Below are 55457 nucleotides of genomic sequence, written 5' to 3' on the forward strand. Positions count from 1 at the left end.
CCATGGCCTGTGGGACGCCATCGGCCGCATCATCGATCTCTACTCGCCGCAGGAGTGCGCCAATTACTTCGCTAGCGCCGGGTACGATGCAGAATGATCGGAAAACGCTCTAGCCAGGCTTTCGCATCGCAAGTGGGCATTCGGATTCCGAGCCAGTTGCGGCCGGTCGCAACGTTTCAGAGAAGAAGCCGGATTTGGCGTGTTCAGCCAGACATAGACGCTGGCCAGTGTCCGACCAGCGAAGCGCGGGCCTGGGGAAGCTAGACTTTCATCCATTTTCGAAAGAGTCGTTCCTGAAACTGACTAAGTATTTTGCCGAGGGCGCAATCCCATAGCGCGAGCGTCAATAAACCTAAATCAAGTTGATGGGATACTGCGATCTCTCAATCTGCGACCTTGAACCACGGCGCAAATGTCGAGGATCTAGCGCTTTTCGTCGAGAGCGCCACCGACAGAGCTGTGATTCTTACTGACGTTGACGGCTGTGTCACCGCGTGGCTGCCGGGAGCGGAGAATTTGCTCGGCTGGACGGCGATGGAGATGATCGGGAAACCGATCGACTGCCTTTATTCGAAAAGCGAGGTAGCTGCGCACCAGCCGGCCGCGGACCGCAAGAATGCCGCAAGTGCGGGCCCGGCGCGATCCGAGGGCTGGCGCATACGCAGGGATGGTTCCGAACTCGCCGCAGAAGTGACGATTATCGCCCTACGTAACCCGGACGGGAGCGTGAGAGGTTTCGGGATCAGCATTGGCGACATCACCGCGCGCAAGGCCGCCGAGCAGGCGCTGGCGCATAGTGAGCTACACGTGCGATCAATCCTGGCGACCGTTCCCAGCGCCATGGTGGTGATCGACGAGCGGGGCAATATGCTGTCCTTCAGCGCCGCTGCGGAGAAGCTGTTCGGCTGGGCCGAGGCCGATGTGATCGGGCGCAATGTCAGGATGCTGATGCCGAATCCCGATCATGATCGGCACGACCAGTATCTGGCGCGCTACTGCTCGACCGGCGAGCGGCGGATCATCGGGATCGGGCGGATCATCGTCGCCGAGCGCCGCGACGGAACGCAGTTCCCGATGGAACTTTCGGTCGGCGAAGCGAGCAGCGGCGGACGCCGGATCTTCACCGGTTTCATCCGCGACATGACCGAAGAGCAACGCGCTGAGTTCAAGCTCAAGGAATTGCAGTCCGAGCTGATCCATGTCGCCAGGGTGAGCGCAATGGGGACGATGGCGTCGACGCTGGCGCACGAACTGAACCAGCCGCTGACTGCGATTGCCAACTATGCCCATGCTGCGCGCGATCTGCTGGACCGTGCAGGTGATCCACCACTCGACCTGCTCGGTGAAGCAGTGACCGAGGCGGCTAGGGAAGCGCTTCGCGCAGGGCATATCGTTCGGCGGCTGCGCGATTTCGTTGCACGTGGGGAAGTCGAGCAGCGCGTCGAGAACCTCCCTGCGCTGATCGATGAGGCCTCGCGGCTGGGGTTAATGGGCGCGCGCGAGCGCAGCGTCCGGGTTACCTTCGACATCGATCCGACGATCGAAAAGGTGGTAGTCGACCGTGTCCAGATCCAGCAGGTAATCCTCAATCTGTTGCGCAACGCCGTCGAGGCGATCGGAGAAGGCGAACGGCGCGAGATCACGGTGAGCACTGCGCGCGACTCCCATGGCATGGTCCGCATTGTCGTCTCGGATACCGGCAGCGGAATCGACCCTGCGCTGGCGCCGCAGCTGTTCGAGGCGTTCGCCAGCACCAAGGAACAAGGGATGGGACTGGGCCTCTCCATCTCCCGGACGATCGTCGAGGCGCACGGCGGACGGATCTGGGCAGAACCCAGGATCGGCGGCGGCACCGTGTTTCAATTCACGATCATGACCGCCGATGAGGGAGAGATCGATGAGTGACGACCAACTCATCCATATCGTCGATGACGAGGACTCGGTCCGCAAATCCGCGAGCTTTCTGTTGCGAACCTCGGGGTTCGAGACGCGCCTCTATTCGTCGGGAACGGCCTTTCTGCGCGAGGCCGAACACGCTCCGCAGGGATGCATCCTGCTCGATATCCGCATGCCCGAGATGGATGGACTGGAGGTGCAACGCGAACTCAACGCACGCGGCGTGACGATGCCGGTGATCGTGCTAACCGGCCATGGCGACATCGGAACCGCGGTACAGGCAATGAAGGCTGGCGCGGTGGACTTCCTCGAAAAGCCGTTCGAGAAAGAGCAACTGCTCGACGCGATCGCCACGGCTTTCGCCCGGATAGGGAGCGACGACCACAGCGGCGCGGCGCGGCGCGACGCGAAGGTGCGCATCGACGCGCTCAGCCCCCGCGAACAGGATGTGCTGCGCGGGCTGGTGCGCGGACATCCCAACAAGACGATCGCCTACGATTTGGGCATCTCGCCGCGCACGATCGAGGTACACCGCGCGAATTTGATGGGCAAGCTGAAGGCGCGCAGCCTTTCTGAGGCGCTCAAAGTCGCGTTCGCGGCGGGCCTCGCCGGCTGATGATCTAAGGGCAAACCCGTAGCGGCGCCCCAGTACCATCACGTAACGACCCGCGCGCCGGGCAGTGGCAAAATGAGGATGTCGATCCTCCAGCCAGAAGTCGCCTGAATGCCTCCCGAAATAGCGCCGCTCGGTCTCCGCGTCCTGCTAGTAGAAGACGACGAGGGAGTACGGCGCTCGTTACAACTATTGCTCGAGTGGAATGGCTTCGAGGTGCGTGCGCATGCGCTGGGGGCTTCGGTGATGGCGCTGAAGGGCGAGATGCTGGCCAGCATTCACCTGCTCGTGTCGGATTACTTCCTGGAGGACGGCGATGGGATCGTGCTGCTGCAAAGCTTGCGGGCAGCTGGCTGGCAGGGGCGGGCGGTGCTCATCACCGCCGAGCCCGGACCGATGCTCATCGACCGTGCGCGGGCAGCGGGATTCCACGCGGTACTGGAAAAGCCGCTCGCCAAGCACGCGTTGATCAAAGCATTGACCGAATAATGGTGTGAAGCTGCCGAGTTGAGCGGTCGTGAGTCCGGCAGAAACTCGCTCGCACGTGCCGCAGGCGCGCCCTGCCTGCGCGCGCGACCGCTTGCTGGATCGCATTGTGGTGCCCGAATGACCGGTCTTGGCCGGCAACCGGATTTGGTGCCGGTTGGCCAGGATGCCCGCTTTCACCAATCGCCGCCGTTCCAGGCTGCGCATTCGGTTCAGGAAGCGCGCACGCTCGCCCAGGCGGCACCGATCTCCTCCAGGCTCGCCGCGGCCTCGCGGAAGGGCGCGGGGTCGGTGCCGAGGCTGGCGTGGACGACCTGCTGGCGGATCCCGTGATAGAAGGTCGCCAGCGTGCGCGAGACTTCGCCGCCCTTGTCGAAATCCAGCCCCGCCTCGAGCGCGAACAGGATCGCGGTCGCCCGCGCCACGCGCTCGCTCTTGATCCCGAACTGCCGCGTCTCGGCCGCGCAGGCGGCGGCGCGCAGCGCGGCGACGCCCTCCTCGTAGAGCAGCCCCACCAGCCGGTGCGGATCCGCCCCCGTGGTGCGGCCGGCGAGATCGATCTGGCGATAGGTGGCGGCGGGATTGGCCAAAGCGGTTGCGTAGCGCGTCATCGCATCAATCGTCCGAATTCCACGCCTTGATCTGCTGATCGAGGAAGCTCTGCGTCGACTTGTACGCCGCGACCTTCGAATCCATCGCCGCGAATTGCTGGGTCATGCGCTCGCGCATCCGCTCGACCGCGACGAGCACATTCTCCTGTGCGATGTCGACCTTGTCCTGCGCCTTGCCGTAGTTGAGCAGGCTCGCGGTGAGCCCCGTGGCCTCGCCGATGCCCTTGGCCGAGGTCTTGCCGACCGCGCTCTCGGCGATGTCGGAGAGCGCCGCGCTCAGCCCCGCGCCGCCGGCGAACATCGCCTCGATCTGGTCCGGATACGTGGTCAGCACCTTGGCAAGCCGCGTCGAATCGATCCGCAGCGTCCCGTCGCGCTGGGTCGCGACGCCGACGTCCGCGAGCGCGACCGGCGTCTCCTCGGGCGTGGCGGGGAGCAAGGCGGCGAGCGTCATGCCCTTGAGCTGGCGCAGCAGGTCCTTCGCCGCCGGATCGCCGCGCAGAGGGCCGGCAATCGGATCCACCGCCTCCTTCACCAGTCTGTAGACCTGGTTGAAGGTGTCGACGAAGTTGGTGACCGCCTGGCTGATCGCCTCGCTCGGCCGCGTCGACCCGATCGCGACCTTGGTGCCGACCGACGCCGCGACGAGATCGAGCCGCACGCCGGGGATCAGGTTGGAGATGCTGTTGACGGGATAGGATATCTCGACGCCGTCGAGCGCGACCAGCGCGTTCTGGGCGGCGGCGTTGATCGTGGATCCGCTCGCGCCCCGGCCGATGTCGAGGCTCGCCAGCGCGCCGCTGCCCGAAAGCTCGAAGGCCTGCGAGGCGCCGCTGGCGCTCTTGACCATCAGCCGCGCGCCGCTGGCGTCGGTGATCACCGAAGCGGTGACGCCCGCCTTGGCCGCGTTGATCGCGTTCGCCACGCCCTGCAGCGTGTTGTTCGCCGCGCCGATCGCGATGGTGACCGGCGTGGCCGCTCCGGCGGTGAAATCGGTCATCGCGCCGTCGGCCACCGTCGCGGTGCCGAAGGTCAGGGTGAGCGTGCCGGTGCCGATCTCGGTCGAGGCGCCACCGGCGAATGCGCTGGTGCTGGCGACCTGGCCCTGGGCGAGCTGGCGCACTTCGACGCTCGCGCTCAGCCCGGCGAGCGTGGCGCCGGGGAGCCGCGCCACCGTGACGATCCCGTTGTTCGAACTCGTCGGCTGGGTGGCGAGCGTGCCGCCGGCGGTGAGCTGCGACAGGGCGCTCGCGAAATCGCTGATGCCGCTCTTGAGCTCGCTCGCCTTCGATATCTGCGCGGTGAGCTTCTCTTCCTTGGCGGTCAGCGCGGCGTTCTTGTTGGCGAAGGACGCGTCGACGAGCTGGCCGACCAGCGACGTGATGTCGATGCCCGATCCCATCCCCAAGGTCTTCGCGATCGATTCCACTGCCATTGCTTCCCCCTGTCTCATTAAGCGGCCGCAGGCGGGCGCGCTTTAGGCGGGACGCGCCATTTTCCGCCCGTTCTCGTCGAAAAGCGCGCCCGGCGGCACGGTGACCGGCGGCTGGGCGCCGCCCGCCCGCGCATTGACGCCGAAGACGAACGCCAGGACCGTCGCGATGGCGAGGTAGAGATCGTCGCGGACCTCCTGCCCCTCGCGGCTGGTATAATAGACGGCGCGGGCGAGCTGCGGATATTCGAGGACCGGCACCTCGAACTCGGCGGCGAGCTCGCGGATCGCCAGCGCGGTCTGGCCGCGGCCCTTGGCCACCACCACCGGCACCTGGTCCTTGCCCTGGTCGTAGCGCAGCGCCACCGAGAAATGCGTCGGATTGGTGAGCACGACATGCGCGGTTGCGACGGTCTTGCGATAGCCGCCCTTGAGGATTTCGCGCTGGCGCTGGCGCTGCGCGGCCTTCAGTTCGGGCGAGCCCTCGGTCTCCTTATGCTCCTCCCTGACCTCCTGCTTGGTCATGCGGAGTTGGCGAAGGTGCCGGATCAGCTGGATCGGCACGTCCACGCCCGCGATGACCAGCAGCCCGGCGGCCATGACGAACATCAAAGTGAGGAACTGGCCGCTCAGCGATCCGACCGCATTGTGCAGGTCCGCGGCGACCAGCCCGAGCGACTGGCGGGTGATCGCGCGCAGCATCCAGAAGCCCATCGCGCCGAGCAGCGCCACCTTGAGCAGCGACTTGCCGAGTTCGATCCAGCCGGTGGGGCCGAAGATGCGCTTGAGCCCCGATCCCGGATTGATCCGCGAGGCCTTGGGCGCGAACAGCTTGCTGTTCCAGCCGATCGCGCCGAGCCCGGCCTGGCTGAGGATCGCGGCGATCATGGTGAGCGCGAACAGCCCGGCGAGCGACGGGGCAAGCTTCCAGCCTGCGGATGCCAGCGGCCGCCACGGCTCGAAATGCTCGACATCGCCGCGCCCGAAGGAGAGGCATGCGGTCATCACTTCCTTGCACGCGCCGATCAGCGACGGGCCGAGCAGCGCCATCCACGCGCAGCCGATCAGGACCACGATTCCCGTGCCGAAATCCCGGGACTTGAGGAGCTGGCCTTCCTCTACCGCCTTGCGCTTGCGCCTGGCTGTCGGGGCTTCCGTCCGTTCGCCGAAACTCTCCGACATCAGCCGAGCACCAGCCGGGGCGCGGCGTCGAGCGCTTCGCGGATGATGACGAGGAGGTAATCGCCCATCGCCGGCAGCGCGAGCAGGATCGCGACCACGCCCATGGCGAGGCTGGCGGGCAGGCCGACCGCGAACAGGTTGAGCGCGGGCGCGGCGCGGCTGAGCATGCCGACGATCACGTTGAGGCAGAGCAGCAGGAAGCCGACCGGCAGCGCGAGCAGCAGCCCGGCGAGGAAGGCATAGCCGCCGAACAGGGCGATGCTCAGCAGCCGCTCGGGCGCGATCCATGCGCCGGGCGGCATTGCGACATAGCTGCGCACGACGAGGTCGACGAGGACGAGGTGCCCGTCGACCGCGAGGAAGAGCAGGGTCAGCAGCAGCGACAGGAACTGGCCGAGCGCAGGGGTCGAATGGCCGCTGGTGGGGTCGACCGCATTGGCGAAGCCGAGCCCCATCGACATGCCGATCACTTCGCTCGCGATCAGCGGCGCCGAGAAGGCGATCTGGAGGACGAAGCCGATCGCGAGCCCGATCAGCGCCTCGGCCGCGACGGCGAGCATCGTGGTGAGCGAGAAGATCTCGGCGGGCGGGGTGATGGTCGTGCTATTGAGCACCAGCACCCCGATCGCGCCGGTCAGCGCGATCCGCGCGGGCAGCGGAATCGCCACCGCGCTGAACACCGGCGCCGCGATGAACGCCGCGCCGATCCGCACCATCGCGAACAGCAAGGCCCAGAGCTGCGGCTCGATCGAGAGGCCGAAACCCATCATTATATCCCTCTCCCCTTGTGGGAGAGGGAGGGAGCCGCGAAGCGGCGGAAGGGTGAGGGGGAATGGGGAGTGAGACTCACATCCCCCTCACCCTTCCCACCGCCTCCGGCGGCGGGCCCCTTCCCTCTCCCACAAGGGGAGAGGGAGGATTGGGCCCTCGCCATCACCGCACCAGCTCCGGAATGCGCTCGAAGATGCTCGTCGTGAAATCCCCGATCAGCCCGAGGATCATCCCGCCGAAGATCACCAGGCTCACCGCCACGACGATCAGCTTGGGAACGAACGTCAGCGTCTGTTCCTGGATCGACGTCGCCGCCTGGACCATGCCGAGGATCAGGCCCGAAAGCAGCGCCGGGATCAGGATCGGCGCCGAGGCGAGCGCGAGGATCCACATCGCCTCGCGCGCGACGGTGAGGAAATAATCGGCGTCCATGGTCAGGTTCCGAAGCTCGCGGCGAGGCTGCCCATGGTCAGCGCCCAGCCGTCGACCAGCACGAACAGCAGCAGCTTGAAGGGCAGCGAGATGATCGTCGGCGACATCATCATCATGCCGAGGCTCATCAGCACCGTCGCGACGACGAGGTCGATCACGATGAAGGGCAGGAAGATGAGGAAGCCGATCTGGAACGCGGTCTTGAGCTCGCTCGTCACGAAGGCGGGGAGCAGCACCGAGAAGGGCACGTCGGCGGGCTTCGCATAGGGGCCGCTCTTCGCCATGTCGGCGAACATCTTCACGTCGCGGTTGCGCGTCTGCTTGAGCATGAAGCCGTGCAGCGCCTCGCCGGTGCCGGCGATCATCTGCGTCGCGCTGATCTCGCCGCGGGCATAAGGCTGGATCGCATTGGTGTTCGCCTGGTTGATCACCGGCGCCATCACGAAGAAGCTGAGGAACAGCGAGAGGCCGATCAGCACCTGGTTGGGCGGGGTCTGCTGGAGGCCGAGCGCCTGGCGCAGCACCGAGAGCACGATGATGATCCGGGTGAAGCTGGTCATCATCAGCAATATGCCCGGCAGCACCGTGAGCAGGCCCATGATGATGAGGACCTGGAGCGACAGGCTGAGCGGCGCGTCGCCGCCGCCGAGATCGCCCAATGCGCGGTCCACGGCATCGCCTACGCCGGGCGCCGGAACGGGTGCCGGCACGGCCTGGGCGAATGCCGGCGCGGCGAAGAGAATGAGACAAGCGAACAGGCCGACGAACACCGCCGCGCGGCCGCCGATCGAGCGGGGAGCCGAAAGCCGTGCGCGCATCAGCTTGCCGCCTTGTCCACGAGCGTCACGCCGCTGCGGCTCACCGAGACGAGCAGCTTCCGCCCTTCGAACTCGACCACCGCGAGGCGCAGCCCCGGCGCGAGCATCATCGTCTCCCGGACCTGGACCATGCGCGTGCCCTGATTCTTCGGCAGCCGCGCCTCGAGCTTGCGCCAGGCATAGAGGCAGCCGATCAGCAGTCCGCAGACGAGCGGCAGCAGGATCACCAGCTTGAGGATGTACGACCACATCATGCGCGCGCGGTCCGCTTCTCGGGGCTGACCAGCTCGGTCATCCGCACGCCGAACTTCTCGCCGACGGTGACGACTTCGCCACGGCCGATCAGCGTGCCGTTGACGAAGATGTCGAGCAGTTCGTTGGCGTCGCGGTCGAGCTCGATCACGCTCTCCTCGCCGAGCGCGAGCAATTCGCGCAGCGACAGCGAGGTCGAGCCGATCTCGACGGTCAGCTTGACGTCGACGTCCTGGAGCAACCGGAAATTGGTAGCCACCGAAGTGTCGACGGGGAAACCCCCGGCCATGTCGTTCATCGGAAATCCTCTTCGCTGAGCTCTTCGAGTTGGGTTAGCCGCACGGCCGCGCGGCCGTTGGCGGTGCCGACAAGGCCGGTGCCGAGGCGGCGCGACGCCACCATCACCGGAACCTCGGGGCCGAAATCGATCGGGATCACGTCGCCTTCCTTGAGATCGAGCAGGCGGCCGAGCGCGATGCGGGGCTCGGCGAGCACCGAGCGGACGGGCAGGCGGACGCCCATCACCGCGCGCGTCAGGCCGCTGCGCCATTCGGGCTCGGCCTCGGCGGGGACGCCGTGCACCTTGACCGTCAGCGCAGCGCCGTGCGGCTTGAGCGCGGCGACGGGGTAGAGGATGTCGACAAAGGCGGGCTTGCGCTCGCCGATCGCCAGGCCGAAGCGCGTGACGATGACGGGATCGTCGCCGGCGAGCTCGGGAAAGGCGGCGATGCTCGCGCCCTCGACCGCGCGGAAGGCGATGCGGGTCAGCGGCTCCCAGGCGGCTTCGAGCGGCTTTGCGAGCGTGTTCGCCAGGCGGCCGGCCAGCGCTTCGGCCGCGGGGGTGAATTCGGCGGGCAGCGGATCGGGCGCCTCGCCATCGCCGCCGAAAAAGGCGTCGAGCATCTCGAGCACCAGCTTCGCGTCGAGCACCAGTTGGACGCGCGCCTTGGCATTGCCCATCGCCAGCGGCTGCCATGCGGTGAGCGCATGGCCGCGCTCGGCGCGATAGTCCGCCCAGCGCTGCACCGCGAGCGGCTCGGCCCAGCAGCGCAGGTCGGCGCGCAGCACGCCGTCGAAGATCGGCTTGAGCGACTTGGCCAGCCGCGCGCAGAGATGCTGCAGCGTGACGAGATCGCCGAACGGATTGAGGTTCGCCGTGCCCAATGCGGGCGCATGTTCCGCGCCGGCCCGGGGGCGCTCGCGCCGTTCGGTCGTGCCGATCCTTGAAGAGATGTTAACCATGCTCGTTCACTGAACGATGAAATTGGTAAAGTAGACGTTACTTACGCCGCCGAAACCTTCCTTTTCCTTCAGGACGGCGTTGATCGCCTTGACGAGACGATCCTGGATCTGACGCTTGCCTTCGGCGGTGAAAACTTCTTCTTCACTGGTCTCGCCGAGCGCGAGCAGCACCTGCGAGCGGATCGCGATCTCGTGCGTCTTGATGTTGTCGAGGACGCGCGCGTCATAGGGCGTCGAGACGGCGATGCCGACCTGGACGAAATGGACGCTGTCCTGGAGGTTCGAAGTGAATTCCTTCTCGAGCGGATAGTAGCTCGAGGCATATTTGTCGCCGCCTTCGCCCTTGGGCGTCGGCTTGCCATGGCCGCCCGACGCTTCGCCGCCTTCCCCGTGCCCGCCCTCGCCGCCGGCCGCGCCGGCGCGCGTCTCCTCGCTCTTGGGGACGAGCCTGGGCGCGTCGTCCGCCACGTCGGCGGGCTTCACGCTGAACCAGCCGGCCTGCATGCCGTAGACGGCCGCGCCGCCGCCGGTGCCGAGCAGCACGATCGGCGCGCCGACGACGAGGAGCAGCTTGCCCCCCTTCTTCTTCCTGGGCGCGGGCGCCGGTGCGTCAGTGATATCGGCCATGATGGTCTCCATGGGTCTCAGGCGATGCGGTCATCGGTTTCGGGGGTCGCGTCCGGCGCTTCGGGTGCGCGCGGTGCGAAGGATTGCGGCGGCAGATCGGGCTGGCGGTCGCGCGGCGCGCCCTGGCCGGTGCCGCTGTCGACGCTGGTCTGGCCGAGCCTGACGCCGCGCGCCTCGGCCAGCTCCGCAAGGCGCGGCTGGGCGTCGGCGATCAGCTGGCGCGCGGCCTGCGTCTCGGTGGCGAAATGGACATGGATGCGGTCGCCGTCCTGGCGGATCGACACGTCGACCTTGCCGAGCGCCTCGGGCGACAGGCTCAGCCGCGTCTCGCGCGCCGGCCCGGCGTCGCGCAGCGCTTCGATCTGCTCGACCATCTGCCCCATCCATTCCTGGCGGCGCATGTCGAGCGCGCCCTGCTGGACCTCCGCCGCGGCGGCGACGGCATGGGGGCGGACGATATCGGCGAGAACGGCGGGGCCACTGGCGGGCAGCAGATCCTGCGCGAGCGTCCGGCGCGTCTCGGCCGGCGTTGCGGGCCCGACAGCGAAAAGCGTGGCGGCGAGCCGGGACGCCGAGGTCGTTGCCGGTGCCTCGCCGGGCGCGGGTGGCGCGGCGACGCGGAGCGCGATCGGTGCGGGCTGTTCCGCGACTTCGGGCTGCCGCTCGAGTGACGGAGCTGCGTCGAGTTCGGGTTCGGCAGCGGTGCCGGTGCCATCCCCGGCGATCGACAGCGACGGCGCGGGAAGAGCCTCACCCTCCTCTGCCGCAACCTCGCCGCCCGCGACCGGGCGTGGGGCCATGCCGAGCGGCGCGGCCGGAGTCGGCTGCGGCGCGACGGGGAGCGCGAACCAGGCGAAGGCGATGTCCTCGCCATCGGGCGCTTCCTCGGCTTCCGTCTCGACGGCATCGAATTCCGGCAGCGCCGTGCCGGGGGCGGCAAGGATTTGCCGGCCGGGCGACAGGATCTCGGCAGCCGCCTCCGCCCCCGGCAGCGCGAAGCCGCCCGCCGCGCCCGGTGCGGGCGCAGCCGCGCGCACGGGCCCGTGCGGGATCGCGGCGAGGAGCGACGAAAGCTGGATCAAGTGCAGAACCCCCGGTGAAAAGCTTCACCAGGCAGTTCAGCAAATATCGTGCCGTTTTCTGGAGCCGGCCGGAAGCGCCTCGAGCGCGCGGAGCGCCTCGAGCGCGGCCTTGGCCTCTTCGCGCGCGATCAATTTCTCGATCGCGCTCTGGTCGCGATGCGCCTCGCGGGTCGCGGCGCGCGCATTCTCTAGGCCCTGCTGGGCGACCGCGACGCGGCGCTCGGCGGCCTGCGCCGACTGGTGGAGCCGGTCGCGATAATGCGCCGCGGCGATCAGCGCGGTGGCAAAGGTCGGCGCCGCGGCGGGCGCGACATTGGCGGCGAGCGCGGCGATCCGTTCCTTGAGCGATTCCTCCTGATCGACCTTGGCGCGCGCCTGCATCTCGGCCGCGCGGACCTGATCGAGCTGGAGCGTGCGGACGCGAAGCAGCCGTTCGAGCTTCTTCGCGGTCCTAGCCATCGCCGAAGACGCCGGTCAGCTCGGCGACGGCGTCGGGCAGGGTCACGACTTCGTCCGCGCCCTGGCGGATATATTCCATCACCGCGGGGTGGCAGGCGATCGCGGCATCGATCCCGGGATCCGCGCCCGGACGATAGGCGCCCATCAGCACCAGATCGCGATTCTCCTCATAGGTGGCGAGGTGCCGGCGCAGCACGCGCGCGGCGTGGACATGGTCCTTGGCGACGATGTCGGTCATCACGCGGCTGACCGAGGGACCGAGGTCGATCGCCGGATAGACGCCGCGTTCGGCGAGCGCCCGGCTCAATACGATATGCCCGTCGAGGATCGAACGCGCGCTGTCGACGACCGGATCGTTGCCGTCGTCGCCGTCCGCAAGCACGGTGTAGATCGCCGTGATAGACCCGCCCGACGAGACGCAGGTACCCGCGCGCTCGATCAGGCTGGGCAGCATCGCGATGGCGGAAGGCGGATAGCCGCGCGCGCTGGCCGGCTCGCCCAGCGCCAGCCCGATCTCGCGGCCGGCATGGGCAACGCGGGTCAGCGAATCCATGATCAGCAGCACCTTCTTGCCCTCGGCGCGGAAGGCCTCGGCGATCGCCGTCGCCCGCAGCGCGCCGCGGATGCGCAGCACCGGCGAGTGATTGGCAGGAACCGCCACCACCACCGACCGCGCCCGGGCGGCGCCGGATATCTTGGTCTCTAGGAAATCGGCGACTTCGCGGCTGCGCTCGCCGATCAGCCCGACCACCACGACATCGGCTTGCGCCGCGCGGACGATCATGCCGAGCAGCACCGATTTGCCGACCCCCGAGCCCGCCATGATGCCGACGCGCTGGCCCTGGCCGATGGTGAGCAGCCCGTTGACCGCGCGGACGCCGACGTCGAGCGGCTCGAGCACCCTTCCACGATCCAGCGGCGACTGGAGCTTGCCCGCGAGCGGCCACTTCCCCGCGCCGCGGACCGGGCCGAGCCCGTCGATCGGCCTGCCGGCGCCGTCGACGACGCGGCCCAGCAGGGCGGCGCCGACCTCGGCCTCGCCGGGCGGGCCGATCGGGCGCACGGGCGCGTTGGGAAGCAAGGCGGCGGGGCCGCCCAGGTTCATCAGCAAGGTCCGGCCGGCCCGGAAGCCGATCACTTCGGCCTCGACTCGGCTGGCGCCGTCGCCGATCGCGCAGACCGTGCCCACGGGCAGCGAAAGCCCGACCGCCTCCATCAGCAGCCCGTCATAGGAGGAGAGCCGGCCCGACACCTTGGCGCGCGGCGCGAAATCGCGGCAGCCGAGGCCGTCGAGATAGTCGTCGGTGAACTTGTTCAGCATGCCGGCGGGATCGGAACGCGATCGATGGCCGAAGCGAGCTGCTCGAGCCAGATATCGGGGCCGTCCTCGACGATGGTCGAGGCGCTCTCGATCACGAAACTGCCGCGCGTGACGTGCGGATCGCCGACCGGGAAGATCGTCACGGGGAGCCTGCCCTGGACGAGCGGCACGTCGTCGGGATGCAGCCGGAGCAGGGCCGATTCGGCGCCGTCGGCGAGCAGGTCGACCGCGGCGGCGATCCGGCCGGCGAGGATGTCGGGCGCGACGCCGGCATCGCCGATCATGCGCTGGACGAGATGGAGCACGGTCTGGCGGAGGTGCCCGGCCATACGCTCGCGATCGAAATGCGCACCGGCGGCGAGCGCCTGCGACACCTGTTCGAGCAAGGCGGCCTCGCGGGCGCGCGCCTCCTCGACCTCGGCCAGCGCGGCGGCGCGGCCTGCGGCATAGCCGGCCTCGCGCGCGGCGGCGATCGGATCGACGAAGCCGGTCGGAGCGGCCGGCGCCTCGGCGGCGAACGGGTCCCAGCCCTCGGTCGGATTGGCGGCGGGATCGGCGGGCGAGAAGTGGCGCGGCGACACCGGCACCGGCTCCTCGAAGCCGCGGCGGCCGATGCTGCCCACATCTGCGGCGGCGAAGGCCGCGCCCTGGCCGAACGCACGGTGGAGGACGTGCGCGGCGGCCTCGATGCGGCCGGTGAAGCCGGGGGCGAACTCAGACATAATCGTCGTCGCCGCCCTTGCCGGGCATCTGCAGCGTGCCGTCCTTCACGAGGCCGCGCGCGATGGCGATCATCACCTTCTGGGCGTCGAGCACCTCGGCGAGCTTCATCGGGCCGCGCGCTTCCATCTCGTCGCGGATGCCGTCGGCCGCGCGGCTCGACATGCAGCCGAGGAAGCGGCTGCGGACGTCTTCCTCGACGCCCTTCAGCGCCTTGACCAGCACGTCCGCATCCACGCTGCGGATCAGCGTCGAGAGGTTCTTGTCGTCGAGCTCGAGCAAATTGTCGAAGACGAACATCGCCTCCTCGATCGCCTTGGCGACTTCGCGGTCGATCTTGGCGAGCTTGGGCATGACGCGCTGCTCGGTGACTTTCCGGGCGCCCGACAGGATCTTCGCCGCCTCGCGCGTGCCGCCGAGCTGGAGCCCGACCGGCCTGCGCGCGCCGCCGGCGCGATTGGCGAGCATCGTCTTCAAGGTCTCGATCGCCTCGGGGGGAATGGGCCCCAATTTGGCGATACGGCGCAGGATCTGCGGCTGCGCGTCCTGCGGCAGATGCTCGAAGACCTGCGCAGCGACTTCGGGATCGAGCTGGGCGAGGAGGACTGCGGCGATCTGCGGATGCTCCTCGGCGATCATCGCCGCGATCTCCTCGGGTTCGAACCATTGGAGCTGTTCGAGCCGGGCGGCGGATTCTGCGGGCACGATCCGGGCGAGCACGCCTTCGGCGCGATCGGCGCCGAGCGCGCGCGTCATCATCCCTTCGACCTGCGGCCGGGGATCGAAGACGATCGAGGAGCGGCCGCGTGCTTTGAACACGAAATCGTCGAGGACCTGCTCGACCTCGGCCTCGCTGACATCGGCGACAGTGAACATCGCCCGGCCGAGATCGCGGACCTCCTCGGGATCGAGCTTCTGGAGGATGGCCGCGGCCTCCTCCTCGCCGACGAGCATCATCAGCACCGCGGCGCGCTCGACGCCGTTGAAGCTGCGCAGCGCGTTCATCGCGCATCCGCCTTGATCATATCGCGCACCGCCAGCGCCGCGCGCGCCGGATTCTCGCGGGTGAAGCCGCGGACCAGCCCGACGCGGTCGTCATAGCTGTTGCCGCGATCGGCGAGCATGTCGATCGACACGCTCGGCACCGGCGCGGACGCGCCTTCGGGATGGTGGCCACCGATCGGCAAAGCGGGGCGATGCGCCGCATCGTCGCGCTTCTTGAGCAGCGCCCTGGCGAGCGGACGCACGCCGAGGAACAGGACGAGCAAAGCGATCACCAAGGCGGTGCCGTTGCGCGCCGCCATCGGCACCCATGCGGCCTCGTACCAGGCGGGACCCTCCTTGGCGGGATCGGCGGCGGCGCTGAACTTGCGGCTGACCACCGTCACCTGGTCCTGGCGCTGGGCGTTATAACCCACCGCGGCGCGGACCAGCTCGTTGATCTGGTTGATCTCGGCGATGCCGCGCGGCTTGCCGGGCTCCTCACGCAGCAGCACCGCGACCGAGAGACGGCGGACATTGCCCGGCATCGCGCGGGTGACCGAGATCTCCTTGCCGGTCTCATAGGTGCGGGTGAAGCTGTCGCTCTGCTTGGCCTGGGGCTGCGGTGCGGCGGCAGGCGCGGCCGGGGCCGGAGCGGCGGCACCGCCCGCATTGGGCGCAACGAGCGCGCTCGCCGGCGGCGGGGTGTTCGACAGCGTGCCGGGGATTCCGCCGGGCGTGGCGCCGTCCTTCGTGCCAGTCCACGCACCCTGCTCGGCGCGCATCACCTGGCCCTGCTTGTCATAGCTTTCGCGCGTCGCCTGGCTCTCGTCGAGATCGACATCGGCCTGGACCTCGGCGGTGAAGTTGCCCGCACCGACCATCGGCGTCAGCAATTGCGCGAGCTGCTCGCGATATTTGTCCTCGACGCGGCGCTGGAAATCGATGCGCGTGTCGCCCACGCTCGCGCCATCCTTGCCGCCCGACTTGGAGAGCAGGGCACCCATCTGGTCGACGATCGTCACCGCGTCGGGCTGCATGCCCGGCACCGACGAGGCGACGAGGTTGACGATCGCGCGGATCTGCGCCTCGCCGAGCGCGCGGCCCGGCTGGAGCTTGACGATGACGCTCGCCGAGGGGCTCGCGCGATCACGGACGAAGGCCGAGGCCTCGGGCGTGGCGAGATGGACGCGCGCCTCGGCGACCGCGTCGATCTCCTGGATCGAGCGGGCGAGCTCGGTCTCGCGCGCCTGGCGGAGACGCTCCCCTTCCACGGCGCGGCTGACGCCCATCGGCAGATTGTCGAGGATCGCATAGCCGCCGGGCGCCGCCTTGGGCAGGTCCTGGCTGGCGAGCAGCATCCGCGCCTTGTGGTAATCGTCCTCGGCGACGGTGATCGCGCCCGCGCCGTCGATGCCGTTGGCGATGCCCGCACCCTGGAGCGCGGACGAGATCGCCGCCTTGTCGGCATCGGTGACGTTGGCGAACAGGATGCGCTGCGGCGCGGTCGCCACCATCGACCAGGCGAGGAAGCCGGCGAGGACGAGCCCGGCGAGGAAGACGAACGGCAGGCTGCGCCTGACCGCGGGCTGGCCGAGCAGGCCGGTGAGCTGCTGGAGCGGGGCGCGGGCCGGGCTGCCGGCGGCTTCGGCGGGTGCGAGTGCGTTGCTCATCGGATCAGACCGGCATGCTCATGATGTCCTTGTATGCGGACAGGAGTTTGTTGCGGACCTGCAGCGTCGCCTCGAAGCCGACCGAGGCCTGCTGGCGGGCGAGCATCACCTTGGCGATGTCGATCGTCTCGCCGCGTTCATAGGCCTCGGAGAGCGCGCCGGCCTGGGCCTGAGCCTGGTTGACCGACTTGAACGCGTCCTGGAACGTGTCGACGAAGCTCGCCGGCTTGCTCTCCGCGGGTGCAGTCGGCACCGGCGCCTGCTGCGCGCGGGTGAGCGCGGCATTGCGCTCGAGGATCTGCGAGCGGAGCGCGAGGACGCGATCGACGCTCATCGGGCCGGCGACCTCGCTCATGCCGATGCCGCCTGGGCGATGTCCTCACCCTGTTCGCGCGCCTTGGCGAGGCGATAGCGGAGCGTGCGCTCGGAGATGCCGAGGCGCTTCGCGGTCTCGATCCGGCTGCCGTTGCACTCGGCGAGCGTCTCGCGGATCGCCTGGAACTCGTGCATCTGGACGATGTTGCTGAGCGTCTCGGGGCGTTCCTGGCGCGTCTCGGGCCGGCGATCGAAGATCAGATGGTCGGGTTCGATCGCGTCACCCGGTGCCAGCAGCAACGCGCGCTGGATGACGTTCTCGAGCTCGCGGACATTGCCCGGCCAGTCATGGTCGACGAGCACCTCGAGCGCCTCAGGCGTGATCCAGGGCAGCGCGGAGCGGGTGCCCGCGTGGCGGAGCACCATCGCGGCGGCGAGCGCGGCGATGTCGCCCGGGCGCTCGGCGAGCGCCTTGGTGGCGAGCGGGAAGACGGCGAGGCGGTAATAGAGATCGGCGCGGAAGCGGCCGGCGATGACTTCGCCCTGCAGGTCGCGATTGGCGCAGGCGATGACGCGGACATCGATCTTCTCGGGAACGGTGCCGCCGATCGGCACGACCTCGCGCTCCTGCAACGCGCGGAGCAACTTGGCCTGGAGCCCGAGCGGCATCTCGGCGATCTCGTCGAGCAGCAGGGTGCCGCCGTTTGCGGCGCGGAAGAAGCCCTGCCCGCCCGACGACGCGCCGGTGAACGAGCCCTTGTGGTGGCCGAACAGCATCGCCTCGAGCATCGTCTCGGGGGGCGCGGCGCAGTTGATCGCGACGAACGGGCCGTCGCGGCGGCTCGATCCCATATGGATCGCCTTGGCGAGGACTTCCTTGCCGGTGCCCGTGGGGCCGTTGATCAGCACGGTGATGTCCGAGGCGGCGACGCGCTCGGCGAGCGCTAGCAAGGCGAGGCTCTCCGGATCGGCGGCGACTGGCTCCCAGGGGCCGCGCGCCATCGCGCTGGCGAAACCGGTGCCGATCGCCGCGTCCTCGCCGTCAAAAGAGAGGCGGGCGGGATTGCCGTCGCGGAACGGGATCGCGGTGCGCGCGCCTTCGCCCAGGATCAGCGTGCGCGCCGGCGCAGGCGGCACCTCGCCCTCGGCGATCAGGAACAGATCCCGCGCGCCGGGCTTGCCGTCCTCGCACGATCCGATCGCGAAGCCCTGCGCCCGAAGCGCCGAGACCGTCGCATATTTCTGCCGGAGAACAGCCGCCGAAGGAACGATGGACCGCATGATAGACCCCCTGATTGGGTCCCATTTGGAGCAAAGTTGGTTAACGCGCCGTAAAACTACGTAAGCACGCACTTCTGCGGTCCCAGCGCGTCTACGCGCGCGCGTGATGGACGATTTTTTGCTTAAGCGGGGAAATGGCCTGCCGTTCCTTGGCTTGGCGGCTCCGGGCTCCCGTTCAGGGGGGACGCGGGAAGCCGGCAAGCATGGAGACTGATCATGACCGTTATCGGAACCAACACCGCGGCGATGCGCGCAGGCAATGCCTCGAACGCCGCCAACAAGCTGCTCGGCAGCGCGATGGAGCGCCTGTCGACCGGCAAGCGCATCAACAGCGCGAAGGACGACGCCGCAGGCCTCGCCATCGCATCGACCATGACCGCGTCGATCCGCGGCATGAACCAGGCGATCCGCAACGCGAACGACGGCATCTCGCTGGCGCAGACCGCGGAAGGCGCGCTCGATGAAGTCGCGAACATGCTGCAGCGCATCCGCGAGCTGGCCGTCCAGTCGGCTTCGGAAACCTATAGCGACACCGACCGCACCAACATGCAGACCGAAGTCGCCGAGCTCGGCGCGCAGATCGACAGCATCATCGCCGACACCAAGTTCAACGGCGTGACCCTGTTCGGCGCGGCGAACGTGACGCTCGACATCCAGACCGGAGCGTCCTCGGCCGACAAGGTCACGCTGACCATCACCGGCCTCAACGTCGCGGCAGCCAGCGGCTCGAACATCTCGACGGCGGGCGGCGCGGATACCGCGATGGGCAATGTCGACACCGCGCTGACGGCGGTCGCCACGACCCGCGCCTCGCTCGGCGCCGGCCAGAGCCGCCTGGAGTCGGTGGTCAACAACCTGACTGCGAACGTCACCAATCTGAGCGACGCCCGCAGCCGCATCCAGGACGCCGACTTCTCGGCCGAGACCGCGGCGCTCGCCAAGGCCCAGATCCTGAGCCAGGCATCGACCGCGATGCTCGCCCAGGCGAACCAGAGCCAGCAGACGGTCCTTTCGCTGCTCCGCTAACCGCGTGCCGGTCGGGGTGTCACCCCCCTGACAGGCACCGCGGCCGGTCACCTCTTCCTCCGGGAAGGGGGCGCAAGGGGGAACCCCGGTGGTCCATGTGACCACCGGGGTTTTCCTTTGTCCGAAACCCGTCTGGTAGCGCTACCAAAAATGCGCTAGCCTCGTCCGAAACAAGATATGAGAGGCTGCCCGGTGACCAGGAACTTGATCGCTGTTGCCCTGCTGGCATCGACCGCATGGGCTCCGCTCGCGGGCGCACAGACCGCCGCGCCGGGCCTGCTCGGCGATCCTTCGGCCACCCCCGAGCAGCGCGCCCGCGACGCGATCGCGCGGATGACGCTCGAGGAGAAGGCGCAGCAGCTCGGCCATACCGCGCCGGCGATCCCGCGGCTCGGCATCCCGCAATATAATTGGTGGAACGAGGGGCTGCACGGCGTCGCCCGCGCGGGCATCGCCACGGTCTTCCCCCAGGCGATCGGCATGGCGGCATCGTGGGACGCGCCGTTGCTCCGCCAAGTCGGCGACACCGTCGCGACCGAGTTCCGCGCCAAGTTCGTCGAGCGGCGCCTGCCCGATGGCGGCAGCGAATTCTATCGCGGGCTCACCGTCTGGTCGCCCAACATCAACATCTTCCGCGATCCGCGCTGGGGCCGGGGCCAGGAAACCTATGGCGAGGACCCCATGCTCACCGGCCGACTGGGCATCGCCTACATTGCGGGGCTGCAGGGCAACGACCCGAAGTTCCTGAAGACCGTCGCCACCTCGAAGCATTTCGCGGTGCATAGCGGCCCCGAGAGCAACCGGCACCGCGAGGACGTCCACCCGACGCTGCACGACCTCGAGGACACCTATCTCCCCGCCTTCCGCGCGACGGTGACCGAGGGGAAGGTCGAATCGATCATGTGCGTGTACAACGCGATCGACGGCATTCCGGGCTGCGCCAACAGCCGGCTGATGGAGGATTACCTCCGCAAGAGCTGGGGCTTCAAAGGCTATGTCGTCTCGGACTGCGGCGCCGCCGCCAACATCTACCGCCCCGATTCGCTCCACTATACGAAGACCGCAGTCGAGGGCGTAGCGCTCGGCTTCCGCGCGGGCATGGACCTGATCTGCGGCGACTATCGCAACAACATGACCACCGAGTCCGAGAATATCGTCGCTGCGGTCAAGGCCGGGCTGCTGCCCGAGACGGTGGTCGACCAGTCGCTCCAGCGGCTGATGGAGGCGCGCGTCCGGCTCGGCCTGTTCGACCCGAAACTGCCCTTCGCGAGCATCACCGCGAAGGACTACGATACGCCCGAGCATCACGCGCTGTCGCGGAAGATGGCCGAGGCATCGATGGTGTTGCTCAAGAACCAGAGCGACTTGCTGCCGATCAAGGGAGAGCCGCGGACGATCGCAGTGATCGGCCCCAATGCCGACAGCTTCGACGCGCTGGTCGGCAATTATTACGGCACGCCGTCCAAGCCGGTGACCGTGCTCGACGGCATCCGCGCCCGCTATCCGAAGTCGAAGATCCTCCACGTCCAGGGCACCGGGCTGATCGGCCCCGCCGAGCTGCCCGTGCCGGACGGCGCGCTGTGCGTCGACGCCGCCTGCAAGACGCCCGGGCTCAAGGCCGAGTTCTTCAAGGGCGCGAACCTGGAGGGCGCGCCGGTCGAGACCAAAATACAGCCCAATGCCCGACTCGAATGGCTCGGCGACCGCGAGACCTCGGCGCGCTGGACGGGCATGCTCGTCGCGCCCGAGAGCGGCACCTTCGGCTTCCGCTTCGCGAGCGAGAACGGCTATCGCGTGTGGGTCGGCGACAAGCTCGTGGTCGACGAATGGGGCGTCGGCGATGCGCCCTCGATCCTGTCGGGCACGATCGCGCTCGAGAAGGGCCGCAGATACCCCTTGCGCGTCGAAGGCTTCCAGCGCGGGCAGCGCAGCAGCCAGCAGCTCGTCTGGAGCACCCCAGGCGGGGACGGCGACAATGCCGTGGCGGCGGCGAAGCAGGCCGATCTCGTGCTGTTCGTCGGCGGGCTCTCGGCGCGGATCGAAGGCGAGGAGATGAAGGTGACGGCGCCTGGCTTCGCGGGCGGCGACCGCACCAGCCTAGACCTGCCCGCGCCCCAACAGGCCCTGCTCGAACGGCTCCACGCGACCGGCAAGCCGGTGGTGCTGGTGCTGATGAACGGCAGCGCGCTCAGCGTGAACTGGGCCGACGCGCACATCCCCGCGATCGTCGAGGCCTGGTATCCCGGCGGCCAAGGCGGGCACGCGGTGGCCGGGCTGATCGCGGGCGATTTCAGCCCCGCGGGGCGCCTGCCGGTGACCTTCTACAAGTCGGCGGACCAGCTTCCCGCCTTCCCCGACTATCGCATGGCGGGGCGGACCTATCGCTATTTCACCGGCGAGCCGCTCTACCCGTTCGGGCACGGCCTCAGCTACACGCATTTCCGCTATGCGGCGCCGAAGCTGGGCAGCCCGACCGTCAAGGCCGGCGGCACGGTCGAAGTGTCGGTCGACGTCACCAATGCCGGCGCGCGCGACGGCGACGAGGTCGTCCAGCTTTACGTCGCGCACCCGGGCGTGGCCGGCGCGCCGGTCCGCGCGCTCCAGCGCTTCGAGCGCGTGCATCTGAAGACGGGCGAGACGCGCCGCGTCGGCTTCACGCTCGATCCGCGGGCGCTGAGCGTGGTGGGCGAGGACGGCGTCCGCCGCGTCTCGCCGGGGCGCGTGCAGCTGTGGATCGGCGGCGGCCAGCCCGCAGCGCGCGCGGGGCTGCCGGCGGTCGCGGGCGTCTCGGCGGAGCTCGAGGTCCAGGGTAGCGCGCTGCTCGCCAAATAAGCCGCAACCTCGCGGAATCCCTGCCGAATTCGCGCCATCGCGGCTGTGTTGTATCAATATCACAGCCTGCGGGTTTTCGCCTAAGGGCGATTTACAAAATATGTCCCGCGAGCCAGTTGTAGAAATATTGGCACGCGGGGGAGCATGACCGTGTGTGCCTAGCTGACCCGCGAAGAGACGGGCGTTCAGGGAGATTATCTTCAATGCAGTTCCAAAATCGATCGACCGCGGCATCGCTGCGGCGGGGGGCGGCGCCGTTTGCGCTCGCGCTCGCGCTTCTCGCCACTCCCGCCTTCGCGCAGGATGCGCAGACCGGGGCGCAGGATGCGCAGGCCGCCGTCGCCGAGGAAGGGCAGGACGACACGGTCGTCGTCACCGGCTCGCTGTTTCGCCGCACCGACACCGAGACTCCGTCGCCCGTCACGGTGCTGACGTCCGAGAATCTCGAGCGCGCGGGCATCACCACCATCGCCGACGCGATCCGCTCGATCTCCGCGGATAGCGCAGGCTCGATCGGCACGGGCTTCCAGACCGGCTTCTCGGCCGGCGGCTCGGCAGTGTCGCTGCGCGGCCTCGGCGTCTCGTCGACGCTGGTGCTGGTCGACGGCCTGCGCTCGACCAACTTCCCGATCAACGACGACGGCCACAACGCCTATGTCGATCTGAACTCGATTCCGTTCAGCCTCGTCGACCGCGTCGAAGTCCTCAAGGACGGCGCCTCCTCGACCTATGGCGCCGATGCGATCGGCGGCGTGGTCAACCTGATCCTCAAGAAGCAGTTCAACGGCGTCGCCGGGACGGTCGAGGGCGGCATCGCCGAGCGCGGCGACGCGAGCCATCTCCGTGCCGACCTGACCGCCGGCTTCGGCGACTATGAGTCGCAGGGCTGGAACTTCTACATCAACGGCGAATATCAGCGCAGCGGCCGCGTCAGCAACCACAGCCGCGGCTTCCCGTACAACACGCAGGACCTGAGCTCGATCGGCGGCATCGACAACAACTCGGCCGACCAGTCGCTGACGGTCAACGTGCCGACCGCCTACGTCACCCGCGTCAGCCAGGGCGACCTCAACAACCCGCTGAGCGGTCAGACCGGCGCGCCTCCGGTCAACCAGTATCAGGCGCTCGGCCTGTCCAACTGCGCGAGCACCTTCACGATCGCCGCAGGCACCGGCTGCCGCTACGACCTCACCGACATGTACCGGCAGCTTCAGCCGTTGCAGGAGCGTTACTCGGTCAATGGCCGCCTGAGCGTCCGCGTCTCGGACAATATCGAAGCCTATGTCACCGGTAGCTTCAGCCGCAGCGACGTCAGCATCAAGGGCATCCCCTCGGCGATCCGCCAGACCCAGCCCTTCGGCGCAGCGCCGAGTGTCGCTTCGAGCAACCCCGGCATCGTCCTGCCGGTGTGGATCTGCCCGTCGGGCGTGAACTGCGCCGATCCCGCCACGCCGGGGCGCACGCTCAACCCGAACAACCCCTATGCCGCCGCTTATGCCGCTAACCCGGCCAACGGCGCGGCGCGCATCTACTATCTGTTCGGCGACATCCCCGCCGGCAGCGAGCGCACCAACGACGTCTACCGCTTCAGCGCCGGGCTGACCGGCAGCTTCGAGGGCGGCTGGGACTGGCGCGTCGAGGGTGTCTATGCCCGTGACGAGCTCGAGATCACCCAGCACGGCCTGATCAACATCGCGGCGCTGCGTCAGGCGATCAACACGGGTTCGTACAATTTCGTGAACCCGTCGCTGAACAGCCAGGCGGTCCGCGACGCGCTCTCACCCGACAAGGTCACGCCGTCCTTCTCGGAGATGTACGGCGTCGACGCCTCGGTCAGCAAGTCGCTGTTCGAGCTGCCGGGCGGCCCGCTCCAGCTCGCCATCGGCGGGCAGGTGCGCCACGAGAAGCTCGAGAACAACAACCAGAACGCCGCGCTCGACACCTATGGCCTCACCACGGCCTCGGCCTTCGGTCAGCACACGGTCTCGGCCGCCTATTTCGAGATCGACGCACCGATCCTGCCGATCCTCGATGTCACCGCATCGGGCCGGTACGATCACTATTCGGAAGGCTTCAGCCACTTCTCGCCGAAGGTCGGCTTCAAGTTCACGCCGATCAAGCAGCTGGCGGTTCGCGGCACCTATTCGCAGGGCTTCCGCGCGCCGACCTTCGCCGAATCGGGTCCGCGCAGCCAATATGCCGGCTTCGTCACCACGACGCCGCCGTGCAACTTCCAGCTCGCGCATGGCGGCACCGGCACCACCGCCAGCTGCACGAGCGGGGGCAATCCGTACAACCTCGCTTACTCGCTGGGCCGCGGCGTCGCGGGCAATCCGGATCTCGAGCCGGAGACCTCGCGCAGCTTCACCGCGGGCGTGATCTTCCAGCCGGTCAAGTGGCTGAGCCTCACCGCCGACTATTACAACGTCAAGAAGTCCAACCTGATCGTGGCCGGCCCGGATATCGGCCGCGCGACGAGCGCCTATTTCGGCGCGGCGAACCTCGCCGCGGCGCAAGCGGCGGTCGCGGCGGTGGGCCCGGGCTATTCGGTCCACACGGTCGACGGCGCCGATCCGCTGTTCCCGACGGCGCTGCCGCGCGTGCTGATCATCAACGTGCCCTATGTGAACGCCAATTACGCGATCACCTCGGGCATCGACGTGGCGGCAACGGCGACCATCCCCTTCTCCGACGATGTGAAGTTCACCAGCCGGGTCGAGGTCACGCACGTCTTCAACTATGACCTGCACGTCGCCAACGGCGTCCAGAAGTACGCCGGCACCTTCGGTCCGTACGACCTGTCGTCGGGCAACGGCACGCCGAACTGGCGCGGCAACTGGCAGAACACGCTGGAGTACGGGCCCTACTCGATCAGCCTGACGACCTATTATGTTGGCAAGATCAAGGCGGTCTCGACCGACCAGCAGGCCGGCCCGAACTATACGACCGCTTGCTCGGCGGCCCTCTATCGCTCGGCCGACCTGAACCAGTTCTGCTACGTCAACAGCTTCATCACCAGCGATCTCAACGCGACGATGAAGGTGAACGACGACTTCTCGTTCTGGATCAACGTCAAGAACCTGTTCGACGCACGCGCACCGATCGCTCCGGCAGCCTATGCCAGCGCGCCGAACTTCCTGACGACCTGGCACTTCCCGGGCCTGATCGGCCGGCAGTTCCGCGCCGGGGCTTCGTTCCGGTTCTAAGAGCTGAGCGCACCCTCGCGCCTCAGGACGGCGGTCTCCCTCGGGAGGCCGCCGTTTTGCTTTGCGGGAGAATCAGCCGAGCCGCCGCTGGAGCGCGCGCTTCAGCCGCGCATGCGCGGCGGCCTTGATCTGGCAGATCCGCGCGGCGCCGACGCCGAGCACCTGGCCGATCTCCTCGAGGTTCAATTCCTCGACATAATAAAGCTGGATCACCTGCGCCTCGCGCTCCGGCAATTCGCCGATCGCCGCGATCAGCGCCGTGCGCTGGTCGCCCTCGGCGAGCTGGTCGAACGCGCTCGGCTCCTCGGACATGAACCAGGGGCTCTCGTCCGAATAGAGATCGTCGATCGAATCGAAGCGCACCGCCTCGGCGCTGGCATATTCGGCGCGCAACTTCTCGGGAGTGACGCCGAGCCTTTCCGCGACCTGCGCATCGCCCGGGGCGTGGCCGAGCTCGGTCGCAAGCGCCGACACCGCCTCCTGATAGGCCTTCCGCCGCCGCATCGCCCCGCGCGTGAGCGTCGCCTGGCGGCGCAGTTCGTCGATCATCGCGCCGCGCACCCGCGTCGTCAGATATTGCTCGAAGGTCACCTGGCCGCGATCCTCGAAGCCGGCGACGGCCTCGATCAAGGCGACCATGCCGATCTGGATCAGATCCTCGACCTCGACGATCGAACTCATCGATCCGTGGATATGCCAGGCGATGCGGCGCACCAGCGGCAAGTGCTTGCGGACCATCGCCTCGGCATCGCGCTGCGGCGAGGGCGCGCGCTGATAGGTCAGCGGCGCGGGAGCCAAGGAAGCCATGTCCTTGAGATTTCCTGGAGAATAGGCGTTCATGCGGGCAGCGCCTCCGGTGCGCCGATCACCGCGACGACTTCGACGGCCTTGTCCTCGGGGACCTCGAAGAAGCTCATCACCGGCGTGTCGGGAAGGATGGTCTTGACCAGCTTGCGGATCGCGACGCGGATCGCCGGCTGGACGACGAGCGCGAAGGGCTTGGCCTCGGCGATCAGCGGCGCGGCGGCGCGCTGGAGCGCATCGGCGATGCGGCGGCCGAGATCGGGCTCGATCGTGTGGCGGCGCGACGGGTCCGAGCGGACCGCCTGCCCCAGCAGCGCCTCGAGTTGCCCCTCGAGCGTCATCACCCGGAGCGGCTCGCGCACCCCGCACAGCCGCTGGATGATCAGCGCGCCGAGCTCGGGGCGGATCAGCTCGAGGATCTCCTCGGCATCCAATGTCTTCTGCGCGGCGACCGCGATCGCGGCGGCGATCCGGCGGAATTCCTTGAGCGGCACATTTTCCATGAGCAGCCCGCGCAGCACGCTGGTGAGCGTGGTGAGCGGCACCGGCTGCGGGCAGAGCGACGCAACCAGCGAGGCTGCGCGCTCCTTCAAACCGTCGAGCAAAGCCTGGACCTCGTCGGGGCCAAGCAGGTCGGCGGCGTTCTGGAGGAGGACGTGGTTGAGGTGCGTCGCGACCACGGTGCCCGGATCGACGACGAGATAGCCCGCGCCGGTCGCCGCATCGGCGTCGCCGCTCGCGATCCAAACCGCGTCGAGCCCGAAGGTCGGGTCGCGCACCGGCTTGCCCGGAAGCGTGCCGACCGCCTGGCCGGTGTCGAGCGCGAGCATCTCGTCGGGCGAGACATTGTCCTCGCCCACCACCACGCCGCCGACGACGATGCGATAGGTGAAAGGCGCGAGGTTGATGTCGTCGCGCACGCGCACCTGCGGCACGACGAAGCCCAGTTCCTTCGAGAGCTGGCGGCGCACCCCGGTGATCCGCCCCATCAGCGGCCCGCCGCGGCGCTCGTCGACCAAAGGCACCAGGCCATAGCCGATGTCGAGCATCACCTGCATGTTGTCGGTGACTTCCTCCCAGCCGATCTTCGAGAGATCGGCGGGCTCGGCCATGGGCTCGGGCGGCGGCGGGCGATTGGCGTGCGCGCGCATCTTCCACGCGGCGAAACCCGCAGCGGCCGCGGCCGGCAGGATCACGAAATGCGGCATGCCGGGCATCACCCCGAGCAGCCCGAGGATCGCCGCGACCGGCGTCCAGGTCTTGTGGCTGCCGAACTGGCTGCCGATCTGCCCGGCAAGATCGTGCTTCGAATTGACCCGGGTGACGATCGCGGCGGCGGCGATCGAGAGCATCAGAGCGGGCAGCTGCGCGACCAAAGCGTCGCCGATCGCGAGCATGACATAGGCCTGGGCCGCGTCGCCCACCGCCATCTGGTGGCTGACCACGCCGAGGATCAGCCCGCCGACGATGTTGATGCCAAGGATCAGCAGCCCGGCGATCGCGTCGCCCTTCACGAACTTGGACGAACCGTCCATCGCGCCGTAGAAATCGGCCTCGGTCGCGACTTCGTGGCGGCGCGCGCGGGCCTCGTCGGGAGTGATCAGCCCGGCGTTGAGGTCGGCGTCGATCGCCATCTGCTTGCCGGGCAGCGCGTCGAGCGTGAAGCGTGCCGAGACTTCGGAGACGCGGCCGGCGCCCTTGGTCACGACGATCATGTTGATGATGATCAGGATCGCGAAGACGAACAGGCCGACGACATAGTCGCCGCCGATCAGGAAGGTGCCGAAGGCCTCGATGACATGGCCCGCCGCCGCGCCGCCCTCATGCCCGTTGACCAGCACCACGCGCGTCGAGGCGACGTTGAGGCCGAGCCGGAACAGGGTGGCGAACAGCAGCACGGTGGGGAAGGCCGAGAAGTCGAGCGGCTTCTGCGCATTGAGCGCCACCATCAGCACCGCGAGGCTGATCATGATGTTCATGATGAAGAAGGCATCGAGCAGGAAGGCCGGGATCGGCACCACCATCAGCGCGACGAGCAGCAATATGGCGCCGGGCAGCGAGAAGCTCTTCATCGCCGGCAGCGCGCCGGCAGGCAGGGTCAGGCCGTTCACGTCAGGCCCCCAGCCGCGCGAGCATCAGATAAGCGAGCTTCGCCGTCTCGGGCGTCGGCCGGAGCGGATTGACCGCCTCGCCACCATCGCCACGCGTCGTGTTGAGCTGGGCGAGCGTGGTCTCGACCCAGTGGCGGTCGCCGCCGACCGCGTCGTTGCCGAGCACGACCTCGGCACCGAACGCATCGAGATCGCTCGACAGCGCGTCGAGCCCGTCCGAGGCGCGTCCCGTCGCCCCGACCGCGGCAGCACCCTGATCGAGCTTGCCGGCGAAGCGCGCATAGATTTCGCCCAAAGTGCGCGGCTGGCCGTTCGACGCGTAGAAGACGCCACGATTGGCGCGCGCCGCGGCGGGGAACAGCGCCGCGCCGGTGCGGTTGGGATTGCCCTCCATCGCACCGAGGAACTTCGCCGCGCCGCCCTGGCCGAGGAAATGCGCCATGTAGAGATCGGTGCCGGTGGCGGGGCGGCCGAGCCGGTCCTCGAGCGCGGCCTTGTTGTCCGAGGCATGCTCGGCGGCCATCAGCGCCGCGGTGCCGGGATCGCTGCGCATGTCGAGGATCGCGCGGCGCGTGGCGGGATCGCTCACGACATAGCGGCCGCTCGCGGTCCGGCGGATCGAGTCCGCAGCCCAGCCGAGCCCGTGCTCGCCGCCATGATCCTTGATCACGCCGAGCCAGCTCTGCTCGATGAACTGGTAGAGCCCGGTCGCGCTCGACGTCGCGGCGCGCGCATTGGCGCGCATCCCGCTCTCGACCTGCGCCTGACCGAGCAGATAGTCGAAGTCGATCCCGGTCTTGCGGCTGGCCGCGGCGATCGCCGTCTGGATGCCTGCCCTGGAGTTGACCGATACGATGCTCATCGTGTCGCTGATCCGATTGCCCTTGATGGGGGCAGGATCAGCAAGGGCCGTGCCAGTTATGGCGAGGCTAGTTCCCCTCCCTGCAAGGGAGGGGCTAGGGGTGGGTGCGCGGCCCGAAGGGACGCGCTCCTTCGCGAGCAGAAGAACGAAGAGGCCTCGCTTCGCTCGGCACCCACCCCCTGCCCCTCCCTTGCAGGGAGGGGAGAAGAAGCATCAGGCGATCGCGAAGCCTCCCGGCCGATAAGCAGGCGCCGTCTCGCCGGAAAGAAGTTGCAGGCGGCGGCGGACATTTGCCGCCATGAGGTTCACGTAGATCCGGCAGGTCTCGTTGAGGCGGTGCGCCTCGGCGGCCAGTTCCTTCACCTCGGGCGAGGGCGCCTCGCCGTCGAACAATGCGACCGTGTCGATCCCCGCGAGCTTGGCGCGCGTCGCCGCCTCGAGCGCGGCGACGTCGTTGGTCTTCAGCGCCGCGATTTCGGCATGCAGCGCTTCGATGACGCCGACAAGCGCGTCACGCCGGGTCATTGGGGCTCCATTCGAGCTTGAGCGCGAGCAGCCGATCGGCGATCGTCGTAGGATAGATCGGGAAGCGGCCGTCCTCGATCGCCTTGCGGATCTTGGCGACGCGCTCCGAATCGACCGGAGGCCTGGCGGCCATCTCGCCCGACAGCACAGCGGCGCTCGACTGGACCGGCGCGACCTGGTTCGCTGCGGGCTTCACGGTCTCCACCGCCGCGACGGGAGCGACCGGCGCAATGCGGCGGTCCGCGACCGCGCCTGCCTTGTTGCCGATGGGATCCACCATTGCTGCTTCCTCGGGAAACTGTTCCTTCAGCATCAGGAACGGCAGCCTGGCGGCGGACTTTAGGAAAAAATCATTCGGCCGATCCGGGCAGCCGCGCGCGGCCCGACTCGATCGCCACGGCCTGGATCGGCGGCTTGCGTTCATCGACCCTGACCAGCAGCCGCGCACCCGCGGCCGCATCGCCCATCGCGACGCCGTCGCGCGTGATCGAGAATCCGGCCGAGCCCGCCTCGACGGTGATCGGATCGCCGCGACGGATCACCGGGGCGGCACGGACCGGCGCCGATGCTACGGCGACCGGCGCAGCCTTGGGCTGCGGCACGGCGTTGACCGGCACGAAGATGCGCCAGGCCGGCGCCATGCAGCGGACCACTACCGCGTCCTTCGCGGCATTGTGCCATTCGAGCTGCGGCGCGGCGCAGGCCTGGAGCTTGAGGCGCTTGTCGACCGGCGCGCGCGCGCCGCCCTGCTCGCCGAGCGGCTTGCCGGTGAACTGCGCAACGACGGTGTCGAGCACCTGCGTCGACTGGAAGTCCTGCGCGGCCGCGGGCGCGGCGGCGGCGAGAGCGAGCGACAGCAGCATCATGGTCTCCTTGCGCGCGGGGCGGCGGATCATGGCCGGCCTCCGTCGTAACCGAGCGAAAGCACCGCGCGGCGCCGGCCGCGGACAGTGGCGATGGCGATGCGCTCCGGCGCGACGGCGCCCGAGCGGACGAGGATCGCAGCAACCGCGCGGGCGCGGTCGGCGGCGAGGATCGGACCGCTGCCAGTGAGCGGGTCGACATCGGCAGGCGTACCGTCGACTTCGCCGATGATCCGCAGGCGCGTGCGCGGGTCGCTGGCGGCGCTGCGCGCCCAGGCGAGCGCGGCGCCCGCATCCGGGAGCTGCGCCGAGCCGGGCGCGAACCCGCTCACCGCGGCGAGATCGACCGGCATCGCCGGCGCCTGCTCCTTGACCCCGAAACCGGCGCGGAAGCCCTCGGCAAGCGTGTTCGGATCGACCTGGTTGGCCTGGAGCAGCACGAAGAAGCCGACCAGCAGCAGCGCCAGATCGGCCAGCGTGGTCAGCCAGATCGGCCGCGCGGGGAGGTCCTCGAGCGTCATGCCGCGAGCTCCTGCGCACCGTGGCGCGGCTGGACCAAGGCGAGCTCGGCGAGCGGCGCGGCGAGCCGGGCGCGCTCCTGCGCCTCGTGCCGCGCCTGGCGCTTGAGCCGCGACGCGATCGGCGTGGCGACCAGGCAGGCGACCACCGCCCCGTAGAGCGTGGTGAGCAATGCCACCGCCATCGCCGCGCCGATCGTCGCGGGATCGCGCATCGCCGTGAACATCTGGACGAGCCCGATCAGCGTGCCGATCATCCCCATGGCGGGCGCGATGTCGGCGGCGCCGCTCCACATCTCGGCGGCGGCGCGATGCCGCTCGAAGCGCGCGATGCGGCGCTGCTCGAGCAAAGCCGTGACCTGATCGGGCGACGCGCTATCGACGACCGCGGCAACCGCAGCGGCGACGTCGGGATCGGCGATCACCGAGCGATCGAGCGCGATCACCCCGTGGCGCTGGGCGATCCGGCCGAGCGCGGCGATCTGGCCGAGCAAAGGCTCGACCTCGAAGCGCCGGCGCCCGAGCGTACGCAGCGCGGCGAGCGCACGGCCGAGATCGCCGAGCGGAGTGCGCAGCAGCACCGCGACCGCCGTCCCGCCCAGCACGATGGCGAGCGCGAGGGGGTCGAGGAAAGGCCCGATGCCGGGAAGCGCGGTAAGGTTCATGCGCTCGTATCTGCAAAGGGTGGGCCAATTCGATGGAAGGCTCGCGACATCGAGAAGTCGGTGCCGACCTCCTTCGTCACCCCGGACTTGTTCCGGGGCCCACCGCGCCGCAAGCATTGCAGCAAGAACCTCCATCTTCTCGCCCAGATACTGGGTGGACCCTGGCACAAGGCCGGGGTGACGGGTGGGCGTACGGCAGTCGGTTGCCGCCGGGCCGGCAAGTCTTTGCCGGCCCGCCCGCGCGTAGAGGGAAATCAGCCGTCCGGCGTCTCGCGCCCAAAAATTGGCACGCCCATTGCAGCGACACGCCCGAACTTTTGTGCGGGAGACGTGCAATGCAGAGTGACAGCCTCTTCGGCGTACATGGCGCGGCGCTGACCGTGCGCTCGCAGCGCATGGGCGTGCTCGCATCGAACATCGCCAACGCCTCGACCCCGGGGTACAAGGCGAAGGACATCGACTTCCAGTCGGCGCTCGCCGCGATCGAGACGACAGGCGGATCGGGGGGCGGCTCGATCGACGCCGCGATGCTTTACCGCGTCCCGCTCCAGCCGAGCCAGGACGGCAACACCGTCGAGCTCGCCACCGAACAGACCGCCTTCGCCGAGAATGCCGTCGCCTATCAGACGACCCTGTCGTTCCTGAACGGCCGCATCTCCACGATCACGCGCGCGCTGAGAGGAGAATAAGCCATGGCCGACCAGCCGCTCTCGATCTTCCAGGTCTCCGGCCGCGCGATGAGCGCGCAGCTGCTGCGGATGAACACCACCGCGTCGAACCTGGCGAACGCCGGCACCGTCGCGTCGAGCGCCGAGGCCGCATACCGCACGATCAAGCCGGTGTTCCGCACCGCCTTCGACGAAGCCAGCGGCATGTCGACCGTCGAAGTCGAGCAGGTCGTCACCGCCGGATCCGAGCCGACCAAGCGCTACGATCCGGGCAATCCGCTCGCCGACAAGGACGGCAATGTCTGGGAGAGCGCGGTCGACGAGACCCGCGAGCTCGTCGACATGCTCGAATCGTCGCGCACCTATCAGAACAATGTCGAGGTCATGCAGACTGCCAAGCAGCTGATCGTCGACACCCTCAAGCTGGGTCGCTGATCATGGACTTCGACAGCACGCTGCAGACCCTGGGCATCAAGCGCTACGGCGCGACGGGCTCGGGAAGCACCACCGACACGAACCTCGGCAAGACCGAGATGGATCAGGGCGACTTCCTGACGCTGATGACCGCGCAGCTCAAGAACCAGGACCCGTTCGAGCCGGTCGACAACACCCAGATGGTCGCGCAGATGGCGCAATTCTCGTCGCTCTCGGGCATCACCGAGATGAACACGACGCTGAAGGCGATCGCCGACAAGCTTTCGGGCACCTCGCTCGGCGACGCGCTCGGCTATGTCGGCAAGACCGTGCTGACCGAGGGTTCGACCGCCTATCCGCGCACCAGCGGCGGCATCGCCGGCGCGGTGGCGCTGGCCGAAGACGCCACCGACGTCAGCGTCACCATCACCGATCCCGACGGCAAGACGCTCAAGACCCTCGTGCTCGGCGCGCAGGACAAGGGCGCGGTCGCGTTCGACTGGGACGGCACCACCGACAGCGGAGACCCCGCCGGCGAGGGCCCGTTCACGGTGAAGGTTACCGCGCGCAATGCCGATGGCGCGGTCAGCGTCGCGCCGCTCGTCTGGGCGCCCGTCAGCACCGTCTCGCTCGGCAGCGACGGCGAGCCCGTCCTCACCCTTCCCGGCATCGGCCAGGTGCCCCTCTCCGCCGTCTGGCAAGTCGGCTGATTCCAAGGAGCAAGCGCATGTCCTTCTTCACTTCCTTGAGCGGGCTCCAGGCCGCCCAGACCGAGATGTCGACGATCTCGCACAACCTCGCGAACGTCTCGACCAACGGCTTCAAGCGCTCGACGACTCAGTTCGCCGACGTGATCGCCTCGACCGCCAATTCGAACCCGACCAACGTGATCGGATCGGGCACCGTGGTGAAGTCGGTGCGCCAGCAGTTCAGCCAGGGCGGCTTCACCCAGTCGAGCTCGGCGCTCGACGTCGCGGTCTCGGGCGAGGGCTTCTTCGTGGTGAAGAGCCCCGATGCGAGCGGCAACGGCGTCGCCTACACGCGCAACGGCAGCTTCCTGGTCAATTCGGACCGCTATGTCGTCGACGCGCAGGGCAACCGGCTGCAGGTCTATCCGGTCGACGGCTCGGGCGCGGTGATCGCGACCGGGCTCGGCGCGACCGTGCCGCTCCAGCTGCCGCAGACCAGCGGCGTGCCGGTGGCCACCGCGAACGTGAACCTCTCGCTCAACCTCAACGCCAATGCGAGCGTGCCGGCGGCGGCGTTCGACCGGTTCGATCCGTCGACCTACAACCATTCGACCCAGACCACGATCTTCGACGCGAGCGGCAACGCGATGACGCTGACGTCCTATTTCGTCCGCGATTCCGCGCCGAGCGCCAGCGATCCGACCAGCAGCTGGAGCGCCTATTCGTTCGTCGGCGACCAGCGATTGAGCGCGGATTCGGATCCCGCCGCGGGCACGCCGATCACCATGACCTTCGATGCGACCGGCGCGATGACCGCGCCGGCCGGCGGAACCGCCTTCGCGGGCTTCCTCCCGCCCGGCTCGACCACCAGCCAGACGCTCAGCGTCGACTTCGGCAATGCGACGACCCAGGTCTACAAGCCCTTCAACGTCGCCGCGGCCACGCAGGACGGCGCGCCGGTCGGCCAGCTCGAGGGCGTGACCATCGCCGAGGACGGCACCGTCCGCGCGAGCTTCTCGAACGGCGATACCCAGTCGCTCGGCAAGGTCGTGCTCGCCAGCTTCTCCAACCCCACCGGGCTGCGCCAGCTCGGCAGCAGCACCTGGACGGCCTCGGGCCTGTCGGGCGATCCGCGGCTCGGCGAGCCCGGCACCAACGGCTTCGGCGGGCTGATGACCGGCGCGATCGAGCGCTCGAACGTCGATATCACCGAGGAACTGGTCGGGCTGATCGCCGCGCAGCGCGCCTTCCAGGCCAATGCCAAGGCGCTCGATACCGCGAGCCAGATCTCGCAGACCATCTTCAACATCCGCAGCTGACGAAAGGCTGAGGGAGACACCGCATGGATCGGCTCGTCTACACGGCAATGTCGGGGCTGCGCAGCCAGATGGCGGCGCAGTCGACGATCGCGAACAACATCGCGAACGCCTCGACGATCGGTTTCCGCGCCGAGCGCGTCAGCTTCGACCGGCTGGTATTGCAAGGCTCGGGGCTCGAGACGCGCCAGCTCGCCGCGGAGGAGGTGCAGGACTTCGACCGCCGCGCCGGCACGATCGTCCAGACCGCGCGGCCGCTCGACGTGGCGGTGACGTCGGATTCGTGGATCGCGGTGCAGGCCGCGGACGGGAGCGAAGCCTATACGAGGCGCGGCGACTTGTCGGTCGCGGCCTCGGGCGTGCTGGAAACCGGCGACGGTTTCCCGGTGATGGGCTCGGGGGGGCCCATCACCGTGCCGCCCCATCAGTCGATCGCCATCGCCGACGACGGCACCGTCTCGATCGTTCCGCCCGGCGGGGACCCGACCCAGCCGCAGGTGGTCGACAAGATCAAGCTGGCCGGCGCGCAAGGCAGCCAGACCGCCAAGGGGCTCGACAATCTGCTCCATGTGAAGGGCGGCGGGGTGCTGCCCGAGGATCTCGACGCGCGGCTCCAGGCCGGCGCGCTCGAGCAGTCGAACGTCAACCTCACCCAGGCGCTGGTCGACATGATCGAGAACCAGCGCAGCTACGAAGTGCAGGCCAGCCTGCTCAAGGAAGCCAAGACCATGGACGAGAGCGCCGCATCGCTGATGCGTCTGCCCGCCTGACGAAAGGATTTAGACGATGGGTAACTCGGCAATGCACATCGCGCGCACCGGGCTCGACGCTCAGGACATGCGCATGCGGGTGATCTCGAACAACCTCGCCAACGTCAACACGACCGCGTTCAAGCGCGACCGCGCCTCGTTCCAGACGCTCGCCTATCAGGTGGTGACCGCGCCGGGCGCGGCGAGCACCGCGGAGACCAAATACGCCACGGGCCTCAACCTCGGCACCGGCGTGCGCATCCAGGGCACCGCGCGGGTGGAGACGCAAGGGTCCTTCCAGAATACCGGCGGCTCGCTCGATCTCGCGCTCGAGGGCGAAGGCTATTTCCAGGTGCAGATGCCGGGCGGGCAGCTCGGCTATACCCGCGCGGGCAATTTCTCGCGCTCGGCCGAAGGGCTGATGGTGACGAGCGACGGCTATCAGGTGATGCCGGGGATCACGATCCCCGAGGGCACCACCGGCATCACGATCGGCGCCGACGGCACCGTCTCGGCGACGGTGGCCGGGCAGACCGAAGCGAGCCAGATCGGCCAGCTCCAGGTCGCGACCTTCCCCAATCCGGGCGGGCTGCAGGCGACGGGCGACAATTTCCTGATCGAGACCACGGCCAGCGGCGCCGCGAACCTCGGCGCCCCCGGCGAGGCCGGCCGCGCCAGGATCCGCCAGGGCGCGCTCGAAGCCTCGAACGTCAATGTCGTCGAGGAGCTGGTCGACATGATCGAGACGCAGCGCGCCTATGAGGTCAATTCGAAGATGATCTCGGCGACCGACGAGATGCTCAAATATGTCAACCAGAACCTCTGAGGCGGCCGCGATGAAGTTCCTCACCGGCCTCGCCACCGGCGCGCTCGCCATGGCCGTGCTCTCGCTGGCCGCGGAGCCCGCGCATGCGCAGTTCCTCGGGCTGGGCAAGAAGAAGCCGAAGGAGGATTTCTCCGCGACGCTCGCCCAGCCGGTGCCCGAAAAGGTGCCCGCCAATGGCGGCATCTTCCAGGCGAGCGACGGCTATGCCGCGCTCTACGAGGGGCAGCGCGCGCGCCGGGTCGGCGATCCGCTCACGATCGTGCTGGTCGAGCGGACCAGTGCCTCCAAGTCGGCGAGCTCGAAGCTCGACAGCGGCGGCGGCTTCTCGCTGACGCCGCCGACTACGGGTGCGCTCAACCTGTTCGAGAAGAGCGATGCGACCGTCAGCGGCAGCCGCAACTTCAACGGCGCCGGCACTGCCGACCAGGCCAATGCGCTGTCGGGGGAGATCAGCGTGACGGTGGCGGAGGTCTATCCCAACGGCACGATGCTGGTGCAGGGCCAGAAGCGCGTGACGCTCAATCGCGGCGACGAGTTCGTCCAGATCAAGGGCATCGTGCGCACCGCCGATATCGACGCGAACAACCGCGTCGCCAGCACGCGCGTCGCCGATGCCCGCATCGCCTATACCGGCAAGGGCGACGTCGCCCGCGCCAGCCGCCAGGGCTGGCTGAGCCGGTTCTTCCAGATGATCAGCCCGTTTTGAGGGGGCCGCCGCTATGATCCGTTCCACCATTCAGCCAAGCCTACTCCCCTCCCTGAAAGGGAGGGGCTGGGGGTGGGTGCGCGCGTCTGCGCGCCTCAAAAAGACTCTTCGCCAGGCATCGGAGCGCCAGTCGGGGCATCGAGCCCCGTCTGCCGCTGGACCCACCCCTAACCCCTCCCTTGCAGGGAGGGGGATGGTGATGCTTGCGCTGCTCGCCTTCCTTACTGGCACCCCCGCCCACGCCCAGCGCGTGAAGGACCTGGGCGGCTTCCAGGGCATCCGCACCAACCAGCTGACCGGATATGGCGTGGTCGTCGGCCTTCCCGGCACCGGCGACGACAATCTCGAATATACCGTCCAGTCGATGCGCGGCGTCGCCTCGCGCTTCGGGCTGCAACTGCCGCCGGGCGTGAGCCCGAGCCTCAAGAACGCCGCGGTGGTGATGATCACCGCCGAGCTGCCGCCCTTCGCCAAGCCGGGACAGAAGCTCGACATCACCGTCTCGTCGATGGGCAAGGCCAAGAGCCTGCGCGGCGGCACGCTGATCCTCACTCCGCTCCAGGGCGCCGACGGCCAGATCTATGCGATGGCGCAGGGCAACCTCGCGGTCGGCGGATTGGGCGCGGACGGCGCCGACGGATCGAAGATCGTCGTCAACACGCCCTCGAGCGGCCGCATCCCCGAGGGCGCGACCGTCGAGCGGCTGGTCGATACCGGCTTCGATCGCACGCCCTTCCTCACCTTCAACCTCGCGCGCGCCGACTTCACCACCGCGCAAAGGGTGCAGGACGCGATCAACGGCCGCTTCGGCGCCGCGCGGGCCCGCGCGATCGACGGCGTGTCGATCGCGGTGCAGGCCCCCGTCGGCGCCGATGTCCGCGCCGAGCTGATGGCCGAGATCGAGAATCTCACCGTCGAAGCGGCCGAGGCGCCCGCCAAGGTGATCGTCAACGCGCGCACCGGCACGGTGGTGATCAATTCGGCCGTCCGGGTCAGCCCCGCCGCGGTCACGCACGGCAAGCTCACCGTTCGCATCGACGAGCAGCAGCGCGCCAGCCAGCCGCTCCCCTTCAGCAAGGGCGAGACGGTGATGGAGCAGCAGAGCAATGTCGAGGTCGAGGAGGAGAAGCGCCCGATGTTCCTGATGCAGCCCGGCCCCAAGCTCGCCGACGTCGTCAAGGCGGTCAACGCCATCGGCGCCTCGCCGGCCGACCTCGTCGCGATCCTCGAGGCGCTCAAGGAGGCCGGCGCGCTCAAGGCCGAGCTGATCATCCTGTGAGCACGACACCCGCCCCGATCGCCGGCAGCGGCGGCGGCGTGTCGATCGACACGTCGCGGCTCGCGTCGAAGGAAAATCTCGAAGCCGCGGGCAAGCGCTTCGAGGCGATCTTCGTCGGCATGATGCTCAAGTCGATGCGCACCGCCAGTCTCGGTGAAGGCTTGTTCGACAGCAAGGCGAGCCAGCAGTTCCGCGACATGCAGGACCAGCAGCTCGCGCAAAACATGGCCGCGCACGCGCCGATCGGGATCGGCAAGGCGATGACCGAGTTCCTCTCCAAGGCCGCGCCCGCGACCGACGGGAGCACGCCATGAGCGACATGCTGTCGATCGGCGCGTCGAGCCTCAGGGCCTATCAGGCCGCGCTGACCACCACTTCGGAGAACATCGCCAATGCCGGCCAGGCGGGCTATTCGCGCCGCACCGCGCCGGTGCGCGAAGTCGTGGCGCCCGGCGGGCTGACCACCGGCAACGCGCAGGGGATGGGCGTGGTGGTGAGCGGCATCGCCCGCGCCACCGACATCTACAGGACCGCCGAAGTCCGCACCGCCACCGCCGAGCTCGCGCGCACCGAGACCGGCGCGACCTGGCTCCAGCGGATCGAGACCTCACTGAGCGGCAACCAGCTCGGCGACCGGCTGACCGCCTTCTTCAACGCCGCGAAGAAGATCGCCGCCGATCCCGCCTCGCTCGCACCGCGCGCGACGATGCTCGAGGCCGCTTCCAGCGTCGCCGCGTCCTTCGCCGCCACCGGCGCTGCGCTCGACGGCGCGATGGCCGATCTCGACGCGAGCGCCGGCGCCGCGACGACCCAACTCAATGGGCTCGCCAGCGCGCTGGGCAAGGTCAATGCCGGGCTCGGCCGCTCGGCGCCGGGCACCAGCGGCCATGCCGCCCTGCTCGACCAGCGCGACAAGCTGCTCGAGGAAATGAGCGCGATTGCCGATGTCTCGGTGACCACCGACGCCTTCGGCAAGGCGAGCGTGCGTGTCGGCGGCGTCGCCGGGCCGGTGCTCGTCGAGGGCGAGAATTCGGGTGCGATCACTTATACGCGCAGCGATGCGGGGCTCGTCGCCTATGCCGTCCACTTCCAGGGGCAGAGCAGCCCGGTCTCGCCCGGCGGCGGCGCGCTGGCCGGCTTCGCCGAGGGCGCGCAGCGCATCGCCGACGCGCATGCCGAGATCGACCGGCTCGCCACCGATTTTGCCAATGGCGTCAACGCGGTGCAGGCCGCGGGCGACGATCTCGACGGCACTGCCGGCGCGCCGATGTTCGCGATCGGCGATCCGGCGTCGCAGCTCAGCCTCGTGCTCGACGATCCGCGCGGTATCGCCGCCGCGGCGACCGGTGCGGGCGTACGCGACAATGCCAATCTCGCCGGGTTCGAGACGCTGCGCACCAGCGCGCGGCTCGAGGATAGCGTCGCCAGCCTGACCACCGCCAACGCCGCCGCGCTCTCGGCGCGCAGCACCGTCGCCGAAGCGCAGAGCGCGATGCGCGACTCCGCCATCGCCGAGCGCAGCGCCGCTTTGGGGGTCAATATCGACGAGGAAGCGGTCGACCTGATCCGCTTCCAGCAGGCGTACCAGGCGTCGACCCGCGTGATCCAGGTCGCGCGCGAGACGCTGCAATCCATCCTCGACATACGCTGAGGCCGACCATGCGCATCGCCACCTCGCAGCTCTACAACCGCCCCGCTTCGCTGATGACCCAACTCACGGCGCAGGCGGACAAGGTCCAGACCCAGATCGCGACCGGCAAGCGGATCCAGACCGCCTCGGACGATCCCGGCGCTTATCTGCGCCTGCAAGGGATCAAGCAGGCCAAGGCCGACGACGGCGCCTGGGCGGCCAATATCGGCATGGCGCAGGACCTGCTCGCCCAGACCGACACCACGCTCGACAGCGTCGAATCGCAGCTCCAGCGCGCGCTCGAGCTCGCGACCCAGGCCGCCAACGGCACGATGTCCGACGCCAATCGCGACACGGTCGCCGAGGAACTCGCGTCGATCCGCGACGCGCTGTTCGGGCTCGCCAACACGCGCGACGTGCGCGGCCAGCCTTTGTTCGGTGGCGCGACCGGCGACGTCGCTTTCGTGAAGGCCGCCGACGGCACGATCAGCTTCGCCGGCACCGGCGAGCCCTCCGCGATCCCGATCGGCGAGGGCGTGAGCATCCAGGGCACGGTGACCGGTGCGCGCGCCTTCGCCAGCGGAGCGAGCGACATCTTCGCGGTGCTCGGCGCCTTCACCGCGGCGCTCGAGGCCGGCGGCGACGTCAAGGCGGCAGGCGAGGCTGCGCTCAACGGCATCAACGCCTCGATCGCGACGGTCGGCGTGGTCCGCGCCTCGGCCGGCGCCCGCGCCGCGCGGCTCGAGCTCGATACCGAACGCCTGGCCGATGCCGACGAGGCGCGCGAGACCGCGCGCTCGGCGCTCGAGGATACCGACGTCACCGCCGCGGTGACCGAGCTCCAGAAGACGCTGACCATCCTCCAGGCGACCCAGGCGAGCTTCACCAAGCTCACCGGCCTGTCGCTGTTCGATTATCTGCGCTGATCCGCGCGCGTCCGCTCTTTTCCACTGAAAGTCGCGGCGAAGCGGTCGTTTACCAATAAGAGTGCCGGCTCGCGGCCAAGGGGAAGTTAGTCGCATGTTCGTGTTGATCGGCTTCGTCGTCCTCATCGCCATGGTGTTCGGCGGCTTCGCCATCACCGGCGGCGCGCTCGGCCCGGTGATGCATGCGCTCCCGCACGAGATGCTGATCATCGGCGGCGCGGCCTTGGGGGCGCTCATCATCGGCAATTCGATGAAGGAGCTGAAGGCGCTCGGCACGGGCTTCATGAAGGTCGTGAAGGGCCCGAAGTACAGGAAGCAGGACTATCTCGACACGATCTTCCTCGTCTCCAAGCTGATGAAGATGCTGCGGACCGAAGGCCCGATCGCGCTCGAGCCGCATGTCGAGGACCCCAGGTCCTCGGCACTGTTCGCCGAATATCCGCGGCTGCTCGCCGATCACACGCTGATCAACCTGATCACCGACACGCTGCGCCTCGTCGTCGTCTCGTCGGGCACGCTCGACGTGCACGCGGTCGAGGAAGTGATGGACAACGCGATTCGGACCCACCACCACGAGGTGCAGGGCCCGCAGGCGACGCTCCAGAGCCTCGCCGACGCATTGCCGGCGCTCGGCATCGTCGCGGCGGTGCTCGGCGTGGTGAAGACGATGGGCTCGATCGACAAACCGCCGACGATCCTCGGCGGGATGATCGGCTCGGCGCTGGTCGGCACCTTTCTGGGCGTGCTGCTCGCCTACGGCATCGTCGGCCCGCTCGCGACCCGGCTCCAGCAGGTGATCGACGCCGACGCGGCGATCTATCACACGGTCAAGCAGATCATCATCGCCTCGCTGCACGGCCATCCGCAGCCGCTGGTGATCGAGGCCGCGCGCTCGGGCATCGCGCATGCCAACCAGCCGGGCTTCGGCGAAGTGTTCGACGGGCTGCGCGGGCGCTGACGTCATGGCAGCAGCGCGGGCGCCCCATGGATCGAACCAGCCGCCGAAGATCATCGTCAGGAAGATCTTCGTCGAGGGCCATGGCGGCCATCACGGCGGCGCGTGGAAGGTCGCCTATGCCGATTTCGTGACCGCGATGATGGCGTTCTTCCTGTTGCTCTGGCTGCTCGGCGCGACCACCGAGAAGCAGCGCAAGGCACTCGCCGATTATTTCGCACCCACCCTGATCGAGTTCAAGCAGAACAGCGCCGGCTCGAACGGGCTGTTCGGCGGCGACGCGATCAACGCGCCTGACAATTATCCCAACAAGGCCTCGCAGACCGGCACCAAGTCGATGACGATCCCCGTGGGCGGGGTCGGCGGCAAGCAGGTCGGCACGGGCGACAAGGGCACGCTCAAGGACCAGCGCGCGCTCACCCAGCAGGACCAGAAGAACTTCAACGAGACCGCGAAGAAGATCCAGGAGAAGATGCGTTCGCGGCCGCAACTGGCCAAGCTCGCCAAGCATATCCGCTTCGTGGCGACGCGCGACGGGATGCGGATCGACCTGCTCGACGACGCCAATTATTCGATGTTCGATCTCGGCACCACCGCGCTGGTGCCCGATGCGAGCGCGCTGATCGGCACGATCGCCGAGACGATCGCGGGGATGGAGAACCCGATCATGATCCGCGGCCATACCGACAGCCTCGGCTATGGCGACCCGCGCAACATGAACAACTGGATGCTCTCGAGCGGCCGCGCCGAGGCGACGCGGCGCCGGCTCGCCGCGGGAACGGTGCCCGAGACGCGCTTCGAGCGGATCGAGGGCGTCGCCGACCGCGAGCCGCTGATCGTCGAGGCGCCGACCGACCCGCGCAACCGCCGGGTGTCGATCACCCTGCTCTACCGGCGGATCATGGACCAGGACAAAGGCGGCGGCTTCGAGCGCAGGCTCCGCCAGCCGGTATTGGCGGCGCGCTGAGGATTTCCAGGTCTTCAATTCCCCTCCCTGAAAGGGAGGGGTTAGGGGTGGGTGTAGCGCCGGGCGAGGCTCGATGCCGCGGCCGGCGCTTTCCTTTGCGAGCGTTTCCCCTGCGAGAATAAGTCTTTTTGGGCGCGCAGACGCGCGCACCCACCCCCAGCCCCTCCCTGCAAGCAGGGAGGGGAGTCAAAGTTCTAGAAGAACTGCTTGCGGAAGGTCAGCCGGACGACCCGGCCCAGCGGATCGACCAGGTTGGGGGCATAGGCTGACGGGACCTCGCCATTCTCGTCGGTCACGCGCTGCCGCGCGTCGAACAGATTGTCGACGCGGAGCTGGACGCGCGATCCGCGCAGCCATGGGTTCTTGAGCAGGAAATCGATGTTCTGGCCCGGGTTGAACTCGGTCAGCAGGCCGACCCTGGCGAGGCTGCCGAAGTTGAGCCGGGTCTGGCTGCCGATCGGCCCGGTCATCTGCCGCGTTCCGCTCCGCCAGTTGCCGGTGACCTGGAAGAGCCAGGCGTCGCGCTTGAGTGCCGCCAGTGCGTCGATCTGGTGCGCGGCGACGCCCTGGCTGCTCGAACCGTCGAGCCGGTCGATGACCGGGAGCCCGCGACGGATCAGCACCTCGTCCTTGAAGACCCAGGCATGGTTGAGCGAGAAGCGAATGAGGTTCCCGCCGCCGCCGAAGCCGCCGCGGCCGCCGCCACCGCCACCGAAGCCACGCCCGCCGCCACCGGGTCCGCCCCTGAATCCGCCGCCGGCGCCAGGGCCCTGCCCCTCGCCGCGCTCGCGGCCCTGATCCTGCGGCGGCTGACCCTGGCCGGGTCCCTGGCCTTGCTGCTGGCCCGGTCCGTCTCCCTGGCGGCGCTGGTTGCCGCCGAACAGGCTCTGCTGCTGGCCGAGCCGGCGGAACTGCTCGAGCTGGGCGCTCATCTCGGGCGGCAGCGGCTGGCCGGTGCGGCGCGATTCGGCCATCGCCGCCTGGAAGGCGGTGCGCCGTTCCTGCATCCGCTTCGCCTGGGGCGAGGAGATCGGGATCGAGAAGTCGATGCCCCAGCGCAGCTGGGAAGTGTCCCGCCGCTCGAAATTGACCGGTCGATAGTCGATGCTGAGCAACCGGCCGTCGGCATCGCGGACGAAGCGATCGGGGAAGGCCGCCTCGATCTCCGCCGTCGCGCCTGGAAAGGTGCCCGCATAGTTGCGGTAGCGCTGGTTGCTGTAGCTCGCCCGGATATTCAGGTCGGTCTCGGCGAGCGGCCGGATCGTGACGCGTGCGTTGAATACGTGGCGGCTGTCCGCCCGCAGCAGCGGATTGCCCCCGGTGATCGCGGTGATGTCGACGCTCTCGTTGCGGACGAAATCGAAGACGCGCCGGTTCGGCGTCACCAATATCGGATTGCCCAGCTGTGCGGGGCTGGGCGCCCCTCGATCGTCGTTGATGCTGATATTGGCGCGAATCTCCCGGATCGGCGTCCAGTTCAGGCCATAGCCAGTGGAGACGAGCCGGCCGAAGTCCGAAAGCTGCTCGACTTCCAGATTGCCGTTGATCGACAGCTCCCCGATCGCCCCGAGCACGCCGCGCGACCGGCTGGTCAGGGGAAGCGTCAGGTTGCCGCGCACGCTGCCGGTGTCGCGCGAGATGTCCCCCGCCTGGAACCGGCCGGCGATCCAGGACCTGCTGTCCTGGTCCTGGCTCCGCCCGGCCACGCGCACCGTGGCGCGCACATCGCCGGCGGGAAGCTTGAACAGCGAGCCGAAGGTCGTGAAATCCACGCTGGCGTTGTTGGTCACCGACTTGGAGATCTGGTCGGGACGATTGACGGCCAGCCCCCGGGGAAGCGGGCCGAACGGATTGAAGCCCGGATCGCGCGCATCGAGCAGCGCCTGCGCCTGGGTCGCGTCGATCCCCGTGGTGGTGACCGAGTTATTCTCGCCATATTCGTAATTGGCCTGGAGCGACCAGCCCCAGCTCGCCAGCCAGGGCGAGGTCTGGCTGTTGAAGGTCAGGCCGCCGCTCAGCGTACGATTGTCGCTCGAGCGCGAGAGCGGATCGAGATTGTCGTAGTAGCGCAGCAGCCGCACGTCCTGCGAGAAGGGCGAGAAGGGATTGCCCGTCGGCAGCCGCAGCGTGGCGCTCGGCAGGCCGAGCAGCGTATCGCTGTGATTGAGCACCAGCCCGAAGGTGGCGTTGGCGCTCACCTTGTCCGAGATCGCCGGCGTATAGCTGCCGCTGATCTCCAGCCTCTTCTGCGGCGTGGCGGTGAAGCCCGGGCCTCCGTTCGGGCCCCCGCCTCCGCCCCCCGTCAGGGTGCGATAGGGCGTGAGATCGGCGACATTGGCCTGGTTCGCATTGGCGGCGAAGCCGGCGAGCGTCGGCGCCGCCCCCGCAGCGCCGCTGGGCACGCCCGCCACGGTCACCAGGGTTCCGGCCAGCGCGCTGAGCGCCGGATCGATCTCGTCGCCCGCAAGGCCGACAATGTTGCCGCGCGTGTCGAACAGCGAGGTGCCCGCGCGCGTCACGCCGCGCTCGCTTTCGAGGATGCCCGAATTCTGGCTGTACTTGACGTCGAGCTCGAGCCGCTCGTCGCGCCGGATCTTCTGGAGATTGACGTTGCCGTTCTGCCACGAATTGCCGCCCGCGGTGGGCATCGCGCCCTCGAGCAACGTGGTGAGCCCCATGAAGCGGCGGCGCAGGACGAAATTCACCACCTTCTGGTTGGCGCCATAGCCATATTGCAGCGCGGCTTCCTCGGGCAGGATGTCCATCCGCTCGATCGCTTCGGTCGGCAGGTTGCGGATCTCGGCCATGCTCGAGCGCCGGCCGCTGAGCAGGATCACCGGCTGCTCGTCGCCGCGGCCCGAGCCGCTGCCGAGCTGCGCCGAGAGCGCGTTCATCAGCTCGGTGACGTTCGATGCGCCATAGGCCCGTATGTCGGCCGGGCCGAGCTGGATCTCGGGCTTGACGTCGCCGGGAACCGCGCCGCGCAGCTGGCCGCGCACCACCACGTCCTCGACAGGCTCTTCCTCGGCCTCCGGAGGCGTCTGCTGCGGCGTGGCAGGCGCTGCCGGATCGGCGGGAGTCGCGGGCGGCGTCGGCTGCTCCTGCGCATGCGCCGCCATCGGCAGCGCGCCGACCATCAGCGCGGCGACCGCGCATCCCCATTTCACCATCGCGCCTTACTCCCCACACGCACGCACGCGCCGCCCGCTCGCTGACGGGCACGCTTCATCGGCTCGCTACAGGCGACTTGTCGCAAAATTGTGCCAAGGGTGGGAAAAACTGTGGCGCCGCCGTAGCGGCGCCCCTGGTTTCTGGTGCGGTCGAGAAGACTCGAACTTCCACGGCCTTTCGGCCACAACGACCTCAACGTTGCGCGTCTACCAGTTCCGCCACGACCGCACGTGAAACTCGCCGAGGGCTCCCGGCGTCTGGTAAGGCGCGGCCCCTAGCAAAGCGTTTGGGCCCACGCAAGCCATCGTCGCGCGCTTTCGCGAATCTACGGATGCGCCTACACGCGGCGGTCCGCGATGCTGCTCTCCCCCGCCCTCGCCGCCGAGATGCGCCGGATCCTGGCCCTTGCCTGGCCCGTGGTGCTGACCAGCCTCAACTGGACGATCCTGCACGTGACCGACGTCGCCGTGGTCGGGCTGGTGAGCACGAGCGAGGCGGCGGCGCTGGGCGCGAGCCGATCGCTGACCTTTCCGGGAATAGTCGTGGGGCTCGGCTGGCTGACCGGGATCCTGGTCTATGTCTCGCGCGCCGACGGCGCCGGCGACCTGCGCGAGACGGGCCGTGTGTTCCACCAGGGGCTGCTGCTCGCATTGCTGCTGGGCCTCACCAGCGGCCTGGCGCTGTTCCTGTGGCCCGAGCCGATGCTGCTGCGCCTCGGCGTCGCGCCCGCCACCGCGCCCGCCGCCGCGCGCGTGGTGCAGATGATGGCGCTGGCCTATCCCTTCCAGCTGGTGATCGTCGCCGCGAGCTTCTTCTTGGAAGGCGTCAGCCGGCCGCGGCGCGTGACGGTGGTGAACCTGGCGATCCTGCCGCTCAACGCCCTGCTGGCATGGGTGCTCGCCACGGGGCAGCTCGGCCTGCCGGTGATGGGCGCGGTCGGCGCGGCGCTGGCGACCGCGATCGCCTCGGCGCTCGGCGCCCTGGGGATGATCGGCGCCGCCTGGACGCTGCCGCGCGCCGCCCGGCGCGGCGTGCACGACCTGAACGCGCTGCTCGGCCGCGATTCCTGGGCGGGCGCGCTCCGGCTCGCGCATTTCGGATTGGTCCCCGCGATCGCCTCGGGGCTCGAGCTGATCGGCTTCTCGATCCTGATCGCGCTCTCGACCCAATTGGGCACGACCACCGCGCACGCCTTCCAGATCGTCTTCTCGATCCACAACGTCACCTTCGCGGTGGCGCTGGGACTGGGATCGGCGGCGGGAGTGCGCGTCGGCAATGCCGTGGGCGAGGGCGTGCCCCAGGACGCCGCGCGGCGCACGGGAATCGCGGCAATGCTCGCGGCGCTGGCGACGGGCACCTTGTCGGTGCTGCTGATCCTGCTGGCGATGCCCGTGGTGGGGCTCTTCCCGGCGACCGAGGGCGTGCACGGCCTCGCCGCGGCGATGCTGGTCCCCTGGGCGCCCTTCATCCTGTTCGACGGGGTGCAGGTGGTGTTCGTCTATGCGCTGCGCTCGCTCGGCGACCAGGTGGCGGCCGGGATCAACGGAATCATCGCCTTCTTCGTCATCACCGGCGGCCTGGGCGTGCTGCTGGTGCACGGCGGCTATGGGCCGAACGGGCTCGTGCTCGCGTCGGGGCTGGGGATGGTGGCGGCCGCCTTGCTGCACGGCCTCCGGCTCGGCTGGGTCAGCCGCCGATTTCGGTCGCGAAGCTGAGCTCGACCACCTTGGCGTTGGGCGGCACGTCGAGCTTGGCGCCGGTGAAGTCGAGCGCCGCCTTGGGCCCGAGCGCGCGGTTCTCCGGGGTGATCCGCCAGCTGTAGACGAGCTGGTCCGCACCGTCGCGCAGCTCGACCCGGATGTCGGGGATGCGCTGCTTGGCATCGGTCGGATTGACCACCTTGCCCGAGACGACGAACGCCTCGCTGCCATTGGGCATGGGCCGCAGCTCGACGCTCTTGTCGGTGAAGCGGAGCGGCGTCTCGGCCTCGCCGCCGATCCCGAGACCGAGCTGCGCGGCGATGCCCGGCGCGCCCGAATAGAGGATGGCGCCGGTGCCGAGCAGCATCGAGATGCCGGCGATCACCGCCGCGGCGGTCCAGCGCCGGGCAGGATTGCGGCGCGGCCGGAACGGCGGCTGCGGCGCGAAGGGATCGTACTCGGGAGGCGCCTCGGCGACCGCGATCGGGTCCTCGTACACGCGCGGCGCGGGCGGCGCCGGGCGCGGCTCGGGCGCGGCAGGCCGGGCAATGGCGGGCGCCGGCGTCTCCGGTTCTGCCTCTGCCGCCTGCGCGCGCTGAGGCGCTACGCGGACATTGGAGACCCGCGGCTCGGCAGCGGCGGCGACCGTTTCCCGGCTTTCGGCGGGCGCAGGCCGCGCGCTGCGATCGAGGATGGCGGGCGCCTGGAACCAGCTGTGCTTGCAGCTCGCGCACCGCACCGTCCGGCCTTCCGCTCCGATCGCACTGTCGGGAACGAGGTACCGCGTCCGGCACTGGCTGCATTCGAGGATCATCTAAGCGTCTCACCCGCCCGGCTGCCCATTGGCCGGGTGCCGCGATTCTAGCTGTAACGAATCGGCCCCACAAGAGTCTCGACATCGCCATCGCTTGAGCCGGCGCGCGGGCTGTGCGATGCCGTCCGCCCACCCAGGCAAGGAGCGGCCGGCGCCGGCGAATGGCCAATATCGTCCAGTTCGAGAATGTCGGCTTGCGCTATGGCACGGGATCCGAGACGCTCTCGGACGTCAGCTTCACGCTCAAGAGCGGGTCCTTCTATTTCCTGACCGGCCCGTCCGGCGCGGGCAAGACCTCTTTGCTCAAATTGCTCTATCTCGCCCAGCGGCCGTCGCGCGGGGTGATCCGGCTGTTCGGCGAGGATGCCGGCGCATTGCCGCGCCAGCGCCTGCCCGGCTTCCGCCGCCGCATCGGCGTGGTGTTCCAGGACTTCCGCCTCGTCCCGCACCTCTCGGCCTATGACAATATCGCGCTGCCGCTACGCGTGGCGGGGGTGCAGGAAGTCGATGTCGAGGCGCCGGTGCGCGAGATGCTCGCCTGGGTGGGGCTCACCGATCGTGGCCGGGCCAAGCCGCCGACGCTCTCGGGCGGCGAGCAGCAGCGCATCGCGATCGCGCGCGCGGTGATCGGCCGCCCCGAACTGCTCGTCGCCGACGAGCCGACCGGCAACGTCGATCCCGAAATGGCCGAGCGCCTGCTCTATCTGTTCGAATCGCTGAACCGGCTGGGCACCACCGTGGTCGTCGCGACGCACGATTTCCACCTGATCCACCGCATCCCCAATGCGCAGATGATGCGGATCGAGAATGGCCGCCTCAACGATCCGACCGGATCGCTGCGCAACCCGCCGGGGCAGGCATGATCCTGAGCCTCGACCCCAATTCGCCCGAGCGGCGGCTGCTCGACGAGGGACGGCGCACGCGCGCGATGACGTGGATCATGGCGATCATGCTGTTCCTGACCGTGCTCGCCGGCGCGCTCGGCCTCGGCATGTTCGCCGCCACCGCCCAGCTCGACCGCGAGCTCTCGGGCAGGCTGACGGTGCAGATCGTCGAGCCGATCGCCAGCCTGCGCGACAGCCAGGCCGCGGCGATGGTGGCGACGCTCGCCAAGGTGCCCGGCGTGGCGCGCGCGCGCGAGGTCGACCGCGCGCACCTGGCCGAATTGCTGCGGCCCTGGCTCGGCGATGCCGGGCTCGATCCCGATCTGCCGATGCCGGCGATGATCGACGTCGAGCTCCGCCCCGGCGGCGACGTCGCCGCGATCGAGCAGGCGGCGCGGCGGATCGCACCGGGCGCGCGGGTCGATCGGCACGCGCAATGGCTGTCGCCGGTGCGCAGCTTCATGACGACGATGAGCTGGCTCGCGGCGGGGCTGGTGCTGCTGATCGCGGGCGCGACCGCCGCCGTCGTGCTGCTCGCCGCGCGCGCGGGGCTGGACACGCACCGCGACACGATCGATGTGCTCCACATGCTGGGATCGACCGACATCCAGATCGCCCGCCTGTTCCAGCGGCGCATCGCCTTCGACACGCTGCTGGGCGGGCTGGCCGGCACCGCGGCGGCGCTGGTGCTCATATGGTTCCTGCAGGCGCGGCTGAGCGCGGTCGGATCCGAGATGCTGGGCGGCGTCGCGCTCCAGCAGCGCGACTGGTTCCTGCTGTTGCTCCTGCCGATCGGCTTCGCGCTGGTCGCGACCGTCGCGGCGCGCGTCGCGGTGCTGCGCGCCTTGGGCAAGCGCCTGTGATCTGGCGCGTCTGCCTGTTGCTGCTCGTCGCCTGGGCCTTGGGCTTCGCTTTCTTCCTGCTGTCGCTCGGCAAGCCGCTCGAGGGGCGCAAGACCGACGCGATCGTCGTGCTCACCGGCGGCGGGGGGCGGATCGATCGCGGGCTCGCGGTGCTGCGCGCCGGCGACGCGAAACGGATGCTGGTGAGCGGAGTCGATCCCGATGTCCGCCCGGTCGAGCTCGCGGTCCAGTTCAGGATCGACCGCCAGCTGATGGCCTGCTGCATCGATCTCGGCTGGCAGGCGGTAGACACGCGCTCGAACGCCGACGAGACCGCCAAATGGGTGCGGCAGCACGGCTTCCGGTCGGTGCGGCTGGTGACCACCGACTGGCACATGCCGCGCGCGCGGATGGAGCTGGCGAGCGCGCTGGGCGGCGATGTCGAGGTGATCGGCGACGGTGTGCGCAGCGGGCCCAACAGCCCGGGCTGGGGCGTGCTGTTTCGGGAGTATCACAAATACCTCGTGCGGCGGATCGCGCTCTGGCTGGGCGCGGGCTGATGGACCGGGTTCGCGCTATTCTGTTCGCCATCGCCTTTTACGGGCTTTCGGTGCCGATCGTGCTGCTCGCGCCCGTCATGGCCTTGTTCGGCCAGCGGGCGTTTCGCGGCTGGGTGCTGCGCTGGACCCGATATCATGCATGGTGCGCGCGGCATCTGGTCGGGATCCGCACCCGCGTGGAGGGCGCGCCGCCGGCCACGCCCGCGCTCTATGCGGCGAAGCACCAGTCCTTCTACGAGACGTTCGAGCTGGTCCGGATGCTCGGCGCGCCGGCGGTGGTGATGCGCCAGGAATTCGCGCGCATCCCGGTCTGGGGCTGGGCGGCGCGGCGCTATGGCGTCATCGTCATCGATCGGAGCGGCGCGGCATCGGCGCTGCGCCAGATGATGCGCGAGGCCAAGGCCGCGGGGGCCGAGGGGCGCTCGGTGATCCTCTTTCCCGAAGGGACGCGCTCACCGCCCGGCGAAGCGCCGCCGCTCAAATCGGGGCTGGCGGGCCTGTATCGCGCGGTCGGGCTGCCGGTGGTGCCCGTGGCGCTCGACAGCGGCAAGGTATGGCCCAAGCACGGGCCGATGCGCCCCGGCATGGTGACCTTCCGCTTCGGCGATCCCATCCCCGCGGGCCTGCCGCGCGCCGAAGCCGAAGCGCGCGTGCATGCGGGGATCAATGCGTTGAATGCGTGATCTCAATCCTCCCCCGCCAGGGGGAGGTGTCGCCGAAGGCGACGGAGGGGGAGGTAAGCGACGAACAGGCCGTCGTGCTTCCTCCTCCGTCATGCTTCGCATGCCACCTCCCCCTGGCGGGGGAGGATTGGGATTTTATTCGTGCGAGCGCCCGAAGTCCGGGCGGGCGTCGTCCTGGCCCTGGTCGATGATCGAGCGGCGGACGGCGCGGGTGCGGCTGAACAGCTCGAACAATTCGTCGCCCTTGCCCCAGCGGATCGCGCGCTGGAGCGCGGTGAGGTCTTCCGAGAAGCGCTGGAGCATGTCGAGCACCGCCTCGCGATTGGCGAGGAACACGTCGCGCCACATCGTCGGGTCCGACGCGGCGATGCGCGTGAAGTCGCGGAAACCGCCCGCCGAATATTTGATCACTTCGGAGCTGGTGACCTCCTCCATGTCCGATGCGGTGCCGACGATCGTATAGGCGATGAGGTGCGGCAGGTGGCTGGTGACCGCGAGCACGCGGTCATGATGCGCGGGCTCCATCGTCTCGACCTCGGCGCCCAGCCGGCGCCAGAATTCGAGCACGCGCTCGGTCGCCAGCGCGTCGGTGCCCTCGGGCGGCGTGACGATGCACCAGCGATGGTGGAAGAGCGACGCGAAGCCCGCCTCGGGGCCACTATTCTCGGTGCCCGCCACCGGATGCGCGGGGACGAACACGGCCCCTGGAAGCGACGCGCGCACCGCCTCGATCACGCTTTCCTTGCACGAGCCGACGTCGCTCAGGATCGCGTCGGCGGGCAGGTCGGCGGCGATCTCGGCCGCCACCGCGCCCATCGCGCCGACGGGGACGCAGAGCACGACCAGGTCGGCATCGATCACCGCGGTGCCGGCGGTGTCGGCCACGTCGTCGCACAGATCGATGCGCACCGCGGTCTCGCGCACCGCGGGATCGCGGTCATAGCCGGTGACGCGCACGCTCGGCATGTGCTGGCGCACCGCCCGCGCGATCGACGAGCCGATCAGCCCGAGCCCGATGACCGTGACGCGCGCGAAGGGCAGCATCAGGCCCCCACGATCTCGCGGATCGCCGCCGCGACGGCCTGGATCTCGTCCTCGGTGCCGATGGTGATGCGCAGCCCGTGCGGCAGCCCCTGCCCCGGCAGCCAGCGGACGATATAGCCGCGCTCCATCAGCGCCTTATAGGCATGCTCGGCGCTCACTTCGCCTTCGAACAGGACGAGCTGGAAATTGGCCTTGGAGGGGACCGCGCGCAGCCCCTTGTTGCCCATCGCGTCGATCTGCCCGGCGAACCAGGTGCGCCATTCGCGATTGTGCCGATAGCTGTGCTCGACGAAGCCACGGTCGCCCAGCGCCGCCACCGCCGCCTTCTGCGCCGCGGTGCTGAAGTTGAACGGCGCGCGGATGCGGTGCATCGCGCCGATCATCTCGGGCGCGCCATAGCCCCAGCCGACCCGCTCCGAGGCGAGCCCGAAGATCTTCGAGAAGGTGCGCGTGACCAGCACGTTGCTCGTCGTGCGCGCGAGATCGAGCCCGCCGTCATCGTCCTCGGGATCGAGATATTCGGTATAGGCCTGGTCGATCACCAGCAGCACATGCGCCGGCAGCGCCGCGTGGAGCCGCGCAATCTCCGCGCGCGAGGTGTAGGTGCCGGTCGGGTTGTTCGGATTGGCGATGAAGATCACCTTGGTCCGATCGGTCACGCAGGCGAGGATCGCGTCGACGTCGCTCGCATAGTCCCTGTCGGGCGCGATCACCGGCGTCGCGCCGACGCGGCGCGCGGCGATATCGTAGACCGAGAAGCCGTAGCGGACGTAGATCACTTCGTCGCCGACCCCGGCATAGGCGCCCGCGGCAAGGTGGAGCACTTCGTCCGATCCGGTGCCGTAGATGATCCGCGCCGAGTCGAGCCCGTAATGCGCGGCGATCGCGGCGCGCAGCTCGGTCGCGCTCGCATCGGGATAGCGCTCGAGCTGCGACGCGGCGGCGGCGAAGGCGGCGCGCGCCGCCTCGGGCGTGCCGAACGGATTCTCGTTCGAGGAGAGCTTGACGGCCTTGGTGCCGGAATCGGTGGTCGAGCGCCCCGGAACATAGGGGGCGATCTCCATGACCCAGCGATTGGGAACGGGTGCATCCATGGCCGCGCGGCTTGGCGGAATGGCCTTCGGATGGCAAGCTCGGCGTGGGCAAGCACAGGAGGGGGCGATGCGGACGAGCAGCATGGTGTGGCGGGCGCTGGCGGCAGCGCGGGCGCGCAACCTGGCCGAGGCGGGCGAGAAGCCCCCGGTGCCGGGCGCGCCGGGGGCGACGCGGCGCGCCTTGCTCAAGGGAATCGCCGCGGCGGGCATGGCCTCGACGCTGCCGCGCCCCGCGCGCGCCTTTGCCGGCGGACGCGTCGCGATCGTCGGCGGCGGCATCGCCGGGCTGAGCGCGCTCCACCATCTGCGCGAGGCGGGCGTGGACGCGCACATTTACGAGGGCCGCACGCGCACCGGCGGGCGCATGTTCACGCACCGCCCGGCGAGCGGCACCTGGTTCGAGGTGGGCGGGCAATTGGTCAACACCGACCATGACGACATGCAGACGCTGTGCAAGCGCTTCGGCGTGCCCCTGGTCGACCGCAAGGTCGAGCCGCACCGCACCCTGATCCTCGGCGACGGCCGGCTGCTGCGCGAGGCTGAGCTCGCCGAGGCGCTGCGCCCGATCGCGGCGCAGATCGACAAGGACTCCGCAAGGCTCGAAAAGGACTTCGACCGCGTCGCCGCCGAGCTCGACCGGATGTCGATCACCGGATATCTCGACAAGCATCGCGCGCTGATCGGCAAGCCCTGGATCCGCGAGCTGCTCGAGGCGACCAGCCGCACCGAATATGGCGTCGAGCCGGCCCACGCCTCGGCGGTAGAACTCGTGTTCAACCTGCCGACGGTCGACGGCGAGCGCATCGAAGTGCTCGGCGAATCCGACGAGCGCTATGTGATGCAGGGCGGCAGCAGCGCGCTGATCGACGCGATGTCGACGCATTATGCCGACCGCATCTCCACCGGAAAGAGGCTCGCGCGGATCGAGCGCGCCGGGAACGGCCTGCGCCTGACCTTCCTCGACGGATCGACCGCCGAGGCCGAGACGGCGATCGTCGCGGTGCCCGCGCCCTTGCTACGCCAGATCGACTGGCGCGTGCCGCTGCCGGCGATCTGGCGCGCCTTCATCGCCGAGATGGAGCTGGGCCATAACGAGAAGGTCCAGGCGGGCGCGAACGCCACCCCTTGGCGCGCGCCGATGGGCGTGGGCGGCGAGATCTGGCAGACCCGCGCCGGAGACGGCTGGGCACTCGGCTGGGACGGCAGCGTCCACCGCGTCGACGGCGTCGCGCCGGTCTGGACCTGGTTCCTCGGCGGCGACGAAGTCCGGCGCGCCGAGGCGGAGCCGCCCTCGGCGCTCACCGCGCGCTTCGCGGGAACCGCCGCCCCGGCGATACCGGGGCTCGAGGCAGCCCTGGCCGGGCCGTTCGCGCGGACCAACTGGCACGCCCAGGCAATGACGCTCGGCGCCTATGTCAATTTCCGCCCCGGCCAGGTCACCCGCTTCGCGCGGCTGCTCTGTGTCGAGTCCGACAACCCGGCCGAGGCCCATGTGCCGTCGGCGGGGCGGATCTACTTCGCCGGCGAGCATCTGTCGGAGGCCTATCCGGGCTATATGAACGGCGGCGCGCAGACCGGGCGCGTGGCGGCGGAGGCGATCAGCGGGAGGCTGGGCGCGAGGAAGGCGGCTTAGCCAAGCGGGTGAGCAGGCCGTCTGCAAATGGGTGGTTTCGAGACGGACCGGTTTTCGGTTGAAGCGCGAGGATAGCTGTCGCTAAGTCCCACCGGAAGGTTGACTCTGCCAATCGCGACAGGAAAGCTTTGATGCAGTTAGCCGCTCAAAAGCCGCTTACGCTCCTGTTGGCCGAGTAATGACGAACAAGCCCAAAGATCGATCCACCCATCAGGCTGCTCGTGGCAAGAAGTTGCCGTCGATTCATGACTTAACATGCGAGAAGCCAGAGATCGGTGACGTTAAAGAATATCTGAAAACG

General features: G+C 68.9%; 56 protein-coding genes and 1 tRNA gene (1 of these 57 running past the window's edge). 26 read left to right on the forward strand and 31 right to left on the reverse strand.

The genetic code is table 11. The annotated features are described in order from the left end of the window. The first annotated feature begins 396 nt into the window (after window positions 1-396). The 3 genes from MT490_RS17790 to MT490_RS17800 all read left to right on the forward strand — a co-directional run bounded on the left by MT490_RS17790 (window position 397) and on the right by MT490_RS17800 (window position 2998). Window positions 397-1905: a PAS domain S-box protein gene (locus MT490_RS17790; RefSeq protein WP_297390700.1), complete on the forward strand. Its 1509-nt coding sequence runs from the start codon at window positions 397-399 to the stop codon at window positions 1903-1905. Then, window positions 1898-2512 carry a response regulator FixJ gene (gene fixJ / locus MT490_RS17795; RefSeq protein ID WP_297390701.1) on the forward strand — a complete coding sequence of 205 codons (615 nt, stop codon included), beginning with the start codon at window positions 1898-1900 and terminating at the stop codon, window positions 2510-2512. Before MT490_RS17790 ends, fixJ begins: the two co-directional genes overlap by 8 nt. A 108-nt stretch (window positions 2513-2620) precedes the next feature. Beyond that, complete coding sequence (locus MT490_RS17800; protein WP_297390703.1) at window positions 2621-2998, forward strand: response regulator; 378 nt, start codon at window positions 2621-2623, stop codon at window positions 2996-2998. A 209-nt stretch (window positions 2999-3207) separates the two neighbouring features. Here the strand turns inward: MT490_RS17800 and MT490_RS17805 are convergent, their stop codons facing one another. From MT490_RS17805 to MT490_RS17890, 18 genes are all read right to left on the reverse strand, one after another. Further along, window positions 3208-3606, reverse strand: coding sequence for a flagellar protein FliS (locus tag MT490_RS17805; protein WP_297390704.1), 399 nt, complete (start codon window positions 3604-3606; stop codon window positions 3208-3210). A 4-nt stretch (window positions 3607-3610) separates the two neighbouring features. Then, the gene (gene fliD / locus MT490_RS17810; protein ID WP_297390706.1) at window positions 3611-5041 is read right to left on the reverse strand and encodes a flagellar filament capping protein FliD; all 1431 of its coding nucleotides are present in this window, start codon (window positions 5039-5041) and stop codon (window positions 3611-3613) included. Between the two features lie 42 nt (window positions 5042-5083). Next, a complete protein-coding gene (locus MT490_RS17815) occupies window positions 5084-6220 on the reverse strand; it encodes a flagellar type III secretion system protein FlhB (RefSeq protein ID WP_297390707.1) in 1137 nt (378 codons plus the stop codon). Next, the gene (fliR, locus tag MT490_RS17820; protein WP_297390709.1) at window positions 6220-6990 is read right to left on the reverse strand and encodes a flagellar biosynthetic protein FliR; all 771 of its coding nucleotides are present in this window, start codon (window positions 6988-6990) and stop codon (window positions 6220-6222) included. Before fliR ends, MT490_RS17815 begins: the two co-directional genes overlap by 1 nt. Before the next feature lie 163 nt (window positions 6991-7153). Further along, complete coding sequence (fliQ, locus tag MT490_RS17825; RefSeq protein ID WP_297390713.1) at window positions 7154-7423, reverse strand: flagellar biosynthesis protein FliQ; 270 nt, start codon at window positions 7421-7423, stop codon at window positions 7154-7156. Window positions 7424-7425: 2 nt separating this feature from the next. After that, window positions 7426-8241, reverse strand: coding sequence for a flagellar type III secretion system pore protein FliP (gene fliP, locus MT490_RS17830; RefSeq protein WP_297390715.1), 816 nt, complete (start codon window positions 8239-8241; stop codon window positions 7426-7428). Further along, a complete protein-coding gene (locus tag MT490_RS17835; RefSeq protein ID WP_297390717.1) occupies window positions 8241-8495 on the reverse strand; it encodes a flagellar biosynthetic protein FliO in 255 nt (84 codons plus the stop codon). The genes fliP and MT490_RS17835 overlap by 1 nt, the downstream gene beginning before the upstream one ends. Then, entirely contained in the window at window positions 8492-8791 is a 300-nt protein-coding gene (gene fliN / locus MT490_RS17840; RefSeq protein ID WP_297390718.1) for a flagellar motor switch protein FliN, read from the reverse strand. The genes MT490_RS17835 and fliN overlap by 4 nt, the downstream gene beginning before the upstream one ends. Next, window positions 8788-9735, reverse strand: a complete 948-nt coding sequence (locus tag MT490_RS17845; RefSeq protein WP_297390721.1) for a flagellar motor switch protein FliM — start codon at window positions 9733-9735, stop codon at window positions 8788-8790. The genes fliN and MT490_RS17845 overlap by 4 nt, the downstream gene beginning before the upstream one ends. Before the next feature lie 6 nt (window positions 9736-9741). Beyond that, window positions 9742-10362, reverse strand: coding sequence for a flagellar basal body-associated FliL family protein (locus MT490_RS17850; RefSeq protein WP_297390723.1), 621 nt, complete (start codon window positions 10360-10362; stop codon window positions 9742-9744). 17 nt (window positions 10363-10379) lie between these two features. Continuing rightward, window positions 10380-11444 carry a flagellar hook-length control protein FliK gene (locus MT490_RS17855; RefSeq protein WP_297390724.1) on the reverse strand — a complete coding sequence of 355 codons (1065 nt, stop codon included), beginning with the start codon at window positions 11442-11444 and terminating at the stop codon, window positions 10380-10382. A 36-nt stretch (window positions 11445-11480) separates the two neighbouring features. Beyond that, window positions 11481-11903, reverse strand: coding sequence for a hypothetical protein (locus tag MT490_RS17860; RefSeq protein ID WP_297390726.1), 423 nt, complete (start codon window positions 11901-11903; stop codon window positions 11481-11483). Next, window positions 11896-13224, reverse strand: coding sequence for a FliI/YscN family ATPase (locus tag MT490_RS17865; protein WP_297390728.1), 1329 nt, complete (start codon window positions 13222-13224; stop codon window positions 11896-11898). Before MT490_RS17865 ends, MT490_RS17860 begins: the two co-directional genes overlap by 8 nt. Next, a complete protein-coding gene (locus tag MT490_RS17870) occupies window positions 13218-13946 on the reverse strand; it encodes a FliH/SctL family protein (protein ID WP_297390731.1) in 729 nt (242 codons plus the stop codon). Before MT490_RS17870 ends, MT490_RS17865 begins: the two co-directional genes overlap by 7 nt. Then, a complete protein-coding gene (fliG, locus tag MT490_RS17875; protein WP_297390733.1) occupies window positions 13939-14949 on the reverse strand; it encodes a flagellar motor switch protein FliG in 1011 nt (336 codons plus the stop codon). Before fliG ends, MT490_RS17870 begins: the two co-directional genes overlap by 8 nt. Beyond that, on the reverse strand, window positions 14946-16598 hold the full coding sequence (fliF, locus tag MT490_RS17880) for a flagellar basal-body MS-ring/collar protein FliF (protein ID WP_297390735.1): 1653 nt from the start codon (window positions 16596-16598) through the stop codon (window positions 14946-14948). The genes fliG and fliF overlap by 4 nt, the downstream gene beginning before the upstream one ends. A gap of 4 nt (window positions 16599-16602) precedes the next feature. Next, window positions 16603-16953, reverse strand: coding sequence for a flagellar hook-basal body complex protein FliE (gene fliE / locus MT490_RS17885; protein WP_297390737.1), 351 nt, complete (start codon window positions 16951-16953; stop codon window positions 16603-16605). Beyond that, window positions 16950-18194 (reverse strand): sigma 54-interacting transcriptional regulator, encoded by a 1245-nt coding sequence (locus MT490_RS17890; protein ID WP_297390739.1) that lies wholly within the window; start codon window positions 18192-18194, stop codon window positions 16950-16952. Before MT490_RS17890 ends, fliE begins: the two co-directional genes overlap by 4 nt. 216 nt (window positions 18195-18410) lie before the next feature. Here MT490_RS17890 and MT490_RS17895 point away from each other — a divergent pair, with 216 nt between their 5' ends. The 3 genes from MT490_RS17895 to MT490_RS17905 all read left to right on the forward strand — a co-directional run bounded on the left by MT490_RS17895 (window position 18411) and on the right by MT490_RS17905 (window position 25258). Then, a complete protein-coding gene (locus tag MT490_RS17895) occupies window positions 18411-19220 on the forward strand; it encodes a flagellin (RefSeq protein ID WP_297390741.1) in 810 nt (269 codons plus the stop codon). Window positions 19221-19412: 192 nt separating this feature from the next. After that, entirely contained in the window at window positions 19413-22052 is a 2640-nt protein-coding gene (locus MT490_RS17900) for a glycoside hydrolase family 3 protein (RefSeq protein ID WP_297390742.1), read from the forward strand. A 203-nt stretch (window positions 22053-22255) separates the two neighbouring features. Next, a complete protein-coding gene (locus tag MT490_RS17905; RefSeq protein ID WP_297390744.1) occupies window positions 22256-25258 on the forward strand; it encodes a TonB-dependent receptor in 3003 nt (1000 codons plus the stop codon). Window positions 25259-25330: 72 nt separating this feature from the next. Here the strand turns inward: MT490_RS17905 and fliA are convergent, their stop codons facing one another. From fliA to MT490_RS17945, 8 genes are all read right to left on the reverse strand, one after another. Further along, on the reverse strand, window positions 25331-26065 hold the full coding sequence (gene fliA / locus MT490_RS17910; protein ID WP_297390746.1) for an RNA polymerase sigma factor FliA: 735 nt from the start codon (window positions 26063-26065) through the stop codon (window positions 25331-25333). 29 nt (window positions 26066-26094) lie between these two features. Beyond that, entirely contained in the window at window positions 26095-28134 is a 2040-nt protein-coding gene (gene flhA / locus MT490_RS17915; protein ID WP_297390808.1) for a flagellar biosynthesis protein FlhA, read from the reverse strand. Between the two features lie 40 nt (window positions 28135-28174). After that, window positions 28175-29035 (reverse strand): lytic transglycosylase domain-containing protein, encoded by an 861-nt coding sequence (locus tag MT490_RS17920; RefSeq protein ID WP_297390748.1) that lies wholly within the window; start codon window positions 29033-29035, stop codon window positions 28175-28177. 213 nt (window positions 29036-29248) lie between these two features. Then, on the reverse strand, window positions 29249-29560 hold the full coding sequence (locus MT490_RS17925; RefSeq protein WP_297390750.1) for a flagellar protein FlgN: 312 nt from the start codon (window positions 29558-29560) through the stop codon (window positions 29249-29251). Next, a complete protein-coding gene (flgM, locus tag MT490_RS17930) occupies window positions 29547-29840 on the reverse strand; it encodes a flagellar biosynthesis anti-sigma factor FlgM (RefSeq protein ID WP_297390752.1) in 294 nt (97 codons plus the stop codon). Before flgM ends, MT490_RS17925 begins: the two co-directional genes overlap by 14 nt. A 70-nt stretch (window positions 29841-29910) precedes the next feature. Next, window positions 29911-30456: a flagella basal body P-ring formation protein FlgA gene (locus MT490_RS17935; protein ID WP_297390754.1), complete on the reverse strand. Its 546-nt coding sequence runs from the start codon at window positions 30454-30456 to the stop codon at window positions 29911-29913. Beyond that, window positions 30453-30944 carry a flagellar motor protein MotB gene (locus MT490_RS17940; protein WP_297390756.1) on the reverse strand — a complete coding sequence of 164 codons (492 nt, stop codon included), beginning with the start codon at window positions 30942-30944 and terminating at the stop codon, window positions 30453-30455. The genes MT490_RS17935 and MT490_RS17940 overlap by 4 nt, the downstream gene beginning before the upstream one ends. Then, the gene (locus tag MT490_RS17945) at window positions 30941-31606 is read right to left on the reverse strand and encodes a MotA/TolQ/ExbB proton channel family protein (RefSeq protein WP_297390758.1); all 666 of its coding nucleotides are present in this window, start codon (window positions 31604-31606) and stop codon (window positions 30941-30943) included. The genes MT490_RS17940 and MT490_RS17945 overlap by 4 nt, the downstream gene beginning before the upstream one ends. A 335-nt stretch (window positions 31607-31941) precedes the next feature. On the opposite strand from MT490_RS17945, the gene flgB reads away from it, so the two are divergent. The 13 genes from flgB (at window position 31942) to MT490_RS18010 (ending at window position 42731) form a co-directional block, all read left to right on the forward strand. Next, window positions 31942-32295, forward strand: coding sequence for a flagellar basal body rod protein FlgB (gene flgB, locus MT490_RS17950; protein WP_297390760.1), 354 nt, complete (start codon window positions 31942-31944; stop codon window positions 32293-32295). A 3-nt stretch (window positions 32296-32298) separates the two neighbouring features. Then, window positions 32299-32709: a flagellar basal body rod protein FlgC gene (gene flgC, locus MT490_RS17955; protein ID WP_297390762.1), complete on the forward strand. Its 411-nt coding sequence runs from the start codon at window positions 32299-32301 to the stop codon at window positions 32707-32709. A 2-nt stretch (window positions 32710-32711) separates the two neighbouring features. After that, the gene (locus tag MT490_RS17960) at window positions 32712-33398 is read left to right on the forward strand and encodes a flagellar hook assembly protein FlgD (protein WP_297390764.1); all 687 of its coding nucleotides are present in this window, start codon (window positions 32712-32714) and stop codon (window positions 33396-33398) included. 17 nt (window positions 33399-33415) lie between these two features. Beyond that, window positions 33416-34696: a flagellar hook protein FlgE gene (locus tag MT490_RS17965; RefSeq protein ID WP_297390767.1), complete on the forward strand. Its 1281-nt coding sequence runs from the start codon at window positions 33416-33418 to the stop codon at window positions 34694-34696. A gap of 23 nt (window positions 34697-34719) precedes the next feature. Then, window positions 34720-35463, forward strand: coding sequence for a flagellar basal body rod protein FlgF (locus MT490_RS17970; RefSeq protein WP_297390769.1), 744 nt, complete (start codon window positions 34720-34722; stop codon window positions 35461-35463). A 16-nt stretch (window positions 35464-35479) separates the two neighbouring features. Continuing rightward, window positions 35480-36268, forward strand: a complete 789-nt coding sequence (gene flgG, locus MT490_RS17975) for a flagellar basal-body rod protein FlgG (RefSeq protein WP_297390771.1) — start codon at window positions 35480-35482, stop codon at window positions 36266-36268. Between the two features lie 49 nt (window positions 36269-36317). Then, a complete protein-coding gene (locus MT490_RS17980; RefSeq protein WP_297390810.1) occupies window positions 36318-36974 on the forward strand; it encodes a flagellar basal body L-ring protein FlgH in 657 nt (218 codons plus the stop codon). 193 nt (window positions 36975-37167) lie between these two features. Then, on the forward strand, window positions 37168-38253 hold the full coding sequence (locus MT490_RS17985; RefSeq protein WP_297390773.1) for a flagellar basal body P-ring protein FlgI: 1086 nt from the start codon (window positions 37168-37170) through the stop codon (window positions 38251-38253). Continuing rightward, window positions 38250-38567: a rod-binding protein gene (locus MT490_RS17990; RefSeq protein ID WP_297390775.1), complete on the forward strand. Its 318-nt coding sequence runs from the start codon at window positions 38250-38252 to the stop codon at window positions 38565-38567. The genes MT490_RS17985 and MT490_RS17990 overlap by 4 nt, the downstream gene beginning before the upstream one ends. Beyond that, window positions 38564-39904: a flagellar hook-associated protein FlgK gene (gene flgK, locus MT490_RS17995; protein ID WP_297390778.1), complete on the forward strand. Its 1341-nt coding sequence runs from the start codon at window positions 38564-38566 to the stop codon at window positions 39902-39904. The genes MT490_RS17990 and flgK overlap by 4 nt, the downstream gene beginning before the upstream one ends. 8 nt (window positions 39905-39912) lie before the next feature. Further along, entirely contained in the window at window positions 39913-40809 is an 897-nt protein-coding gene (flgL, locus tag MT490_RS18000) for a flagellar hook-associated protein FlgL (RefSeq protein ID WP_297390780.1), read from the forward strand. Between the two features lie 94 nt (window positions 40810-40903). Then, window positions 40904-41767 (forward strand): flagellar motor stator protein MotA, encoded by an 864-nt coding sequence (motA, locus tag MT490_RS18005; RefSeq protein WP_297390781.1) that lies wholly within the window; start codon window positions 40904-40906, stop codon window positions 41765-41767. A gap of 4 nt (window positions 41768-41771) precedes the next feature. Beyond that, window positions 41772-42731, forward strand: a complete 960-nt coding sequence (locus tag MT490_RS18010; RefSeq protein WP_297390783.1) for a flagellar motor protein MotB — start codon at window positions 41772-41774, stop codon at window positions 42729-42731. 194 nt (window positions 42732-42925) lie between these two features. Here the strand turns inward: MT490_RS18010 and MT490_RS18015 are convergent, their stop codons facing one another. Further along, window positions 42926-45901: a TonB-dependent receptor gene (locus MT490_RS18015; RefSeq protein WP_297390785.1), complete on the reverse strand. Its 2976-nt coding sequence runs from the start codon at window positions 45899-45901 to the stop codon at window positions 42926-42928. A gap of 142 nt (window positions 45902-46043) precedes the next feature. After that, window positions 46044-46130, reverse strand: a tRNA-Leu gene (locus tag MT490_RS18020). A gap of 128 nt (window positions 46131-46258) precedes the next feature. Here MT490_RS18020 and MT490_RS18025 point away from each other — a divergent pair. Beyond that, window positions 46259-47617 carry an MATE family efflux transporter gene (locus tag MT490_RS18025; protein ID WP_297390786.1) on the forward strand — a complete coding sequence of 453 codons (1359 nt, stop codon included), beginning with the start codon at window positions 46259-46261 and terminating at the stop codon, window positions 47615-47617. On the opposite strand, the gene MT490_RS18030 is transcribed toward MT490_RS18025, so the two are convergent. Beyond that, complete coding sequence (locus MT490_RS18030; protein WP_297390788.1) at window positions 47589-48416, reverse strand: DUF3426 domain-containing protein; 828 nt, start codon at window positions 48414-48416, stop codon at window positions 47589-47591. The genes MT490_RS18025 and MT490_RS18030 overlap by 29 nt on opposite strands. Before the next feature lie 161 nt (window positions 48417-48577). On the opposite strand from MT490_RS18030, the gene ftsE reads away from it, so the two are divergent. The 4 genes from ftsE to MT490_RS18050 are packed head-to-tail and all read left to right on the forward strand — an operon-like array spanning window position 48578 to window position 51385. After that, a complete protein-coding gene (ftsE, locus tag MT490_RS18035; protein WP_297390790.1) occupies window positions 48578-49279 on the forward strand; it encodes a cell division ATP-binding protein FtsE in 702 nt (233 codons plus the stop codon). Then, window positions 49276-50163: an FtsX-like permease family protein gene (locus tag MT490_RS18040; RefSeq protein ID WP_297390792.1), complete on the forward strand. Its 888-nt coding sequence runs from the start codon at window positions 49276-49278 to the stop codon at window positions 50161-50163. The genes ftsE and MT490_RS18040 overlap by 4 nt, the downstream gene beginning before the upstream one ends. Beyond that, a complete protein-coding gene (locus MT490_RS18045) occupies window positions 50160-50702 on the forward strand; it encodes a YdcF family protein (protein WP_297390794.1) in 543 nt (180 codons plus the stop codon). The genes MT490_RS18040 and MT490_RS18045 overlap by 4 nt, the downstream gene beginning before the upstream one ends. Beyond that, on the forward strand, window positions 50702-51385 hold the full coding sequence (locus MT490_RS18050) for a lysophospholipid acyltransferase family protein (RefSeq protein WP_297390796.1): 684 nt from the start codon (window positions 50702-50704) through the stop codon (window positions 51383-51385). The genes MT490_RS18045 and MT490_RS18050 overlap by 1 nt, the downstream gene beginning before the upstream one ends. Window positions 51386-51520: 135 nt before the next feature. Here the strand turns inward: MT490_RS18050 and MT490_RS18055 are convergent, their stop codons facing one another. Both MT490_RS18055 and hisC read right to left on the reverse strand, forming a co-directional pair. Beyond that, the gene (locus tag MT490_RS18055) at window positions 51521-52429 is read right to left on the reverse strand and encodes a prephenate/arogenate dehydrogenase family protein (RefSeq protein ID WP_297390798.1); all 909 of its coding nucleotides are present in this window, start codon (window positions 52427-52429) and stop codon (window positions 51521-51523) included. Continuing rightward, complete coding sequence (hisC, locus tag MT490_RS18060; RefSeq protein ID WP_297390801.1) at window positions 52429-53523, reverse strand: histidinol-phosphate transaminase; 1095 nt, start codon at window positions 53521-53523, stop codon at window positions 52429-52431. Before hisC ends, MT490_RS18055 begins: the two co-directional genes overlap by 1 nt. Window positions 53524-53590: 67 nt before the next feature. Here hisC and MT490_RS18065 point away from each other — a divergent pair, with 67 nt between their 5' ends. Together MT490_RS18065 and MT490_RS18070 are read left to right on the forward strand one after the other, a co-directional pair. Beyond that, entirely contained in the window at window positions 53591-55156 is a 1566-nt protein-coding gene (locus tag MT490_RS18065) for an FAD-dependent oxidoreductase (RefSeq protein WP_297390802.1), read from the forward strand. 178 nt (window positions 55157-55334) lie between these two features. Next, window positions 55335-55457, forward strand: the beginning of a protein-coding gene (locus MT490_RS18070; RefSeq protein WP_297390804.1) for a hypothetical protein. It continues 444 nt past the right edge of the window; only the first 123 of its 567 coding nucleotides appear in the window; the start codon lies at window positions 55335-55337; its stop codon lies off the right edge, out of view.

It is taken from the genome of Sphingomonas sp., assembly GCF_026460985.1.
Taxonomy (GTDB): domain Bacteria; phylum Pseudomonadota; class Alphaproteobacteria; order Sphingomonadales; family Sphingomonadaceae; genus Sphingomonas.

Bases quoted from the DNA above. Each gene is read 5' to 3' on its own strand.
- fixJ (WP_297390701.1), top strand. From the start codon at position 1,898: ATGAGTGACGACCAACTCATCCATATCGTCGATGACGAGGACTCGGTC.
- MT490_RS17800 (WP_297390703.1), top strand. From the start codon at position 2,621: ATGCCTCCCGAAATAGCGCCGCTCGGTCTCCGCGTCCTGCTAGTAGAA.
- MT490_RS17805 (WP_297390704.1), bottom strand. From the start codon at position 3,606: ATGACGCGCTACGCAACCGCTTTGGCCAATCCCGCCGCCACCTATCGC.
- fliD (WP_297390706.1), bottom strand. From the start codon at position 5,041: ATGGCAGTGGAATCGATCGCGAAGACCTTGGGGATGGGATCGGGCATC.
- MT490_RS17815 (WP_297390707.1), bottom strand. From the start codon at position 6,220: ATGTCGGAGAGTTTCGGCGAACGGACGGAAGCCCCGACAGCCAGGCGC.
- fliR (WP_297390709.1), bottom strand. From the start codon at position 6,990: ATGATGGGTTTCGGCCTCTCGATCGAGCCGCAGCTCTGGGCCTTGCTG.
- fliQ (WP_297390713.1), bottom strand. From the start codon at position 7,423: ATGGACGCCGATTATTTCCTCACCGTCGCGCGCGAGGCGATGTGGATC.
- fliP (WP_297390715.1), bottom strand. From the start codon at position 8,241: ATGCGCGCACGGCTTTCGGCTCCCCGCTCGATCGGCGGCCGCGCGGCG.
- MT490_RS17835 (WP_297390717.1), bottom strand. From the start codon at position 8,495: ATGATGTGGTCGTACATCCTCAAGCTGGTGATCCTGCTGCCGCTCGTC.
- fliN (WP_297390718.1), bottom strand. From the start codon at position 8,791: ATGAACGACATGGCCGGGGGTTTCCCCGTCGACACTTCGGTGGCTACC.
- MT490_RS17845 (WP_297390721.1), bottom strand. From the start codon at position 9,735: ATGGTTAACATCTCTTCAAGGATCGGCACGACCGAACGGCGCGAGCGC.
- MT490_RS17850 (WP_297390723.1), bottom strand. From the start codon at position 10,362: ATGGCCGATATCACTGACGCACCGGCGCCCGCGCCCAGGAAGAAGAAG.
- MT490_RS17860 (WP_297390726.1), bottom strand. From the start codon at position 11,903: ATGGCTAGGACCGCGAAGAAGCTCGAACGGCTGCTTCGCGTCCGCACG.
- MT490_RS17865 (WP_297390728.1), bottom strand. From the start codon at position 13,224: ATGCTGAACAAGTTCACCGACGACTATCTCGACGGCCTCGGCTGCCGC.
- MT490_RS17870 (WP_297390731.1), bottom strand. From the start codon at position 13,946: ATGTCTGAGTTCGCCCCCGGCTTCACCGGCCGCATCGAGGCCGCCGCG.
- fliG (WP_297390733.1), bottom strand. From the start codon at position 14,949: ATGAACGCGCTGCGCAGCTTCAACGGCGTCGAGCGCGCCGCGGTGCTG.
- fliF (WP_297390735.1), bottom strand. From the start codon at position 16,598: ATGAGCAACGCACTCGCACCCGCCGAAGCCGCCGGCAGCCCGGCCCGC.
- fliE (WP_297390737.1), bottom strand. From the start codon at position 16,953: ATGAGCGAGGTCGCCGGCCCGATGAGCGTCGATCGCGTCCTCGCGCTC.
- MT490_RS17890 (WP_297390739.1), bottom strand. From the start codon at position 18,194: ATGCGGTCCATCGTTCCTTCGGCGGCTGTTCTCCGGCAGAAATATGCG.
- MT490_RS17895 (WP_297390741.1), top strand. From the start codon at position 18,411: ATGACCGTTATCGGAACCAACACCGCGGCGATGCGCGCAGGCAATGCC.
- MT490_RS17905 (WP_297390744.1), top strand. From the start codon at position 22,256: ATGCAGTTCCAAAATCGATCGACCGCGGCATCGCTGCGGCGGGGGGCG.
- fliA (WP_297390746.1), bottom strand. From the start codon at position 26,065: ATGGCTTCCTTGGCTCCCGCGCCGCTGACCTATCAGCGCGCGCCCTCG.
- flhA (WP_297390808.1), bottom strand. From the start codon at position 28,134: ATGAAGAGCTTCTCGCTGCCCGGCGCCATATTGCTGCTCGTCGCGCTG.
- MT490_RS17920 (WP_297390748.1), bottom strand. From the start codon at position 29,035: ATGAGCATCGTATCGGTCAACTCCAGGGCAGGCATCCAGACGGCGATC.
- MT490_RS17925 (WP_297390750.1), bottom strand. From the start codon at position 29,560: ATGACCCGGCGTGACGCGCTTGTCGGCGTCATCGAAGCGCTGCATGCC.
- flgM (WP_297390752.1), bottom strand. From the start codon at position 29,840: ATGGTGGATCCCATCGGCAACAAGGCAGGCGCGGTCGCGGACCGCCGC.
- MT490_RS17935 (WP_297390754.1), bottom strand. From the start codon at position 30,456: ATGATCCGCCGCCCCGCGCGCAAGGAGACCATGATGCTGCTGTCGCTC.
- MT490_RS17940 (WP_297390756.1), bottom strand. From the start codon at position 30,944: ATGACGCTCGAGGACCTCCCCGCGCGGCCGATCTGGCTGACCACGCTG.
- MT490_RS17945 (WP_297390758.1), bottom strand. From the start codon at position 31,606: ATGAACCTTACCGCGCTTCCCGGCATCGGGCCTTTCCTCGACCCCCTC.
- flgB (WP_297390760.1), top strand. From the start codon at position 31,942: ATGCAGAGTGACAGCCTCTTCGGCGTACATGGCGCGGCGCTGACCGTG.
- flgC (WP_297390762.1), top strand. From the start codon at position 32,299: ATGGCCGACCAGCCGCTCTCGATCTTCCAGGTCTCCGGCCGCGCGATG.
- MT490_RS17960 (WP_297390764.1), top strand. From the start codon at position 32,712: ATGGACTTCGACAGCACGCTGCAGACCCTGGGCATCAAGCGCTACGGC.
- MT490_RS17965 (WP_297390767.1), top strand. From the start codon at position 33,416: ATGTCCTTCTTCACTTCCTTGAGCGGGCTCCAGGCCGCCCAGACCGAG.
- MT490_RS17970 (WP_297390769.1), top strand. From the start codon at position 34,720: ATGGATCGGCTCGTCTACACGGCAATGTCGGGGCTGCGCAGCCAGATG.
- flgG (WP_297390771.1), top strand. From the start codon at position 35,480: ATGGGTAACTCGGCAATGCACATCGCGCGCACCGGGCTCGACGCTCAG.
- MT490_RS17980 (WP_297390810.1), top strand. From the start codon at position 36,318: ATGGCCGTGCTCTCGCTGGCCGCGGAGCCCGCGCATGCGCAGTTCCTC.
- MT490_RS17985 (WP_297390773.1), top strand. From the start codon at position 37,168: ATGGTGATGCTTGCGCTGCTCGCCTTCCTTACTGGCACCCCCGCCCAC.
- flgK (WP_297390778.1), top strand. From the start codon at position 38,564: ATGAGCGACATGCTGTCGATCGGCGCGTCGAGCCTCAGGGCCTATCAG.
- flgL (WP_297390780.1), top strand. From the start codon at position 39,913: ATGCGCATCGCCACCTCGCAGCTCTACAACCGCCCCGCTTCGCTGATG.
- motA (WP_297390781.1), top strand. From the start codon at position 40,904: ATGTTCGTGTTGATCGGCTTCGTCGTCCTCATCGCCATGGTGTTCGGC.
- MT490_RS18010 (WP_297390783.1), top strand. From the start codon at position 41,772: ATGGCAGCAGCGCGGGCGCCCCATGGATCGAACCAGCCGCCGAAGATC.
- MT490_RS18015 (WP_297390785.1), bottom strand. From the start codon at position 45,901: ATGGTGAAATGGGGATGCGCGGTCGCCGCGCTGATGGTCGGCGCGCTG.
- MT490_RS18025 (WP_297390786.1), top strand. From the start codon at position 46,259: ATGCTGCTCTCCCCCGCCCTCGCCGCCGAGATGCGCCGGATCCTGGCC.
- MT490_RS18030 (WP_297390788.1), bottom strand. From the start codon at position 48,416: ATGATCCTCGAATGCAGCCAGTGCCGGACGCGGTACCTCGTTCCCGAC.
- ftsE (WP_297390790.1), top strand. From the start codon at position 48,578: ATGGCCAATATCGTCCAGTTCGAGAATGTCGGCTTGCGCTATGGCACG.
- MT490_RS18040 (WP_297390792.1), top strand. From the start codon at position 49,276: ATGATCCTGAGCCTCGACCCCAATTCGCCCGAGCGGCGGCTGCTCGAC.
- MT490_RS18050 (WP_297390796.1), top strand. From the start codon at position 50,702: ATGGACCGGGTTCGCGCTATTCTGTTCGCCATCGCCTTTTACGGGCTT.
- MT490_RS18055 (WP_297390798.1), bottom strand. From the start codon at position 52,429: ATGCTGCCCTTCGCGCGCGTCACGGTCATCGGGCTCGGGCTGATCGGC.
- hisC (WP_297390801.1), bottom strand. From the start codon at position 53,523: ATGGATGCACCCGTTCCCAATCGCTGGGTCATGGAGATCGCCCCCTAT.
- MT490_RS18065 (WP_297390802.1), top strand. From the start codon at position 53,591: ATGCGGACGAGCAGCATGGTGTGGCGGGCGCTGGCGGCAGCGCGGGCG.